Source organism: Candidatus Saganbacteria bacterium (assembly GCA_026387835.1).
Classification (GTDB): Bacteria; Margulisbacteria; WOR-1; order JAKLHX01; family JAKLHX01; genus JAPLKZ01.
In genome coordinates this window covers 62,955-120,625 of sequence record JAPLKZ010000007.1, presented here as the reverse complement: position 1 = coordinate 120,625, position 57,671 = coordinate 62,955, and the positions used below count along the sequence as shown (strand labels likewise).

The window sequence follows — 57,671 nt, the reverse complement described above, 5'->3', positions numbered from 1 at the left end:
CGCCTTTGGCCGCTTTCCCTTTGCCATGCTCTGTCATAAGGCCCGCCGCCCTGTCAAGAGCTTTTGCCACGTTGTCAAAATCGACGCCCCTTTCAAACCTTATGGAAGCCTCAGTCCTCATCTTCTGGTCCTTCGCGGTCCTGTTAACCGATGCCGGCTCAAAATACGCCGACTCAAGAAGGATATTCTTTGTCGAAGAAGAGACCTCGGTACTGCCGCCTCCCATGACGCCCGCTATCGCGACAGGACGGTTTTCATCCGCGATGACGAGGTCATCTTTTGAAAGGGTCCTTTCAACGTCATCCAGCGTTTTTATCTTTTCCTTGTCGGCTGCTTTTCTAACTATGATCTTTTTCCCTTCAAGCCTGTCAAGGTCAAAAGCGTGGAGCGGCTGTCCTGATTCAAGAAGCACGTAATTCGTGATATCGACGATATTATTTATCGGCCTCATCCCGCAATCCAGCAGTCTTTTCTGCATCCAGGACGGGGAATCCCCGATCGTTATATCCGTGATGACGCGCGCCATGTATCTCGGGCACAGCTTCTTATCTTTAACTTCTACGCGGGCAAGTTCGCCGATCTGCCTTCCCTCTTCCTTCACTTCAGCTTTTTGGCTTTTCAAATTTTTTCCCTGTACCGCGCACACTTCCCTTGCCACGCCGAGCACGGACAGGCAGTCGCCCCTGTTAGGAAGGATCTCTATTTCAAGGACATTATTTTCTTTTGACGCGATCTCGGTGCCGGACATGGACAGGCCTTGCGCGACTTTTTCAATGCCGCCGTCGGCATCCACGAATTCTTTTAACCATTCAAACGGTATTTTCATAAAATATTTCTCCAAATCCTCACCCCTGCTCCCCCCGATTTCATCGGGGGTCGCTTTCACCTCTCCACAAAGTGGAGAGGGGTGCCGAGCGTGAGCGAGGCGGGGTGAGGTTTAAAATTGCCTCAATACCCTTAAATCATTCTCAAAAAACACGCGGATATCATCGACTCCGTATTTGAGCATCGCGATGCGCTCTATTCCCATGCCGAACGCGAACCCGCTCACCGGAAAGACGTTCGGATCCACCATTCCCGAGCCGAGGATCTCAAGCCATCCCGTGTTCTTGCAAAGCCGGCAGCCTTTTCCGCCGCAGATGAAACATTCTACATCCACTTCCGCTGAAGGTTCTGTGAACGGGAAAAAACTCGGCCTGAAGCGTACTTTCCTGTCACGCCCGAACATCTTCCTTAAAAATTTTGTGAGCGTGCCTTTCAGGTCGGACATAGTTATATCATCGCCGACCAGCAGCCCTTCCAGTTGATGAAATACCGGAAGATGGGAAGCGTCTGCCGCGTCGCGCCTGTAGACCTTGCCGGGAAATACCGCCGCGAACGGCGGGTCGTTCTTTTCCATGAACCTCACCTGGACGGGAGAGGTGTGGGTCCTGAGCAGTTTTCCTCCGGACACGTAAAAAGTGCTCCACATGTCCCTCGAGGGGTGGTCCGCCGGGATGTTCAGGGCTTCAAAATTATAATAGTCGGTCTCTATCTCGGGCCCCTGGGCAACGATGTATCCCATCGAAGAAAATATTGCAAGCATTTCATCCATCACCTGTGTGATTATATTAATGCTGCCTTTTTTTATCCTTTTTCCGGGAAGCGTGATGTCAAGCCTGTCAGACGCTCTTTTTGAAGACCCGGCATTTAACGCCTCCGCCTTCTCCTTCGCCTTCTCCTCCGCTTTCATCTTCAGGCCGTTCAACAAAGCTCCGGCCTTCTTCTTCTCCTCCGGCGAAAGCACCTTCATCTCGTTGAAAAGCTCCGCTATAAGGCCTTTCCTGCCGAGATATTTGTTTTTCGCCGATTCAAAAGTCCTTAAGTCGGAAGTCGCCCCTATCTCCGCGAGAGCTTCTGTCTCTGTCTTTTGAATTTTTTCTTCAATGTCCATTTTTCACTTACTGCTTACTGCGGACTGCATTCTGCTGTCCCCTCTGCCTCATCGATTCGAACATTATTATTGACGCGCAAACCCCTGCATTGAGCGATTCGACACCGGCCTCCATGGGTATTTTTACCTTTTCATCACAGAGGTCCAGCAGTTCTTTCCTGATGCCGCCTGCTTCATTACCAATTATAACAGTAAAAGGCGTATCCAGTTTCACTTCATATATAGACTTTGAGGCGTTCATTTTTGCTCCAAGGACCCTGCCTTTTGTCTTCTTTAATGCCTCTTTCAGGTCCGCGTCTTCAAAGACGGCTGTTTTGAACAAAGCGCCCTGCGTCGCGCGAACTGTTTTTGGATTATACACATCCGCGCTGTCACCCGAGACAACAACATTAAATCCTGATGCCGCCGCGGAACGTATTATCGTCCCAAGGTTACCTGGGTCCTGTATCGAGTCGCACATAACAATATATTTTCCTGAAATACCGGGACCGGCCTTAGGTTTTTTGACCACGGCCAGTATTCCCTGGGAGGTCACGGTGTCGGAAACGGAAGCTATTATCTTATCAGAGACCATGAACTTTTCGATCTTATCCGCATTCAAAGCTGCGAGCGCCGTCTCCGCTTTGCTGCCGTACAAAATATATTTTATCTCGATACCGCTCTTTACCGCTTCTTCGATCAGGTGCGGCCCTTCTACTGCGAACAGGCCTTCTTTATCCCTCTCCTTTTTATTTGAGAGCAATTTTTTTGCCAGCTTGATCTTGGTATTATCCGCGCTTTCTATCATGTTAATGAAATTATAACTTAGATGGCATAGCAAGGCAATTACTTATTGATATATAATAACCGCGGTGTTAGAATTAACTTAATAAATTTTTATGCGCTTTAATTGCAGGCAATTAATAAACCTCGCGGCAGTATTACTGTGCATAAGCGCTTTGTTTTTTTCTTCCGGCACTTTAGCGGAAACGCTGTACCAGGACCTGTATGACTACGGCATCGCATCAAATACGCTTTACAGGGCCGCTGCAGGCAGGGATATAACGATCTCAAGGTCAGCCGATCTCGGCCGCACTTATACAGAGGCGCAGACCGTCGAAGCGCTCGGAGATAACTGCTCTTTCATCAGGCTTTTCTTTTCCGGCAGTGAGATCAGGCTATTTTGGATAACACAGAACAGGTTGTTCTTTTCAAAGTCAGGCGACGGCGGCAGCAACTGGACCTCGCCTGTCGGGCTGTACAAATTCGATAAAAAGCCCTCCTTCATAGATCTTGCCGCGGAAAACAACTATTTGTGCCTCGCTTTTACCGATAAAGCCGCAAAAAGTATCTCATACAGGGAATCTCCGGACCTGGGCGTTTCCTGGGGGACAGCGTCAGCGCCTTTCAGCTCAGTGTCAGGTGCCGGGTCTTTCAAGGTAAAAATACTTAACGGTTACTGCTATGCGGCATCAGTAATATCAGAAAGCGGAATGAACAAGATCATCCTCGTTTCAAAGCCGGCAGGCGGGACCTCATGGTCAACGCCGCGCGAAATATTTGTAAGCCCTTCAGCCGTAGATTCCTTTGACATCGCGGCCGTCCTGAAAAACGCCATGTTCCTCTGCATTAGAAGCGGCAACAGCCTGATGCTGACCAGGTCTTTCGACAACGGCTACCGGTGGAAAAAGGCTGTTAATCTATTACTGCCCTTCCCTGCCGAAAGCATGAACGGCATGACGCTCCTGCCGGGTAATTCCGGATTTACCGCTGTGCTGGGTAATGACGCCCTGTTTAGTATCGACCTTCCTGCCCCGTCTTCTCCGGTTCTTTTGACACCTGATGATCTTATTTCGGCGACCTCGGAAGTTACCGTAAAGATCATGCCGGTAAAAGATCCCGATGATCTGCAATATACTCTTGCCCTCTCGCAGGACAGCCTGTTTTCTCCGGGATCATATCAGGAAGTGGCTCCCGCCGGCTTTTCTTTCAGGATGCCGGTATCACTGAAAGACGGCAGATATTATTACCGCATCGATCTAAGTGACGCTTTTAGCGCCGTCTCCTCAAAGGTACGGTCGTTTACTCTTGACCGTGTAAAACCGATATTGACCATAATTTCTCCTTCCGATAATTCAACGGCAGAGACCGGCGAGATAGCGGTCTCGGGAACTACAGAGGCTGATGCCGTCCTCATCATCAACGGCTCTAAGATATTTTTGGGGGCCGCGGGATTTTTTAATACCAGGCAAATATTGAAAGCCGGACCAAATATTATGACCTTTGAAGCGGCAGATTTGGCCGGAAACAGGTCGACACTGACAAGGACCGTGTATTACATGCCGGCTTCCGCGGACCTCGCCCTGAATAAACCGTCGGAAAAAGACTGGGTCAGGCCGGGCACTACCATTGCAATGGAAGCGCAGTTTTTGACAGATCATCTGATCGAAGACGAGCAGGAAGCGGCGATAACTTTCAGCGGCTCCACTGCCGAGAGTTCCCTGGCCTATGACCTCATCAGTGACAGGATCAGCGGTTTTGTTAAGCTCCCGCAGTGGCTGCCGCACGGCAAAAATAGTTTTACTCTCAGTATCGCCGATAAGAACGGCAGCGTCAAAAAAAGCACGCTGAACATTAATATTGACTCAAAAAGCCCGACGGTCGTTCTGTCAGCCCCGGGAGATAAAATATTTTCAAACAGAATAGACGCCGTCATAGCCCCTATCGCGGACGAAGGTGCCGGCGCTGATCCTTCCGGTACAAAAGGAAGGCTGTCCTGCGGCGGCGTCACGGTTGAGACAACTGCATCTTTTGATAAAAGTTCTTCTTCCGTAGTCCTTTATCCTGAAAAACCGCTTAAGGACGGACTTTACTGCCTTGAGATAAACACCAGGGACCTGGCGGGGAATTCAGGCACTCCGGCAAAATATAATTATATCGTCGACACGGTGCCGCCCGTGCTCACGCTGTCTAAAGAAATACCCGCGGAGACGGGGACCGGCACTATTGAGATAGCCGGCAAAGCGGACAAGACTTTTATTTCGACCTTCAGTATACTCGTGAATGAAAAACCCGCCAAGGGCATTTCCGTAAAAAATAACGAGTTCAGCGCTTCCGTGAACCTTGAAAACGGGTCTAATAATATCACGGTGTCTGTCTGCGACCTTGCCGGGAACAAAACGTCTATAAGCGGTAAGACACTCTACATCGCCCCTGCCGATGTGGATATGAGCATAAGCAATCTCCTTGCCTGTCCGAACCCGTTCGACCCCGCAAGCGGCAGTGCCGCGATAACTTTTGACTGTTCCAAAGATTCTACTGTCACGCTGTACGTGTTCGACATTAAAGGATCTCTTGTCTGTAAGAAGTCGGGGACCGCGGTCTCGGGCTTTAACAAAGATCTTACCTGGGACGGCAATAATTCTTTTGGAGAGGCACTGTCAAACGGCACTTATATAATCCGTGTCGCGGCAAAGGACGCGTCGGGCGGATCTTCAACATCGAAAAGCAGGATCATCCTTTTAAGATAGCACGCACTTTTTTTCTATTTCTGCCGCAAGATAAAAAGAATTCAGGGAATCCCTCGCACTCACGGCCGGCTTCCTGCGCAGTATCACGCTTTCGATAAAGTCATTCACTTCCGCCTTTATCGGCTCTTCCCCTCTTGCTTGTGTCGTTTCGACGATAGAACCGTTCCTGCTTACGGTCACATTCCTTTTTATCAGATCGGCATTGATCTCGCAGTCCTCGCATTTGATCTCTATCGTTCTCGATTTTTCGGGCGCTATTTTGCTGGCCGAAAGTTCAGCTGTTACAGCGTTCTCAAAGATGATGTCCGCATCTACGGAACTCAGGACCTCGCCTCCTGCTTTTCCGCCTCTTGACGCAACGCCAACCGGCCTTGACCCTGCAATATTCAGGACGATGTCAAGGTCATGGAGCATCAGGTCTATCACGACGCTCACGTCGTTCGCCCTCCCGGCAGGCGGCGCGTGCCTTGATGCTTTTATGGACAATACTTTCTTTCCTTTCAGCGCTTTAAAAAGTTCTGTCACGGCCGGGTTGAACCTCTCGATGTAGCCTACCGCGGATATTGTGTTCGAGGCGTCGATCAATCTCATAAGCTCCCCGGCTTCCTGCGTCGTGGCGGTTATCGGTTTTTCTATGAGAGTATGGACTTTTTTTTCGGCGCACATCTTTGCGTATCTGAAGTGAAGCACTGTCGGGACGGCTATGCTTGCGATATCCACCGCTTCCAGGAACTTTTCCGGATCGCTGAAAGGGACCGTTTTATATTTCTCCGCGATCTCCGCAGCCCTTTTATTATCCGTATCAAAAATTCCAGCGAGGTCCGCCTCACTGGCCGCGCTGTAGGCCTTGCAGTGAAGTTCCCCCATAAAACCCGTCCCTATGACGCCCGCTTTTATCATGCCCCTCAAATCTCCTATGCTTTTGGGAATATTACGTGAGAGAACACAACGCCCGCGGTCTTTGCCCCGGCTGTCGAAACTATTTCGAACGCCTCCCTGACCTGCTCTCTCAGGGCATGCCCGTGGGATACCACAAATACGTTGGCCTCCGCGAACCGGAACAGGTTCATCAGCGCCATTTTTTCTTTAAGGCACGGGCCGATGATGATCACCTCGTCAAAGTCCTCTTTAAGTCTCATGAGTATGTTCCTGACTTTTTCCTGGTCGAACAGGCCCGGCTCCTCTTTTGCCGGAGCCCCTGAGGTCATTACGGAAAGGTTTTTTTCAATGCTTCTTATGACTTCGGGCCCGATCTCTTTTTCGCCTGACATGACTTCCCCCAGGCCGGGCAGCGATTTGACGGCAAATACCGTATCGGCGCAGGGATAAGAACTGTCGGCATCGATGACAAGGACGTTCCTGCCGCTTTGCGAGACGGACACAGCAAGGTTCAATGCGGCAAAAGCCTTGCCTTTATCGGCAGGCACCCCCGAAAAGATGACCGTCTTTTTCAGGACATCGAACTTCCTGTCAAGATAGTCGGCGAGGCGGGATATTTCCTGCTTCAGCGCAGCGTCTTTTTTTGCGGCGCTCATAGCGGACCGCATCCCGTCCGGTTTTTTAAAAGGTATCTCGCATATCAACGGGACCTTGAGGATGTTGCGGACTTCTTCGCCCGTCTTGACGCAGTGGTCAAGATACTCCGCCATAAATACGGTCCCCGCTGATACAATAAAAGCAAGCATCAATCCCGCGAAAAACACGAATATTTTTCTCGGCCTTTGCTGCGAAGAAGCCGCCCCCGCATAAGAGATTATCCGCGCCCCTCCCTGCTTCAGCGCCTGCGATACTTTCAGCTCGCTGCCTTTCTGGAAGAACATGGCATAAAGGCTGTTCAGCACTTTTTCTTCTTTTTCGGTCGTCACGCCGGCCGCCTCGCCTGTGGGCAGCCGCGAGATCTTTGACGCAAAGCCGCTTATGCCGCGGTCAAGGAACTGTATCCTGTTCTTGAGGGTGTTCACGATATCATTGTTTTCCGTGATGAACAGCCTTAACTGTTCCTCTTTCAATATCATGTTTATTTTTGCTTTTTCGACCTCAAGCTCGATCTGCTTGAGTATTTCTTCATGCAGGTCTTCCGGCACGGGGTACATAAGTTTTTTATTCTTCAGATCAGTGATCTTCCTGCTCAGAAGGAACTGCCTGTATTTTATCTGCTTCAGGCTTTCTTCGATGTACCTGCCGGTATATTCGTCCTGTATCCTGTCTATTTTCTGCGTCCACTTGACGAACTGCCTTGCGGCCGAATTCGCAATATTTGCCGCCTCGACAGGGTCCTGCGACCGTACTTTTATCTGTATTATATCGGTGTCTTCCAGCTGCTGAACGCTCAGACGCGACAGAAGATCGGCCGATCTGACGAGGTCTCCCGTAACGTTCCTGATATCCAGTTCCTTTATCACCTCGTTTATCACCGCGTTGTCCTTTATCATCTCTATCTGCGAGTCGATCAGGCTGCTCCTGGGAATGTTCAGTTTTACCGTAGTATCCGACAGTACCGGCAGGTCCCCGCTCATCGCTATCAGTTTTGAGGTCGCCAGGTACGAGGGCCGCGCGACAAAAGAGACAATGATCCCAAGCGCCAGGACGGATACGAACACCGCGAGGAATAAAACATATCTTTTCTGCAGCATCGAGATCAGGTGCCTTATATCCATGTTCAGTACGCCCCCTTTGAGGTCATGACAACGGCTACCGTCTTAAATATTATCTTTACGTCAAGCCAGAGGGACCAGTTCTCGATATAGAATATGTCGAGCTTTACCATGTCCTCAAATGACAGGCCGCTCCTTCCGCTCACCTGCCACAGTCCGGTGAGGCCTGGGGCTATGCGCAGCCGTTTTTTGTGCCAGGAGCTGTATCTTTGCACCTCATCCGGCAGCGGAGGCCGCGGTCCTACAAAGCTCATCTCCCCCCTGATGACATTTATTATCTGCGGCAGTTCATCAAGGCTTGACCTGCGGAGCGCTTTTCCGATCCTTGTGGTCCTGGGATCGTCCTTTATCTTGAAAATATGGCCGTCCGCCTCGTTCCTGTGCGCGATCTTGTCCAGCTCTTTTTCGGCACCGATAACCATCGACCTGAACTTGAACATCTTGAACTCTTTGCCTTCGCGTCCCACTCTTTTCTGCATGTAAAAGACGGGACCTTTTGAGCCGAGTTTTATCAGGACCGCTATGATGAACATCGCGGGGAAAAATACCGCGCCTAATACTATTGAAAGGATGATGTCCGAACACCTTTTGATGAAAGCATTGGCGCCGTACAGCTTTATCTCCCTGACGGATATCAGGGGGATCCCTATTATCTCATCCGAGCTGATCCTTGATTCGATTATGTCCAGCACTCTGGGAACGAACTGGAACTCCACTTTCTCAAGCTCGCATTTTTCTATCAGGGCCAGTATCTGCCCGTTGGAAGCGTCCGGCACGGAAAAGATCACCTTATTTATCCTGTTCTGCCGGAATATTTTTCTCAGGTCAATGGCGTTTGACAGGGCTTCTACAGGGCCCATGGAATGCGCTGCGCGCAGCCCCATCTCCGGATGATCCTTTATCTTCTGCGATATCAGCTTCCGTTCCTCCTCGTGCCCGATGATCATGATCCTGAGGATGCCTATGCCTCTGCTGAAGACCTTTTTCTGGATGATTATTATACCGACATGGACCGCTCCGATAAGGACCATCGAGATCAGCCAGGCGTAGAAGATGATCAGTCTTTTGAAGATAAGGTCCCTGTAAAAGATGGTCATGAATTCAAAGAAGACCATGCTGAGCGTAAGGCCGGCAGCCACCGCGCTAGCCTCGTCAAACTCGGACCTCTTGACCGATGTGGAATAGACGGAGAGCAGGTTAAAAAAAACAAGCACCGTAAATACCGCGAATATCAGAAGCCTTGAGTTCTGGATCACCAGCATCTCGAAAGGGATATGAAAACCCTGTTTCAGATAATGGCCCGCGCTGAAAGAAAAGATTATTATCAGGACATCGCAGGATATTACGAACAGGTTGAATAAAAAGCCTCTTCTGTTCATGAAATTTACCTTTCTTGACCCTCACCCCAACCCTCTCCCGTAGGGAGAGGGGGAGTTAACAATTGCTTATTGAATAATTCCATTTGCATATTCTAATACGCCCTCTCCCTCTGGGAGAGGGAAGGGTGAGGGCTACCTACACCCCATCTTCTCCTCAACAAATTCTATTATTTTCCTCTTAAATATCTCTTTATCATAATCTTCCGCATGTTTTCTTATCGCTGCACTGTCAAACGACATCTTTTCAAATTTCTTCACGGCATCGATTATCGATCCTGGAGTCTGCTCTTCAAATATTATACCTGTTTTACCGGGAATGATGGTCTCGCCTGCGCCGCCTTTACCGTAAACTATCGCCGGCCTGCCCGAAGCCTGGGCCTCCAGAGGAACGATGCCAAAATCTTCATGGCTGGCAAATACCAGGGCTTTGCACCCCGACAGATATTCTGCCAGCTCGGGGTCACTTACAAAACCAAGCATTTCCACGCTCGGACCCGCGATAGCTTTCAGGTCCGCCATATCCCGCCCCGTTCCGATGACTTTAAGCGGATACCCGAGTTTGTTGAAAGCTTCGATGACGATATCTGTCCTTTTTTGCGGTACAAGGCGCGAGACCGCGAGATAGTAACCGCCTGTCCCCGCGGCCGGTTTGAACTTTGACGCGTCGATCGGAGGATATATCACCGTACTTTCCCTTCCGTAATATTTTTTTATCCGCCCGGCGACAAAATCGGAGATCGCTATGAAATGGTCCGCTCTTTTAGAGCTTATCCTGTCCCATGTCCTTAAGTACAGCATCGCCAGGGGGGCAAGCAGCCTCTTTAAACCCCTGACTTTTTCGAACCTCAGGTATTCATGGTACATGTCCCACGCGTATCTCATGGGCGTATAGCAGTAGCAGATATGGCAGGTGTTCGGCCCGGTCATCACACCCTTGGCGCAGGCATGCGAGGAAGATATGACCAGATCATATCCTTTCAGATCAAAACTTTCAAAAGCAAAAGGCATCAGGGGCAGATAATCCCTGTATCTTTGCTTTGCGAAAGGGAGTTTTTGGATGAACGATGTCCTTATATCTTTTTTTCTCAGAGTATCGGAAAGTCTGTCTTTATCGCAGACGGAAGTATATACCGGAGCTTCCGGAAAGATCCCGCACAGGTCCTCCAGGACCCTTTCCGCGCCGCCCATACCCGTCAGCCAGTCATGGACCAACGCGACTTTCATCGTCATCTTAAAACCTTTTCATAAGTTGCTATTGTCCGTCTTGCCGCGGCTTCCCATGTGAACAGCTTTGCCCTCTCGAGCCCTTTTTCCGACAGGCTCTTTTTGATCCGAGGGTCCGATAGCACCTGGACTATCGCGTCTGAAATATTGCCCGTATTGCACGGGTTCACCTTGATCGCGGCGTCGCCTACGACCTCCGGCAAAGAGGAAGTGTTTGATGTTACTGTCGGCACGCCACACGCCATCGCCTCAAGCGGAGGCAGCCCGAATCCTTCGTAAAGCGACGGATAGATGAAAAGTTCGGCGCAGTTATAGACCAGAGGAAGGTCTTCCTGCCGCATAGAATCAATGATCTTCACCCTTCCCATGCCCTGTTCTTTTATGAAACTGAGGATATCTTTAAACAGCCAGCCATTATTGCCGACTATGACAAGGTCTTCGCTTATCTTTTTGTCTTTCACGGCTGAAATAAAAGCTTCCACCAGCCTTTTGATGTTCTTTCTGGGCTCGATCGTGCCGACGAACATGATGAACGGTCTGTTCAGTCCGTATTTTTCGCGCGCGCGCCCCAGCGCCGCCTCATCACTGATGACCTTGAACTCTTCCCCGACCCCGAGATGGATCACGTCGATCTTTTCCGGGTCCGTCCCGAAATATTCGATGATATCCTTCTTAGTGTTATCCGAATCCGCGATGATCCTGTCGGCCCGCCTGACCGTTACCGGCGTTATCAGATGCTTGAAGGCCCTTTTTCTTAACGAATAAGCGCCCGGCAGCCTGAAAAAAGCCAGGTCGTGGACGGTTATGACCTTTCTTCCTTTTGCCGGCATCAGCGGCAGTATATGGTCGGGACTGTGGAATATATCGGGTGAGATCCTGTCAAGCAGGAGCGGCAGCGCTGTCTGCTCCCACAGGTTGCGCAAAAAATAATTGTTTAATGCCCAGGCGGGCTTTACCACGCTTGCATTGCCGGCCGGACGCGCGATATCATCACCGCCTGCCAGCAGGAAATACCGGTTCTTGCCGTCGATTACAAGAAGCGCCCTGACAAGGTTCTCCAGATATGTCCTGATGCCGAAGGCCCGCTCCGACAAGAGACCCGCATTAATGGCTATGCGCATAACATATGGTCCTAATGCAGCTTTGAAGAAAATATGTGGATGACGAAAGAAGTCGCCGTCAAAAGAACGGCCGATATTATTGAGCCGAGCAGTATGACAGACAGCGAAAAGATCGCTTCTTTATAAAAAAACCAGACCACGAGATAATTAAGCGCTGTGGATATTATTCCGGCGATCACTATGATCTTAAGTTTATTCAGCCAGGATGTTTGCTGGCCGTAGGGCTTGAACAATCCGAGAAGATTAAGGATGACCAGCCACATAATTATCAAAAAAAACAGGTATTTCAGGTATGTTGATATGAATTTGTCCGGATTAGACGAGAAACCGAATTTTATATAATATGACAGGACATATGCCGCCGCGATCGAGACCGCGTCCATTATCAATTTCAGCGCCAGTAATAAATGGGCTTTTATGTTTTCCATATATTTATTTAGCGGTTACCTTTAATAAGGCTTTTATTTCTTCGCAATGCCCTTCTTCCGCCGCTTTCTCAAGTTTATCAATAATATCATCCAGTCTGCCCCTGTCGATCATGGCTGCCGGAGCAACAAATATTTTTTCGTGTTTTGTGGCTTTAGTGCCTTCTTCAGTGGTCAGCAATTCTTCATACAGCTTTTCGCCGGGTTTTAAACCTACGAATTTTATATCAATATCGATGCCCATTTCAAGCCCCGACAGCCTTATAAGGTCTTTTGCCAGGTCCAGGATCTTCACGGGCTCTCCCATATCAAGGATGAATGTTTCTCCGCCGCTGCCCATTGCGCCTGCCTGGATGACCAGCTGCGCCGCCTCCTGTATGGTCATAAAATATCTTGTTGCTTCGGGATGGGTGACAGTAACTGGACCTCCCTCGGCTATCTGTTTCTTGAATATCTGGACGACGCTTCCTCTGCTTCCCAGAACGTTGCCGAACCTGACGGAAACGAATTTAGTATCGCTTTGGCTGTCCGCCAGAGATTTTATTGTCATTTCCGCTATTCTTTTTGTCGCGCCCATGACACTGGACGGATTGACCGCTTTATCCGTGGATATCAGCACAAATTCCTTTGCTTTATATTTTTTTGCCAGTTCTGCCATATTTTTTGTTCCCATTATATTGTTCAGCACCGCTTCATCGGCGTCTCTCTCCATCAGATACACGTGTTTGTGCGCCGCGGCATGGAAAATGACATCCGGTTTTGTCCGTTTGAATATATTTTCCATCCTCGCCTTGTCGCGTATATCTGCGATAAAAGGCCGTATCTCCAGGAACGGATATTTATCCGTGAGTTCCGCTTCGATATCAAAAATACTGTTCTCCCCTTTTCCGATACAGACCAATTCTTTGGGATTGAACATCGCGATCTTTCTGCAAAGCTCAGACCCGATAGAGCCTCCCGCTCCCGTGACCATGATCACCGAATCGGATATGTACGAAGAAATGCTCTTATTGTCGAGCGTGATCGTCTCTCTCCCCAAAAGATCTTCGATCTCGACATTTCTTATCTGCGCCACATGGACCGTACCGTCGATCAATTCGTATATTCCCGGAACGATCTTGAATTTAGCTTTGGTTTCCTCGCAATAACCGACGATCTTCCTGATCTGCTTTCTGCTGGCGGTAGGTATCGCGATTATTATTTCATCAATTTCATTGTTTTCCACGATTTCCGGGATCTCCTGGGAAGAGCCTAAAACGGGAAGATGATGTATGAACACGCCCCGTTTTGATAAATTGTCGTCAACAAAACCTACGGGGACATATTTCAACTGCGGATTTTTCTGCATCTCCCTGAGTATGGTCTCTCCCGCGTCTCCCGCGCCTACTATCAGGGCTCTCCGCTCTTCTCCTTCATAATGCAGCCTTGATTGCGATTCCTTCCACAATCTTATGATAAGTCTCGTGGAGCCGATAGCCGCAAAGCACAGGAACGCTTCTATCACGAGAAGAGAAAAAGGGAAATCCCTCTGGCTTAAGATTATCAGGCTCATCAAAACGAGCATCGAACTTAACACGATCGCCTTTATCAGTGACAGGACCTCTTTTACGCTCATATATTGCCAGGCCCAGTGGTACAGGCCGTAATTCCTGAAGACACCTATCCTGAACGCGATGATGAACGGGAATATCCACCAGTAATGAAAGATAAAAGCGGCGATATCCGCCCAGTTGTTCTGTTCAAGCAGGACGACCGACAATAATATTGACGCGGTCATCGAGATAACATCGACAGAAAGCAATATTGCCAGCTTGTTCTCCCGGAGGAACGGCTCAAGTCTTTTAATTATGCTTTTTAGCATGTTTTTTTCCCAGCCTTTCGGCGATGACCGAACCCGCGGCCAAAAAGAACAACAGACAGATCATTGCCGGTATCTTTGTTGATAATAGCATTGATCTTGACATTATTGAAATATAGCCCAGAAATATCGTAAGCACGTAATATATTATGCTGATACTTCTGTGCGAATAACCGTGGATTATCAATTTCTGATACAGATGGTCCCTATGGGCCTCGATCAGATTTTTGCCTTCCCAGGCTCTTCTTATAACGGTACTTAGCGAATCATAAATTACGGGAGCAAAAAGTATGACAAAAGGGTATATTTGGACTTTGCAGGCACCGGAGTTTGCCAAAAATATTGACAGCACCGCAAAATTGTATCCTAAAAATAAACTTCCGGTATCGCCGAGAAATATCGATGCGGGGCTGTAATTAAACAACAGAAAGCCCAGACAGCCGGCAATTATTACGGTTGACACCATCGCGACCGTAATATTTCCGGAGATAAGCGAGAACGCCAGCAAGACAAAAGAGGAGATCAGTGATATCCCTCCTATCAGGCCGTCGATGCCGTCCATAAAATTGAACGCGTTTATCAGCCCGAAGATCCAGAGGAAAGTAAGCATATAGCTGAAAATACCCGCATCAAAACCCAGCCCGAAACCGTCGAGCCTGACCCCGAATATGATCGGGATAAATGCGGCCGCAAAAGTCGCGGCGATCTTATGGCTGCCTTTCATTATTGAAAGGTCGTCTGACAGGCCGACGACAAGGAATGCCGCCGCCCCGGCCAGATAGGCGATATTCAGACTGTTTTTCAGATCAAATAAAGGAAATATGAATACGGCAAATAAGATCAAAAATGTTACGCCTCCGCATCTGGGAATGATATTTGAGTGGGAGCTCCTGCGGTTCGGCTTGTCGGAAAACAGCCCGAATTTATATGACAGCCATTGCAGTATAAAGGTCGTTAGTATTGAGATCACCAGTACTAACGGGAGAATTATAAAAAAGTTGTCGGTCATAGGTCTTACCTTTCGGTCTGCTCCTTGTGAAGGCTGTTGTTATACCACTCTATTGTTTTTTTGAGACCTGATTCAAAATCCGTCTTTGCGCAAAACCCAAACTCTTTTTGCGCGCGGGAGACATCGAGCATCCTGCGGGGCTGGCCGTCCGGTTTTGTCGGGTCCCAAACGACTTTCCCTTTAAATCCCGTCAGTTTTGCGATCAAGTCGACCAGGTCTCTGATCTTTATCTCAAAACCCGCGCCCAGGTTCACAGGGTCCGGCTTGTCGTACTTTTCAGCCGCGAGAAGTATGCCCTCCGCGGCATCCTCAACATAAAGGAACTCACGGCTCGCGTTTCCCGTGCCCCATGCCTCAATTTGAGCATCGCCCCGTTTTTTTGCTTCAACAAATTTCCTGATGAGAGCAGGGATAACATGGGAGGTTTTAAGGTCAAAGTTGTCACCCGGTCCGTAAAGGTTCACGGGAAGAAGAAAAATACTGTTAAAACCGTACTGCTGCCTGTATGCCTGCGACTGCACGAGCATCATTTTTTTTGCCAGCCCGTATGGCGCGTTGGTCTCTTCGGGATAGCCGTTCCATAAGTCTTCTTCCTTAAAAGGAATAGGAGCGAACTTAGGGTAAGCGCAAATAGTACCTATCGCAACGAATTTTTCTATCCCAAAAAGACGCCCCTGCTCAATAAGCTGAACACCCATCATAAGATTTTCATAAAAATAACGGCCTGGATTTGCCATGTTCGCGCCGATCCCGCCCACTATTGCCGCAAGATGTATAACAATGTCAGGTTTTAAGTCTTTGTACATCTTGATTATAGGATCTTTTTCCACCAGGTTATAATCCTCTACGAGAGGCACGAATATATTTTTGCAGTCTTTTTGTTCCAATTTCCCGGTCAAATGAGAACCTAAAAAACCCGCGCCCCCTGTAACGGCGACCCTTTTATTTTTCCAAAAATCATCGGGCATGAGAATTGTTATCCTTTTAACTGCTTCAGATCTTCCCTTACCATTATTTTTACAAGCTCATCAAAAGTCACTTCAGGGCTCCATCCCAGTTTCGACTTCGCTTTTGAAGGGTCCCCCTGCAAGTATTCGACTTCCGCCGGCCTGAAATAGCGCGGATCTATCTCGATCAAGATTTTACCTGTTTTCTTGTCAAGCCCCTTTTCGTCGGTCCCCTTGCCCTTCCACTCAAGTTCAACGCCTGTCTCAAGAAATGCTTTTTCGCAAAACTCCCTCACACTGTGCGACTGCCCCGTTGCGACAACATAATCATCCGGCACTTTTGCCTGAAGCATCAAGTGCATGGCCTTAACATAATCAGGCGCGTATCCCCAGTCTCTTTTCGCGTCAAGATTGCCGAGCTTTATCTTGTCCGAGAGGCCCAGCTTTATCTTTGCCGCCCCGATGGAGATCTTTCTCGTGATAAAAGTTTTGCCTCTTCTCGGGGACTCATGGTTGAACGATATTCCGCTGCATGAAAAAAGACCGTACGCCTCCCTGTAATTGACCGTTATCCAGTGAGCGTAAAGCTTGGCCACGCCGTAAGGGCTTCTCGGGTGAAAAGGTGTTTTTTCGTTCTGAGGAACAGTTTCAGGCAGGCCGCCGAACATCTCGCTGGTGGAAGCCTGATAAAACCTTGTTTTTATCTTTGTTTCTCTGATCGCGTCCAAAAGGCGCAAAGTGCCGATAGCATCTGTCTCTGCAGTATATTCCGGCACTTCAAAAGACACTTTAACATGCGACTGCGCGCCCAAATTGTAAATTTCATCCGGCTGGGTATTTTCTATAAGGCGGTTCAGGCTTGAAGAATCCGTCAGATCGCTGTGGTAGGTCTTTATCTTGTCGAATATATGATCTATTCTTTCGGTATTAAAACTCGAGGACCTTCTTAGCGTTCCGTGGACTTCATACCCTTTTTCCAAAAGAAGTTCCGCGAGATACGACCCGTCCTGCCCTGTTATTCCCGTTATCAGCGCTTTTTTCATATATGTTGCCTTTCTATCTCACCGATCCAATAATCAAATGTGTCTTTTAACGTTTTTTCAAGAGGGATCGAAGGCAACCAGCCGGTTTTTGAGACGAATTTTGCGCAGTCCCCCTGCATGACGGGAATATCCGATGGCCTCAGCCTTGAAGGGTCCGTTTCAACGGTGATCTTTTTCGTGCTGAAAGACAGAAGAATATCAAGCATTTTCCTGATGCTGACGGCCTTTCCCGAACATATATTATATACTTCCCCCATGTCCCCCTTTTGCAGGGCGAGCCGGTACGCTTTTGCAATATCTCTTACATCAGTATAATCTCTTCGCGCCTCAAGGTTGCCTGCTTTTACTACCGGCTCTTGTCTGCCTTTTTCTATCAGGGCGATCTGCCTGGCAAAATTAGAGGTCACAAAAATATCCGAATGCCTGGGCCCCGTATGGTTAAACGCCCTGGTCCGGATGATCTTCATGCCATAACTCTTAAAATACTGGTAGCCCAAAAGGTCCTGGGCGACTTTACTGACCGAATACGGCGAAAGAGGCCTGAGCTGAACGTCTTCATTTATGGGGATATCTTTTTCCGTTACAAGGCCGTATTCCTCACTGCTTCCGGCAATATGGAGCTGCGTGTCCGGCTTTAACATGCGGACCGCTTCCAGAATATTTATCTGACCTATTACATTAGTATTTATTGTTTCTGCCGGGCTGTTCCAAGAAGCCGCTACCGAGCTCTGCCCCGCCAGATGATAAACCTGGTCTGGCTTAATATCTATTAGCATCTGCTTTACGGAAAACGCATCGTTTATGTCGCATTCAAGGAGTTTGATCTTATCCTTTATATTCTCGATATTGTCTTTGCTGCTCCGCCACCTTGCCGCCCCAAAAACCTCCATTCCTTCAGCCAGGAGATGTTCGGCCAGATGACTGCCGACAAAACCCGTGATTCCTGTGATAAGTACTTTCATAAGGTTTATATTATTATAACATTCCGAAAGAAGCTTGGATCAAAAGGTTAATCTGACCGAAGATCGTTTGGAATGATCATGGGTTGCGGAACCATTCAACAGTATTTCTTATCGACTCATCAAAGGTGAATTTTGGCCGCCAGCCGTATGTTTCTATGAATTTGCTGTCATCAAAGACGAACTCATCGAAAAGCCTTTTTTTGAATTTCTTTACCGCAGGAAATATGGCGGATGCTGCATTAAATACGCCTTCCGGAACGTACAATAATCTTTCACCATAACCCATCGCCCTGGTTATCGCGCAGTAAAGCTCGCCGGACGAAACGTCCGCATCTTTTATATTGTATACACTGACCTTCTCCGCAACGTCATGCTCCAGGGCCCGCAACAGGGCCAAGACAAGATTGCCTACATAAAGAACGCTCCTTTTTCCCACTGACGCTCCCAGAGGAAGGAATAATTTTTTTGAAGCGGCCCGAAGAAGCGGGAGCATATTCCCCTTGTTCCCCGGCCCGAATACCATGGGAAATCGCATTATGACCAGGCGGGCATTTTCAGAGCTGTTCACGAGCTCGGTCAGTTTTGACTCGGCGATCGATTTCGACGCCCCGTAAGGTTCTTCCGGAACGGACGGATCCTTCTCTGTATAATGTCCCGGCCTTTCACCATATACCTTAACGGTACTTGCAAAGATGATCTTTTTTGCGCCTTTAAGTATGGACTTTTGCGCCACGTCGACGGCAAGGCCGATATTATCCTTTTCATATTCCCGCTCCGGATATTGCGACCTTTCCTTCATTTGGTGAACCCTGCCGGCAAGGTGGATCACGGCATCCAAATATCCCAGGTCCTGAATATTCCGGCAGAAGTTCTTAACGCCGATATCCGCAAGTCTCTGCCTTGCCCCGTCGTCCTTTTCCGAACATATCGGGTCTATTCCCTGCCGTATCATCTCCATTACCAGCTGGGTTCCGATAAATCCTCCCGCTCCTGTTACCAGAACTTGTTTCATTTCAATATCTTCTGCCTTATCTTCAAGGCCTTATGAAAAAGATAGCTCAAAAGATTAAATCTTCTGCCGTTCTCCATGAAAACCTGACGCATTTCTTTGGTTATCGTAATTGCACTCGACAGGCCTGTGTTACTTACGCCGCAATCCCTCATCTTCACCATCATGCGCGGGATATAACGCGAGCTGATCCCCGCGATCTCCAGGAACCTGAACATCAGATCAACATCGGCTGCTATCTTAAAATCAAGCCTGTAATACCCCAGCCTTTCAAAGAGTTCTCTTTTACAATAGAACGTAGGATGGGCCGGCGTCCAGCTTTTTTCAAACAATCCGCTCTTGAAGGCGCACGAATCCCATCTGCGCGTCACCTTATTGACGTCATTCCTGTCGACATACACAAGGTCTCCGTACACGCAATCCGCATCGTTTTCCACAAACGTCTTGGCGATATCTTCCACAACGAACTTATCATAGAACATGTCATCCGAATTCAGAACGCCGACAATATCACCTGTGGCAAGTTTAATGCCTTTATTCATGGCATCATAGATCCCTTTGTCGGGCTCGGAAATATATTTTCCTATTTTTTTTCCGTAACTTTTTATTATCCCGGCAGTTCCGTCAGTTGAGCCGCCGTCAACAATAATGTATTCGATGTTTCTATATGTTTGTGACAGCACCGAATCGACAGCCGAAGCGATCATTTCTTTGTTGTTGAATACTACGGTCACTATTGAGATTTTAGGATTTTTCATAATTTAACTTCCTTTCTAAAGCAGTGAAAGGTAAACCTGTTTTGTTTCCCTGTATGCATTGCCCCAGGAAAACGATTTTGCTCTTTCAATCCCGGCTTTTCGGAATTTGTCCGCTAGGACGTTATTACATATACTTTCGATCTGCCTGGCAAGGCTGTCGGGATCCCCGGCATCAAAGAACAGTGCCGCGTCCCCTGCTACTTCCCCGAGAGAAGAATTGTTTGCCGTTATAACAGGACATCCCGCCTTAAATGCTTCCAGGACAGGCAGCCCAAACCCTTCATACAAAGATGTGCAAATATATGCCTTTGCGCAGTTATAATACAAATTTAATTCCGCCGCATCACAAGTGGAGGTCCTGATAACTTTATCTCCGACACCATGCTCTTTTATCAATGATGTGTGTTTCGAAAGCAATTGCCGTTCACCGCCGACAACAAAGACGCATGGCAAAGACAAATCCTTTTTCTTTAATATCCCCATTGCCTTGATAAGCACGGAAAAGTTTTTATAGCCGTCTCGTTTTCCGACATACAAAAGATATGAATTCTTAATGATACTTTGCCCGTTAATAATAATTTTATCCGGAATTGCTTTCATCTTATAAAACTCATCGCCTGCCGCCAAACTGATGACTCTGATCTTATCTTTGCTGACATACGGATAATATTTCATCACGTCATTCGCCGTGCTTTTTGAAATGCAGATCACAATGTCAGCATGCCTCAGGGCTCTCGTTCTTATCTTGTGGAGAAAAGCTGCCATAGAGCTCCCTCTAAACCGCTCATAGATGCAATCGTATACTGTTACTATATTATTGACCTCTCTGCCAATAGCATACCTGAAGTAACTGGAATGAAAAACAGCCGGGGCATCCAATCTCACGGGCAAGAATTGCATGGCTATTGAAGGTATGGGCAATTGATGCCGTTTTTTTTCTTCCGGGATAACTGTCTTCCGCCTGAATATGTTGCCCCCTGCATGCGCCGGTTCCAGGAAGGAAAGATCAGCAAACTCATCGTCCGCAATAAGACGATCTAAGATCTCTTGCCAATATCTGCTTATGCCTCCCGATCTCTGCAGGCCGAATATTATATTATCCAGGACCAGCTGTTTCATTTTTCACCGTATCAAACGACTCGCTCTTAAAACACAGGCCGGCCGCCACAAATGACCAGACGAACAAATTGAGAAAATTCCCGCTCGAGAACATCCCCGAGTCGAATACACAGCTGATCAAGAACGGTATGTACACCGCGTTAACATACACCCCCCTGATCTTTGTGCTGCGCAGTTTTAATATTATCAGAAAAAGCACGGTGATCAGAAAAACAAAAGGGATTACTCCGTTCTCTATAAGGTAGTCAAGGTAAAAATTATCTATGCGGAATTTGGAAAACACACCGTACTCCGCTATGGATGCCATTGCCATCCCTGATCCAAAAAAAGATATATTCCCTGTCATCCAAATACTCAGGCGTTTGCTTAGCCACAGATTTATCTCTTCATAATATTGGGCCAGGAAAAGCAGAGGTATTCCGATATATGTAAGGCCGTATAAGATAATGGTCGGAACAAACTTTATCCGTTTTAGCAGAAAAGAAAGCAGCAGGAAATTAGCATAAAAGAACAAAGTATTCCTTGAAGAAACAAAATAGAGCAGGACCAATACCGGCAGATCGAAAAAAATGACGAACTGATATTTGATCTTTTTATCTGTTATGAAGAACCGCGCCAGAAGTATCGGGATCAAAAGTGCGATACTTGCTTCTTTGGGGTGAAAATACCCGAGCAATAGTCTCGGTCTGCCGTACCAAGTGTTATATATGAACCCCGCGGCGTTAAATAACAGATCTATGAATACAGGGATCATCGAGACAGCAAGAAAGAGGATTATTATGGAGAATGTATCCCTTTTTGTCCAGTATTTACTTATTATCACAGCCGCGGCAAAAAAGATAATATTCTGAAAAGCCATAACCCATCCGGTCCAGTTAAAGAACAAGAATGGAATAAACACGGGAAGAAACACCATAAAGAGAAGCAAGTGCCTTTTATTGATGACTTTGCTGAAGGTGAACATCCCGACAACACATATCATTGCGATCATAATGTGTTTCGCTAAATAAAGCCACTGAAAATGCGCTTTTAAATAGAATGCGCTTGAAAGAACATAAAAAAGGTAAGAAAGAAAGAACAGTACTATGAATATTTTTTTTATTGATACCTTCATTTAAACCACTTGATGGTTTTTATAAGGCCTTCCTCAAAATCGACTGCCGGCTGCCAGCCCAGTTCTTTCACCGCTCTGCTGATATCCGGACGCCTGACTTTGGGGTCATCGACCGGCATCGGACAATAAACTATCTTGCTTTTACTTCCTGTCAGTTTAATGATCTTTTTCGCCGCATCGATCACTGTGGTTTCATTGGGATTTCCCATGTTCACGGGCTCATGCACGGCCGAATTTACCAGTTTATATATCCCGGCGACAAGATCGGAAACATAGCAAAAGCTTCTCGTCTGTTTTCCTTCACCGTAGACGGTCAGCGGCTCATCACTTAATGCCTGATTAATAAAATTGGGGATGACCCTCCCGTCCGCTTTCCGCATACGCGGCCCGTAAGTGTTAAAGATACGGATGATCCGGGTGTCCACATTATGGGCGCGGTGATAAGCCATCGTCAGCGCTTCGGAAAATCTTTTCGCCTCATCGTAAACTGCCCGGGGACCGACCGAATTGACATTCCCAAAGTAACTCTCGGTTTGCGGATGTTCCAACGGGTCCCCGTATATCTCAGAAGTTGACGCAAAAAGATATTTCGCGTTCTTTTGTTGCGCGAGATCCAAAGTATTAAATGTGCCGATCGAGCCTGCCCGCATTGTCTCAAGAGGGATCTTTAAATAATCTATGGGGCTTGCCGGCGAGGCAAAATGAAGTACGCAGTCTATACAACCGTCTATCTTGATCTGCCGGCAGATATCCTGCCGGATGAAACTAAAACGCTCATTTTTAATGTTGTGCTCTATATTCGCCGGGTCGCCGGTAATAAGATTGTCAATGCAAATAACATGATGGCCTTGCTGCAGGAGAAAATCGGACAGATGCGACCCGATAAATCCGGCCCCGCCGGTCAGCAAAAATCTTGTCATCTTCCTGTGCCTGTATATTGAAAGCCCATCTCCCTCATGCGCCGGGGGTCATAAATATTTCTTCCGTCGATAAGGACCGGCATTTTCATCGAAGTTTTTATCCTGCTAAGGTCCAGTTCCTTGAACTCGTCCCATTCGGTTATAATAAGCAGGGCGTGGCTTCCCTCGGCAGCCTGATAGGCATTTTTGCAGAATGTTACCTCGCGCAGAATATTTTTTGCCGCGTTCATGGCTATCGGATCATAAACTTTGACCTTGGCCCCCTTTCCCCGCAGTCCGGCAATAATATCAAGGGAGGGGGCATCCCTCAGATCGTCTGTCTGCGGTTTAAACGATAAGCCCAAAACACCAATTGTTTTATTTTTCAGGCCCTTCAATTTTTTTTCAACCTTACTGACAAAGGCTTCTCTCTGGCTGCGGTTAAATTCGTTAGTGGACTTCAGTATAACCGGCTCATAACCATGGCTCTTGGCAAGATGTATCAATGCGGAAATATCTTTAGGAAAGCATGAGCCTCCGAACCCGACGCCGGCGTTCAAAAAACCTCTTCCGATCCGTTTGTCCAGCCCCATGCCAAATGCGACCTCGATAATATCGGCTCCCAGCCTTTCACAGATATTCGCCATTTCATTGATAAAAGATATCTTTGTTGCAAGGAACGCGTTCGAAGCATATTTTATAAGCTCCGCGTTCTTAATACTGGTAAAAATGATATGCGCGTTCAAAGGGCGGTAAAGATCGGTGATCAAATTGAAAGCTTTATTATTGGAGGCTCCGATCACTAAACGGTCGGGCGACCGGAAATCTGAAAGCGCTGAGCCTTCGCGCAGGAATTCCGGGTTTGAGACGACTGCGAAACTTTTTTTCGGAATACCGTATTTTAAGAGCGTCTCTGTGACCAGGTCCCCCATCCCGACAGGGACAGTGCTTTTATTCACAATAAGTTTATAGCCCAGGCTGCTTTTGCGGACTTTTATGCCTTTGCTTTTTATGGCCCGCGCAATACCTTTTGTCACCTGGATAACGGCCGTCACATCCGCTTCACCCGTGGCTTTTGGCGGTGTACCGACCGCGATAAATATTATCTCCGCTTTATTCACCGTGAGCGTCAGATCGCCCGTAAATGCGAGTCTTTTATTTTTTAAATTATGAACGACCAATTCTTTCAGCCCCGGCTCATAAAACGGGACTCTGCCTTTTTTTAAAGCGCTTATCTTCTTTTTGTTGCTGTCGACACATACTACTTCATTGCCCAGGTCCGCCAGACATGCGGCGGTCACCAATCCCACATAACCGACTCCGATCACACATATTCTCACTTTGATAAGCTCCTTATGTCTTTTTACCCGCTTTAGGGCCGTTCTTGCTGCTGTCATTCACAAAACTGTATTTAAGCAGTGTTCTCAGCGCCATAAGACCGTCTTTCCAGCCGATCTTTTTACCCTCCGCGCTTGTCCGTCCGCTGTAACTTATGGGCACCTCGAATATATGTGCGCCTCTTTTGGCAAGCTTGATCGATATTTCCGGTTCGAGATCGAAACAATTTGCTCTGATCGGTATGGATTTTAGAAGTTCGGTGCGTACAGCTTTATAGCATGTTTCCATATCCGTAAAATTGATATTTGTCACGACATTGGTCAGAAAAGTTAAAAAACGGTTTATGACCGCGTGCCTGTAATTCAGAAGGCGTTTATAATCCCCGGTTAAGAACCTGGAGCCAAAAACCGCATCGGCATTTTCTTTGACAAAAGGGGCCATTATCTTGTGATAATCATTAGGGTCATATTCCAGGTCCGCATCCTGAATAATGCAGATATCATTCCCTGCCCTGTCAATGGCAGTCCGGATCGCCGCGCCTTTTCCTTGATTTCTTTCATGCTCAATATAGATCAATTGCCCGGGGTGCTTTTTTTGAAGTTCGCGCAAAATATCTCTCGTACCATCGGTAGATCCGTCGTCAACCGTAATGACCTCGATCCTGGAGATATAAGGGCTCTTGACCGCAAATACTCTTGCGATACATTCTGATATCGTGGATTTTTCATTGTATACCGGCATCAACACTGAAAGCGAAAGACCGGTTTCTCTGTTATGTTCCGGCAAATCAGTTTGTTCCTTTCTTTCATCGGTCATGGAATATATTTTATCATATCCGGACAGAGTTAACTATTGACCGTACAGCATAACCAGCGAACCAAAGCTGTCATAGCCGATTACTTCTCTATATTTAAACTTTTTTGCATATTTTTGAGAGATTTTCGGGTCTGATCCGATACATATAATTACAGAAGGCGTAAAATCAGCGGGGATAGATCTTGAAATATTCGTGACCCCCACATGTTCCATGCGGAATTTTCTGCCGTTGCCCTCAAGAACGATCCACAACGGATATTCATATTCCTTGCTAAACTCTTCCATTCCGATCTGCGAATAGTTGCGCCTTTTAATTGTCTCAGCGATCTTCTTATAGCATTGATATGTTTCCGGCTTGGCGGCAAAATAAAAATATTGCCTTGACCGGGTAAAAAGCGAATATTTATATCTGTCAGGCACGAACGGAGGGATTGCCAAAGGTTTTTTAATATTGAACACTAACGGCGGGACTGCCACAAAAAATAAAATCAGTAGAAATAATATCAGGGCCGCTCTGGAAAATATCCTTTTCATTGCTATTCCCGTAATCGGGGAGAACAATAGAAAAACAGGCAGCATCAAACGGTTAAGCCACGGCTGGTATTTGATGAACACAAAAAACAGCAAAAAACCCGCGGCTACCGAAGAAAAATAATACAGCAATTCTTTATTTCCCCTGCTGATATTTTTACTGAAAAGAGCCAACCCGCAAATAATGATCAATAATAAATGCATGGGATTACCCACAAGATCCTCATGGGGAATGTAGGTTTCAACTGAATAGTTTGCAAATGCTGAAGTCCTCCGGTCATTGATATCAACTTTAGATAAGTGATGAAGATCAGCGATGGCCGTATAGATCAGCCTGTTTACCGCACTGGAAGGGGTGTTCAAATTCAAAGAAAAATACTTCACAATATTTGACGCTATATTGCGAGGCGAGTGTATCTCGCTCTGAGTATAGTCATCATGAGGCCCGAAAGGAGCGTGAAAAAGCGCCACATTCCTCAAAAAGAAACCTGAGTTTAATAATACCGCGGTCAAAAATACAAGTAAAAATGTCTTCCAGGAATTCTTCATGTCCCTCCTGAACCAAATGACAAACAACCATAGAACAAAAGGCGCGGCAAAAAAGCAGGCCGTTGGCTTAGTAAGCACCGCCAGGCCTAAAGCAACTCCCGCGCCGATAACATTCAGAGGACCGTTTTCATGGTTCGATCTGACAACAAATAATGCCAGGCATAAAAGCCAGAAAGCGGTCAGATAATCGGTTTGGGTGCTGGTGGACTGCATAATACCCATTGGTATCGTGGACACGACAAAACCGGAAATTATCTGAGCTTTTATGCCGCCCTTCATTAATTTAACAAGCAGAGTAACTGCGATAATGCTTCCTATCATTGCAAACCACTGGACAAAATTGGCCAAATAATCATTCCTCAATAAAACCTGAAAATTCAAGATAATAAATTCTGCGCCCGGGGACATGTATAACTGACGCAATGTATGAGTAGGATAGTTAAGCACGCTATGGTTCTGCGCCCAATGAGCTACCCGGGCCATATGATAGGTCATGGCATCAGAATTATTCGGCGGGGCTAGCAAAGCGATGACAAACGTCAAGGCAATAACGAAAACAATCGTGCCTATCAATGACTTATCAAAGGGATCTAAAGACGGCCTTGAACAAGCCCCGGGGGATCTCCGATGACGCATCGAAAAAAGCGCTATTCCTGCGGCTATTGATGCGCCCAACCATGATATTGAGACGTAAATCGGAACAATAGCTTTAAAGATGCTCAGGATCTCAATGATCAAAGTCGCCGTTAGCCCCGCCATGAGAGCAGTCCAAATAAAAGCCTCCCGCAAGACGGTATAAAAACCTTTACTATTATCCGATAAGAGCTTGATAAAGCCGAGAAACGCCAAAATACAGAATATAAACGGGAAGACCATTAACATATGGAGCTGCCTTTTTCTGTCCGTTTCATATCATTCATATGGGATCCCCTGTCATTTTTCCAGCTGATCCAAAAGACTTAAATATTTTTCTTTCGCTATCTCAAAAGAAAATTTGTTCCTCATTGTGTCTATTGCGTTGTGCCGCAGCTTATATCTTAAGTCGCCGTCGCTTATTAATCTTTTTACTGCTTCACAATACGCGTTAACATCACTTTGTCCGCACAGAATTCCATTATAACCATTTATGACTATTTCCGGAATACCCCCTACATTTGCCGCTATAATTAAGGCGCCATTCTGCATCGCTTCTAACAACACGATCGGAAAGCCTTCGCTGCGGGAAGGCATTATCAAAATATCCATGTCTTTATCGTCAAAAGGATCCCTGACAAATCCGCGATACCGGAAATACTCGGGGTGTAAGCCTGAATAGCTGGCAACCTGATCCTGCATCGCTCCGTCTCCTAATATTTTAAATGCCACTTTTTCCTTTAAGGGCAAAAGGCCGTCTGCGATTTTCAGCAAAATATCTACGCCCTTTTCTTTTGAAAGCCGGCCGATGTACGCGATATTAACCCTTGAATTGCAAGTTTGCTCTTTGTCAATGCGTATATTCTCCTGCGATTTTATGCAGTTATAGATCACTTCGATTTTATCCTGTTCAACCCCGTAATCACTTATCGTCTGCGCGACAAATTTTGATACGCAAACAAATTTGTCGGTATTCTTTATCAATACTTTTTTGAATGCCTGGATGACGGATCTCCACGCGAAGCCGATGGGGATATCTTTGTAGTTACAATGAACGACGCATACGTGCCTTATATTTTTACGGAAGACCTTAATGATACAACAAAATACGGCTGTTGTTAGTTCGTTTGAAACAATAATGTCATATTCCTGACTTCGAATATTCAAAAATAGTCTTGAAAATGCATTAAACATCGATACAACCCTGCTTTTCAAAAGAGGATTGTTCTTTCGGGGCCCTTCTCCCTGCAACGACCTCAAAGATATCGTTTTATACGAATACTTCTCGCTTATCATGGAAGTGAAAGCATCAATGAACGCATTAACGCCTCCATAAACCCCCCCATAATAGAAAACCAGCACTTTTTTCTTATTCATTTATATATTCTGCACTTGACGCCATGTCCTGAACAGATATCTTTCTGGACACCTCCAGCGCGTTTTTGCCTATATCTCGGGCTTTCTCTTTGTCAAACAGCAGATCCAGCACGGCGTTTTCAATCGCTTTAGGATCATTTGGGGGTATAAGCAATCCTGAAAAACCATTTTCAATAATCTCCGGAATACCCCCGACATTAGTTGATATCACGGGTTTTTTCATTGTGTGGAAAATGAGGAACTTTCTTCTTTTCATATGAGCATTTTTATGGCAACATTAAGCATTTTCGCAGCAATATACTTAAAATAGCTATATACCGCAAATAAGAATGGGTTAGCCCTAATTTGCAGTTTTAATGCCTGTGATAATAACCGTATTAATGGTTTATGCCCTTTATAAACATTGTAATTGAACCAAATGTAATTATGTTCCACTTCCTTTTTACTAAAGTATGGAAGATTTAATATTGCTCGCCCCCTTTCCATTCTCGTATCAATTGAATCGCCCAAATAACCTTTAGCTTTACAAAAAGTATATAAATCTGTCCCGGGATATGGGTAAAATATTGAAAAATTAATCCAATCTGGCAAGCATATTTTGTTCATTTCGATTGTTTCATGAAAATCATCAACCGTTTCCCCGGGGAGCCCGACCATGTTAAAAAAAGAGACCTGTAGTCCATATTCGCGTGCTAATTTTACCGCATTTATTATGTCTGCATTTGAATAATTGCGTCTCAATATCTCTCGGCGTATTTTTTCACTTCCTGATTCAAGCCCAATATTAATAAACCTAAAATTTGCATTTTTTAAAGCATGGAATATATCCCGATAATTAACATTGGGTACAATCCTTAAATTAGCCCCAAAATGTATTTGGTTTTTATGTGCCTGGTTAAAACTCCTGAGCTTTGAACATAATTCTAATGTCCAGCTTTTATTGACTCCGATTGTTTCCACTTCCAGATAGATCTCGGTTTTTTGTGGATATTTATCAACCAGTTCATTTATTTCGCTAATGATATTGTCCGGAGACCTATATCTGACATAAGTTCCTGATGCTATTTTTCTTAAAGCATGATTACTGCAATAACTGCAATTAAACGGGCAACCGCGTCCCAATAAAACGGTGTGTCTTGCAGAGGCATCTTCCTTTATCCACTCCTGCCACATATCTCTATCGGGAAAAGGCAAAACATCAAGATCTGATATGAATGGCCTGGATGGATTTTTTTCTATTTTATCATCATGTTTGATCCATAAATTTGGTATTGACTGTGGGGGTTTGTTTTCTTCGATGCTTGAAACCAACTCTAAGACAGGATATTCCCCTTCTCCAATACATAAAGCATCAAAATCATTTAACGCTCCTTCCGGGTTCAGTGAAACATGCGCCCCCCCGATTAATAAAAATAAATCCGGATAGTTTGATCTTATATATCTTGCTATTTCAACAACAAATGAATATTCGCTGCTTACAGAAGTAAAGCACACCAATTCAGGCTTAAACTCATTAATATATTTGTCTATGATATTTTTGTTTTTTTCACCGGAAATTCTGCTTAATATGATCAGTTTTGTAGAATGCCCGTTTTGTTTTAAAATTGCGGATATATACGAGATCCCGAATTGGATCCATTCTGGTGATCTTAGGGGCTTGCTCGCTGAGGCTATACTGCACAAGGAATAAATAAACAGCACTTTCATTTGCTTACACCTCAATGATTTTATTTACAAGATTACTAATATTATTTTCACTTTCAATGACGAACCTTGCAATATTTATGTTTAATAATGTCGGAGCAAAAAGAAGATATGCAAATATAACGTGTTTTCGTTTTTTATAATTTTTAACGGGCATTTCTTTATTCTTCATTAATACTCTCCTTTATTATTATGGGGCTTTCTATAGATTCATAAACATTGATAGTCCTTTCGATCATTTTTTCGATGGTATATTCATCGGATTTTATTTTAGCATTCCGCGATATTTCAAGCGCTTTTTCCTTATTATCGAGCAGTTCAACGGCTTTCTGAGCTAATTTATCAATGTCTTTCGGCTCAAACAAAATTCCATTTACCCCATCATCCAAAACTTCAGGAATTCCGCCCACTTTTGAGGCAATGGCCGGCTTCCCCATCGCTATATATTCAAGAATAACATATGGCATGGATTCGTGACGGGATGGCATAACACAAATATCCATAATGTTGATATGGCTGAAGACATCCTTGACTTCACCTGCAAAAACGACTTTTTTGCTGATACCAAGAGAAACCGACAGGTCCTTCATCTTATCCCCAAGATATCCGTCCCCCGCGATCAGGAAAGTTGTATCAGGACATGAAGCGAGGACCTTTTTTGACGCCCGGAGAAAATCATCAACACCTTTATCTTTGACAATTCTTGATACAACACCGACGATCCTGTCGCGCCCGTTTATCCCAAGTTGTTTTTTTAGCCCTGCTGCATCAGACCCTTCCGCATCACTCATGTCTATGCCATTATAGACAACAGATATTTTGTCATTATCGATTTTGTAATTTTCGGCAAACATTTCTTTGCTGTTCCTTGAAACGCAGATAAACGCATCTATTTTAGTAAGCAATAAATTTGAAAGCCGATGCTTAATAAACTTCAACAATAAAGATCTCGATGCAGGCGGCACTACTGAATGAACAGTAGCCAGCAATCCATGTACTTTGGTCAATTTCGAAGCGAGAATAGCAAAAAAGCATGAGAAAGGAACATGCATATTGAGGTGGACAATATCAGGTTTTTCCTTCATTAATATACCTGTCAGGCCAAGCCATATTCGCGGTCTTGAAAGCTCATATATTTTTGTATTATTGATTTTGCCCCTGAATTTGAAGCTGTTTTTGTTTTTTGGAAGAACGCATATTGATCGATACTTGGCCCTGTCGAGCTTATTGATCAAATCGACCAGATATTTTTCGGCTCCGCCGAATTCAGCGGAATCGCTGTAAAATACGATCTTCTTCATTTTTTTATTAAAAACCTGATTTTTGCTTTAATGCTCTTAAGCTTTTGCCCGGCAACAGTTCTCAAAAACATGTCTTTTATCCCTTTTGAGAAAAGATATTTAATTACGGATGGCAGGCGCCTGTTCACAAAAACAGTCCCAAATAGCAGCTCCCGTTTCCGGGTCCAGAAATATTTATACTGCTCATTTCCTCTCAAAAGATCGAATATTTTAATGCCTCTTTTTATCGCGTTTTCTATAAGGCTCGCGAGCAAAAGCTTTCCGGGGGAATATTGCCGGTACTGGGGGTTATAAGTCGGCGTATACCAATAATATCTATCAGCGTAAACGAACCCGTAATGCATGGCAACGATATTACCGGCGCAGTAAAGGCATGACATTTCCAGCATTCCGCTGCCGTCCAGATCTCTTGAAAGCAAGCGGTACCTGTTCATAAGCGATTCATCATGGAACTGGCTTACGTGCTTTTCTTTTTTCCATTTTTTCTTGTGCAGATCAAAAAAAACGTTAAGCAAACCGTCTATTTTACCGCGTTCATTGCACACTTCCAACTTAAGCTCCCCAAGTTTTTTAATATTGTTAAACTGCCGCACAACATCGGACCTTACCTTTTTATGCAGGCTTTTAAGATATCCCGCAAAATTTTCGAACTGCCCGATATCCGCTAATATGGAGACATCTTTTTCCTCAAAGCTGCTGCTGAAGAATTCTGACGTTATATTGCTCCAGCATTCAAAATACGCGGATGTTTGGGGTATATAAAGAAATTCGGCCCAGTCCCATAATGATGAGAGCGATTCAATCTGTTTTATCAACAGGGCAAAATTATCCGCATGATCTTTTACAATAATAAAATCCAGATAATCGGAGACCTCATGGGCTATGAATTGAAGCTTTCTGACCTCCAGTACGCCGAAGTATTTTTTTCTGAGTATCATCATCGGCGCGGCCGCGACAATATTATCGCCTTCTATTATCAATACGACAAACAATCCGTTGCCTGCGCCAAAGCACTTCCACCAGTTTAAAAGCCATTCGTGCCTCAGGAAAAAGATGTTTGACGGGCTCTTCTGAGCCGCGTTCCACTTGTCTTTTATCGCTTCGAATTCATTAAGATCACGGATGATCTTAGTTTCCATATTCCCTCCAAACCGGGACGAGGACTACCTGCCTATAAAACCCGGGGCATTCTTTTAAGCTTGAAGGAAGCGTAGGCCAGGGAGAACAGTAAATACCCTTTTGACACATATCTCTGATAAAGCCCTTGACATCCTTGACATAAACCGGAAAGGCGTACGGAACAACTCCGTCAGGCAGTTCCTTAAATACCGGCTCGGCATCTTTAACAGTTCTTAGCAAATATGAAAAAGCATTTCTGCGGACCTTCTTTATGTTTTCATAATCGCTTCTTTTGGCGATGAACTCTGCGAGTTTTGATCGCCTCACAAGATATTTTTCCAGATTAGTTTCTTCCTCTATACTTTCGTCCTTTGGGTCATAGATATCATTTTTGCCCGGCGGATTTTTCAGCGCCTTGACCAAATTGACCCCGAAAACATCTTCTATATTCAGATTCAGCTGCCTTAATAAGAACGCCGCGTCGCCTCGGCCTGCTTTAAGCAAAGGATCTATATTCGCAAATATCCGGGAATTATTGATCTTTAGGGCCGCGCCATTAGGTACCGGAAGCGTTTTTCTTATGCTGAATATCGAAATATCGCCAAAGCTACCCAAAGGATGCCCCTGATATCCGCTCAAAAAACCATGGGCATTATCCTCAATATATAAAAGCCTATTTTCAGCACAGACCCGCTTTATCTCATCAATTTTTGACGGAAAACCAAAATAATTTACCGCAAGAATAGCTTTTGCGTTTTTTGTGATCTTGCTTTTGATATCATCAATATCCGGCGAAAGATCGCGCTTAACATCAAAATATTCAACATTGATCCCCGTATAATTAAAAGGGGCCAGTACAACATTGCATATATACGAGGGGATTAATACCGTGCCGCCTTTTTGTATGCCAAGCGCCTTCAGGCCGTACATAAGCGCCGTTCTGGCAAAACCGAAGAAAAACACATCACTGCCGTCCAACGGCTCGGGATAGCCGTATCTTTTCCCAAAAAACGATCTAAAGTCCAACACCGGAGCAATAGTTATTTTTTGCACTTATTATATATCTTCCTTATGGCCCTTTTTAACAAAACCGGGAGCCACGACAGTTTTATTCTAAACAAAAAAAGATTATCTGAGGAGTTAACGGCTACTCTTGGCAAAGCAAAAACTCTGCTTCTTTTATTTATATGCCATTCGGAGGTTGAAAATGACAGCTTAAAACCATTATTCGTAAGAATAAGTTCATGAGTTTCGTTATAATCTGATATTCCGCCATAGGGATAAGCAAATACATCAGCAACAATTCCAAGATTTTCTTCGATCGCTTGCTTTGATCCTAATATTTCATTTCTCGCTTCCTCTTGCAAAACATTTGAAAGTCGTACGTGGTTTTTTGTGTGCGGTTGAAATGATATAAGATCGGTCATCTCCTTTATTTCTTGCCACGTCAATGCAGATCTATTTAATATTAAATCGCCTGTTTTATACTGCAGTTTTATTTTATCTAGCCATTTCCTTCTTTCCTCTTCTTGCATTTTAGCCATTTGAAGCGCTATTTCATTACCGGAAATGGAAGAACCCATTAAATATGACTCTAATTCATCCCACCAAATCACCTTGTTTGTGCCTATAAAATCTGTCGGGAGAAATACTATTGCAGGAACATTGTGTTTCTTCAAGATCGGATATGCAAACTCATAAATATCCGTCTGCCCGTCATCGAATGTAATTAATACTGATTTTTTTGGAAAAATGAGGCCTTTCTCAACACATTCCACAAATTCATTTTTTGATAATACACTAAAATTCTTTTTGAGGAATGCTACCTGCTTATCAAACTCATCTACATAAACTGTTATAACGTCATTAGGATATATCCTGCCTCCAGGAAGTCGGGGCCTGATCCTGTGATACATTAATGCAACACAATTATTTGGCATAAAAGCTTTGTTCATGCCTCCATTCATTCAAATATTTTTCAAGTGATATTTTCCATCCAGGCATTATATCAAGCCCCAGTTGCTCAAGCTTAAAGTTCCGCAGAGCGGTGGATTGCGCCCTTTTTGCGGGTGCTTTAAAAACGCTTGACGGTACGGGAATTACTTTATTTTTTGTTCCCAATTGTCTTGCAATTTCCACGGCCATCTCATACCGGCTGCAGATGCCCTTATTCGCAAGATGATAAAGACCGCAAGGTTGTGTTTTTGTCACAAGCTTTATTCCGGCTAAAAAATCCCCGGCAAATGTTGGGGTGCTATATTGATCCTCAATCGCTTCTATGTCCGAATTTTGCTCACACTTTCTTATGATCTGACCCACATATTTCTTATCCCGCTGCGGACCTCCGCCTATCATCCAATCAGCTCTGAAAATATAATATTTTTCGAGAATTTCCCGTACGATCTTTTCCCCCTCAAGCTTTGTCCTGCCATAGACATTTTGAGGGTCGGCCCTGTCATTTTCGCTATGGAGCTGCCTGCCTTTTCCGTTAAACACGTATCCGGTGCTTATGTAGATAAGCGTCGAACCAAGCCGTTTGCAAGCTTCGGCCACATTCTTTGTGCCTTCAACATTGATCTTATAAGCGTGCTCAATCTCTGTCTCACATTTGTCAACATTGGTCTCTGCCGCAAGATGAAGCACATATTCCGGCCTATATTTATTCAGTTTTCCCTCAAGAGACGCCCTTTTGCTGATATCCAGCTCCGGAAGATCTGTTAAAATGAGCTCTTCATCACAAAAGACTTCTTTTACGTAAGAACCGACCATTCCGTTCGCGCCCGTGACAAGGATCATTGGATCCTCCTGTTATTCAAATAATTGGAACCTTTTGCCTAATAGCTTGCTTATCAAATCGGAAAAAGCCGTATAAGTCATAAATCTGCTAAAAATCAGCAACAAAAGAACTTTAATATTTGCCGTATCTTTAAATATTTCCGTAAAGATCCGGCCTGCCCTGTTTTTTTCTCCCCTCTTCCACTCAAGAAGCCCCTCCCTCTTTTTAAAGTTCATCTTCACGCCTGTCAGTTCAATTGAGTAATCACTTTTGAAGTTTGGAATAAATTCGTTCAGTTTTTCAAGGACCTTTTTTTCTTCTCTTATGGCATCGCTCTCTCTGCCCCAGCTGTAGTTCCTGTCATGGATCCTGTATTTAGCCAAAGGTTCGTCCACATAATCTGCCGGATATTTGCTGGCAATCCTCAGAAAAAGATCATATTCCTCCACCATCATCATTTCCGGATCAAACAAGCCTGTTTCTTTTAGGACTTTCCTGTCTATCACTACCGTCTCGAGCGAGAGATTATATTTTCGCAAAAGATCTCTGAATATCATCCCTCTGCTAGGTTTGCTTTTGGAGTAGAAGGAATAAAGGTCTCCTTTTTCATTAAAGAAGGTCGTATCGCAATAAACAAGCCCTGGTTTTGGGGTTTTTTGAAATAGCCGCATTTGTTTTTCTAGTTTTTCCGGCAGCCACAGATCGTCGTGATCAAGAAAGGCTATGTATTTTCCGCTTGAACGCTCTATCGCCGAATTTCTTGCGGCGCCTATCCCCTGATTTTCCTGATAAAAATATTTAATCCTTGGATCTGTCATGGTTTTTATTATTTCAGAAGTCCGGTCCTTTGACCCGTCATCTATCAGGATAATCTCATAGTCCTGAAAAGTTTGAGAAAGAACACTTTCCACTGTTTCTTTAATATATCTCTCGCAGTTAAAGACCGGTATATTTACGCTTACCAGGGGCATGAACAGTTCTCCTTCAAAAAAAAGATCTTACCGAGCTGATCACTTCTGAGACATCCTCGTCTTTCATGTCGTAATAAAGAGGCAAGGTCAAGATCTGTTTATATACTTCATCAGTGGCCGGAAGGTCCGATCGGTATTTTTTGTAGTAAGTAAAATGATGACTCGGAATATAGTGTATCCCGGAACCGATGCCGTCTTTTTTTAAATGGTCCATAAGTTCGTCGCGGTTCTTCTTTACCTTTATGATATATGTAAACAACGCCGTTTCTTTGTAATTGGTCTTGATTATTTCGAGCCCTTTAACGCCCGACAATTCCTTGTCATACCGCGAGGCAATTTCTTTCTTTCTTTTAATAAACTTGTCTATTTTTTTTAGCTGTTCCATTCCTATGGCCGCGTTTATATTGCTCATGTGGTACCTATAACCTTGGGTCACCACGTCGTAGAACCAGTTTCTTTCGTTGCGGTATCTGCTCCAGGTATCTTTGTCAATTCCCAATATCCTTTTTTGCTGCATAAGCTCGATCAGTTTCGCATCAGAGGCCAATACTGCCCCGCCTTCCCCGCAGGTAATGTTTTTAATAGGATCAAAACTAAAACAGGTGATGTCTCCTATAGAACCTATCTTTTTCCCTTTGTAAGACGAACCAAACGCGTGCGCCGCGTCTTCGATCAGGGACAAGCCGTTCTTTTTGGTTATCTCCAATAGCCTGTCCATATCAAAAGCTTCCCCCCTGTAATGGACAGCCATTACCGCCTTTGTATTTTTGGTGATCTTTGAGGCGGCATCGTCAATATTGATGTTCAGAGTACCGGCTTCAATATCACAAAATACGGGAACAGCTCCTGTCGCCGATATTGCCTGCAGTGAGGCTACAAACGTCAGAGAAGGCACTATCACTTCATCGCCTTTGGTTATCCCGAGCGAGTCAACCGCAAGATGAAGAGCGGATGTCCCTGTATTCACCGCCACAATGCCTCTGCCCTTTGCACCTAAATACTCCAGGACCTTATCCTCAAATTCTTTTACTTTTGAACCCATTCCAAGCCAGCCGCTGTCAAAGATCTCCTTAACAGCCCTTAGTTCTTCTTCGCCTATCGACGGCCTTGATACAGGTATCATGGTTTCCCTCCTAGATCTTTTTGTAAACTTCCATCGTCTTTTTGACAGCCGTTTCCCATCTGAAAGTGTTCGCGTAAGCGTGTGCATTCTTTATCCTGGAAGGCTCGGCAAATGCCGCCAGGCGGTTTTCCATTTTCCTGAACAGTTCGTCCGGACTTTTCGGATCAAAATATTCAACATTATCTTTCCCAATTTCCCTAAAAACAGGGATATCAGAAGCAATGACCGGACAACCACAGGACATAGCTTCCAGCAGAGGAAAGCCAAAGCCTTCGTACAGGCTCGGAAAAACAAGGGCGGTAGCACCCTTGTAAAGACGTATCAGCTCTTCATCCGAAAGATATCCTTTGTCAACAACAGCATCTTCAAGCTTGTTTTCTCTTATTATTCCTTCTTCAAGCTGCTTGTCTTTATTTCCGGTATCAGGACCGACAGTAATAAGTTTAATGCCGTTATATTTTTTATAGAGCTTCCCAAATGTTCTAAGCAGCAAAGGATAATTTTTGTACAGGTTCCTGCCGCCGACAAAAAGAAAATATTTTATATCGGTTTTATTGCCGATGATCTCCTGATCGAGATATTTGCTGTTTAAACCGTGGTATATCACATCGATCTTATCCGGATCAACGCCTTTAAACAGTTTTAAAATATCGCTCTTTGTGGTTTGCGACACTGCAATAAGCTTTTTTGACCTTTCTATTGTCAATTTATCCGAAAGGACAAAGTTCTTATGCCCTGCAGAGCCTCCCAACAACTCCGGGAAAAGCTGAAAATTGAGATCATGCACAGTAGTAACTATCCTGTTCTTAAAAGTGAACATCGGCAGAGTGTTAAGCGTTGAATGGAAAATATAGTCGCGGAAGATGCCGTTTCTTAACGCAGCCAGATCAAGTATGAGGCCGCGCAACCGGATATTATCAAATATTCTGCGGGGTCTTAAGACCGGCTGAAAGATGTGCCTCAGATTATTTTTTCCTTTGCCTTTTGCGGATATTTTTTTAAACGCTTCATTACACGGGTTGTCAGAGAGAATAACACATTCAAAAGAATCTTCCGAGAGAAGACCTGAAAGTATATTCTCCCACATTCTTGATATGCCGCCGTACGTTTCCCTGGAAAAATAATAGCCGTCATAGAATACTTTTATAGGCACTACTTCTTCCCTTTCGCTACCCAAAAGTCATAATATGGGTCTTTTGAGAACACTCTCTTAGCACTCAGATCGCGACAGACAGAGCCGTCATATCGGATTTGTTTGAAATCATTGAAAGGCAAATATCGTTCCATTTCCCGGCGATCCCTCTTCCAACCGGTCTGTTTCCACCCGTCGGGTTTTCGAGAAGAAGCTTTTTTCCCGAATAGTTTTTTCGCCAATATTTTTATCTTTTCTCTAAATCCAATTGTTGCTGACGAGCTAAGAATAAACCCCCCGCCTTTCTTTATGATCATATTAATATTAGAAAATAATCCGGGCAAATCCTCATTTGGGATGGCATAAATCATATTCAGCACTAAGACCAGATCAAAGCTCTCCGGGACAAATGGCATGTTTCTGGCATCAAGAGAAGTGGTAAAATCCACCTCACCGGAATATCTTTCACGCAAAAAGTCCATGACCGGCGAAACGTCGAAGGCAGTAACTGCATAGCCCTTCCTTGCCAGATACAGCTCTTTATCACCATAACCGCATCCGATAGACAGTACTTTTATGTTTTTATTTGGAAAGTTTTTGGTAATGATTTCGGCTATGGCTTGTTGTCGCATGGATGGAGGATCTATCCCCATATACTGTTCATATTCATTCATATTCATTGCATAAATAGTTTTGTGCAAGGAGAGTTCTTTGCACATATTTATTTCCTCTGTCGTCCACTGCGAATTAAGCCAGTTGGGATCACCGACCTTATCAGGGAACAGCTCCTTTGCCTCCTTGAGATGTGCATCTGAATATAAGGATGTGATCATTATTGTTCCCCTTGTAAGCTTCTAAAAAATCGTGCGATCCTGGCGCATGCATTTTGATCAAGATAGTCATACACATATTGTTTCATTATTTCACGCTCCTTAATAAATTGATCTTGGCCGGAAATCAAAATTAATTCCAGGCTTTTAACTAAATCCGGCCAATTTTCTGCTTTTACTCCGGGTGTGATTTTCGCATAGTCGCAATATAACGGCCGCTCTTTTAGATAATCGGCATAATCGAAATTTGCAAAGACTATGGGTTTATCCATAAGCAGGTAATCAAAGCAAATGCTGGAATAGTCTGTGATCAGTATATCCGCTTTTTTGAGAAGGGGATACAGGTCATCGGTATTATCAAAGAATATTCTTTCTTTATTTTGCGCTATATCCTTGTACTTGTCAGAATCAAAAGGATGGAAACGTATCAGAAGAACGCTGTCTGTTTTTTCCAGAAGATCATTTATTTGGGCCTCACTAAAGCCGTAATGAAATAAATCGAACTCCTTTCGGCTCCTAAAAGTCGGAATGTAATAGATCATATTCTTAAACTTTCTGCCTTTAAATATTTTGTAATAGTCTTTATTTGATTCCTGATCATTGACTTGCAGCATATAATCGCTTCTCGGCAATCCCGTTACTTTGATATTAGCCGTTTTCACCCGCAATGCGGTGCTCAGGATTGGAGATATGTTCTTAGACGGGCTGAATGCGTAATCGGCTTTTATATATTCAAAAGGCGTTGACAAGAAATTAATTGCTCTTTTTAACAGGGGACATTCCTGTGTCACATCGTAGCCCATTTTTTTAATGGGCAATGTAGCATGAAAAAGGTCTAATATCACAGCTCCCCGTGTCACCACAGGATTTACATCATACGTCAGGCTGTGTGTAATAAATATGAACTTCGCACGCCAGCAGAACCAGGATCCTTTCAGGCTTCTTGCATGGAACGCCTCAAAACCCTGCGCCCTCAGGTCTGAGATGATCTTATTATTGCGGCTAATCCATACAGGTCTATATTCCTTACAGTTCTTTGCTATGTATAAGAAAAGATATTTCGCGTTGTCACAAAACTTTTTGCCTTCCCAGCTCCCGAACACCACTATATCTTTTCTGCGTGGGACCAATCCTAACAGAAAATAGGCTAAAAACATGACCATGCAGACCATGGTATAAAAAATGAGACTTAATATTGTTTTTATTTTGCTCATGAAGCAAGCTCCCATCCTTTTGAAAGAACATACTTGAACCATACTCCTGCAAGCAGCGCGGTCAAAACGGAAAGCGTCACTATCGAAGTGAAGAAGGAACCGTTTATGATGCCCAGTTCATACGCGACGGAAGCCAGGACTATCCCGGGACCTCCCCTGGTGTTCATCGCAACAGCATAATTGAATCCCGTGAAGATATCTTTTCTCATCACTGCCGTAGCCAGCAAGGTACCGACTGCCTGCGCTGCCAGCGCCACCAGCATGAACAAGATAAAGAACTTGGGATCGAACTGGCTGATGAAATTAAGCCTGATGCCGACTATGGCAAAATACACGGGCACAAAGAACGAAAGAGCGTTCTCCTTTATGCTTTTCCTCGCATTTTCAAACTCGTCTCCCGGAACTGTCCCAATTATGATGCCTGCCAGGAACGCACCAAAGACTATATTGACGTTGAGAAGGCTTGCTATCGCTGAAAAAAGGAAGCAGATGAACAGCGTATAACCGAACACCGATGATTTTATCAGCAGGTTAGCCCTCATCTTGTTGCCCGCGGCTACGATCCTCGGGACAAAGGCGGCTCCGAGGACAAAGAACACCAGCGTAACGGCTACTGTCATGGCTATTCCTGATACCGATAGATCTTTTGAACTCACAAGTCCGGTTGCCACGGCAAGGGCTATCCACAATATCAGATCATGCGCGGTAGAAGCGGTCAGCACTATCTTTGCAAATCCGGTCTTTATTATGTCAAGGTCCAGAAAGATCTTCGATATGACCGGGATGGACGTCACGGCTACCGCTATCCCCATCACTATCCTGAAAGCCAAAGCGTTCTGAGCGTAACCCATGAGTGATGGCATATCAGCAGCATATGTGAACAGCCACCCTGCGGTGAACGGGATGACAGTGGAACCGATAAGTATGGCGGATATCAGGTTCCTGTCCTTTTTCTCAAATACCCTGGGTATCTCATAACCGGAGACGAACATCAACAGCACAAGACCGAACCAGTACATGACCGATAGAAGCTTCCCTTCCGAAGGAAAAGCATCAAATATTACTGTAAAGAAACCCGGAAAAACAGCACCCATAATAGACGGTCCGAGGACTATTCCCCCGAAGATTTCACCGATCACCCTGGGCATTTTGAACTTATGGAAAATATAACCGAAAATATTTGCGAAGCTCAACAAAAGCACGATGGCGAAAAAGAACCTCGTCAGCTCATGGTTTGTAAGCGTTGATATTACTGGAATAGGCATGAGATCAATTGCCCCACTTGAACAGCGCGATCAGATCGCTCATCTTATGTATCTGGAGATAGTTCATCTTTGCATTCCTATAAGGTAGTATGACCGCGGTAAACACTACCAGGTCATCTTTTTTCAGGAAACCCTCTTTCCAAAGCTGTTTTGCGCTCTCGATGATATGCGAATAATCCTTGCTGACAAAATTAATGCCGAGGCAAATGCCCGTTACTCCCCACAAAAGATTGAATTTTCTTGCCTTTTCGATCTTGTCCGTTACCGCCAGTATCATCTGGTCAAGCTTGTACCTGCTTATCATCCTTGCGGCATAACCCGACAAGGTTATACAGACAACCTTGTCTATCGGCATCTCTTTTGATATCTCATATATACTTTTACCTATTGCGCTGGGTATTGTCTTTTGGGTCATCGATGAATCTATGACTGCGGATCTTGAAAAGTATTTTTCTGCTTCGTCCGCCACGGAGCGCATGACCTTTACCGTATTGACCGGGTCTATCCCCACGGCTGTCTCCCCGGACAACATTATTGCCGAGGCGCCGTCCATTATAGAATTCGTTATGTCCGTAACCTCTGCTTTTGTGGGCTGTCGTTTTTCTATCATGGAATGGAGCATCTCCGTCGCTACTATGACCGGCCTGCCGCTGCTGTTCGCCGCTATGATCGCTTTCTTCTGGATCACCCCTATATTGGCAATAGAAGTCTCGGCACCCAGGTCTCCTCGGTCTATTAGGATCCCGTCCGATTCTTTCAGGATACTTTCTATATTGTCTATGCCGAACTTGTTCTCTGTCTTTGCTATCACCCCTATTCCGCTGTTTCCCAGAAGTTTTTTCACTTTTCTTACATGTTCGCCGTTTTCGACAAACGACAGCCCCACCCAATCAACTTTGTTCTTTATCGCGAACTTAATGAGTCTTTTATCATCTTCAGTTATAAGAGGCGTATTGACCTTGACGTACGGGACATTCAACCCCTTGCCGCCTTTGAGTTCCCCGTCGGTGAGTATCCTGCAGAACACGTTCGTGCCTTTTACCTCGACAACCCTGAATTTCAACGTCCCGTCATCGGCTAGGATAATATTCCCTCTCTTAAGGTCCCTGTGCAGACCGCTGTAATTTACAGCCACTTTATCGGAACTTTTATACCCTTTTACCGAAGTAAATATTATTGTCTTTCCATTTTTAAGCTTGTAGGTATGCTTAAATTTAGCAGTCCTGATTTTTCTTCCCGGCAAATCCAGAAGGATCGGGATGTTCTTGTCGACCGATCTTATAAGTTTAATTGATTTTTCATGCCAATCAAGAGTGTTATGAGAGCCGTTCAGTCTGGCAACATTCATCCCGGCTTTCGCAAGTTTTTCCAGTGTTTTCCTGTCACACGAAGCCGGGCCAATAGTGCAGACTATCTTTGTCTTATCCATTATTTGCTCCTATTCATAAAAAAGGTGATGCGCCTTAAATTCTCTTACCAGGACGTCGTAAACCTCAGGCCTGAAGATCTTGTGCTTCGGCTGATCCCCCTTCTTGATGATGCTTCTTACGAGAGTCCCGCTTATTTCCTGGTGATATTTTTTATTATGGCCGCAGGTCTTTTCTGTGACTATAAGGTCACATTTACTGCAGTAAAGAGGCTCTTTGAACCTCAAGATTGTGATCCCAAGATCCCTTATCCTGTCGAATATATCGTGCGCCTCGTATTTGCCGTAGTACCCTCCAACACCCGCGTGATCCCGGCCGACGATAAAATGGGTACAGCCGAAGTTTTTTCTTATGATCGCGTGAAACACAGCTTCTTTAGGTCCGGCATAGCGCATTGCTGTCTTTAAAGTGCCAAGAACGATGCGCTTTCTCGGATAATAATCTTTTATGAATTCTCTGTAGGCTTTTATTACGGCTTCCGCGGTAAAATCGCCCGGTTTTTTCCACCCTACTATCGGCTGAAGAAAAAGGCCGTCCACCAGCTCCAGAGCGCATCTCTGGAGATATTCGTGGGCTCTGTGAAGTACATTTCTTGTCTGAAAACCCGCAATGGTTTTAAGATCGAGTTTTTCGAACATCGTTCTCGTCTGTCTCGGAGACATATAACTGCCAAAATGTCGGGCCCTCTTGTGGACAAGTATCTTTCCGCCGATCAGGTACTCTTTCATGTTATGGACAAAGTTTACCCCGGGGTGTTTTTTGTCATTTGTTCCGAAGACTTTTTCTGCATGAAGTTCTTTATTGTGCGCATAGACATCCTCGACCTCAACTGACGCAAATAGTTTGCCTTCTTTATTTCGAATTCCTACCAGTTTTGATCTTCCTGCCGCAATGGCTTCCGCCTTGTCAACATCAATAAGTATTGGTATCGTCCATGGAAGATCGCGAAAAACACCCTTCATTACTACACTGTTAAATTCTTTAGCCGTCATAAACCCTTCAAGCGGGCTGAAAACACCGTCCGCGATATTATACAGGTCAGACACCACAACATCAGACACAGTGACCTCATGATCATATGCCGGGGTTTTCACCGGGAGGTCGTATCTGTCGATCAGTTTTCCTCCGTAAGGTTTGTTCATTATTTTCTGATTTCAAAAACTCCTTTCTTGATAATACCTTGTCTCATCAGTAAAGCAGTGCTAATTACCTTCTTTCTGATTGCCGTAATCAAAATTCCCCTATGACCGTGCACGGCATGCTGTCAACACCTTCAAAATAAAGTGGTACCGTGAATACCTTTTTAAGGCCGGCAAGATCGCCGCTCAAATCCATATCTTCTATCAGGAGCACAGGTTTGCCGGTTTTTGCATCAGGATCAAGGAAAGTATGGTGCGCTCGCTTTCCTTCCGGCCTTTTTTGAAAAGCAGTTATCGATATCGTATCGATACCGACGGCGCGGATACCGGGACATTTTTCCCTGATCCACAGGGCTGCATCTGCTGAAATTCCCGGATTGTTCAACCGATATTTTTCGCTTCCCCTGAATTTAAAAAATCCGGTCCTTATCAGCAGCAGGTCACAGCCGGCCGAGTCCTTTATGTCATCCGGCATGACCAGTTTGTCTTCATTTTTCGGACAATCCATCATGCGCGGTCTTTCAAAAATAAATTCCTCTGCACCAAACTGGCTTAAAGACCTGCCCTTGGCATGGAAATGCTTTGGGGCATCGATGTGTGTTCCGCTGTGGTTTGAAAAAGTAACGTAAGCCGTATCACAATCATCACCCCTGCTGATCTGCTTGCATGGCTCGATCATTACAGGCCTTGTATCGCCATACATGGGGGTCTTTTCATTTAAAGGATACGACAGCAATCTATACATTTTTACCCACCATGCTTTCAAGTTCAGAAAGATCTTTTATCCTGCTTTCGATCTCAAGACCCTTGAACGGATCTTCTTTGTCGATCCTACCTATAAACCTTATCCCCAGGTCTTTTACCCCGATATAATCGTCGATCGAATCCCCGATAAAAACAGTTTCCTCAGGCTTTAGATCATATTTTTTAAGAATATACCCGTTAAGCTCGGTCTTTTTCTTGGGTGATCCCAGCACTTCCTTGAAATATCCGGAAAGTTTCCTTTTTCCTGCAATTTTCTTAATCTCACTATCGGGTGTTCCGGACACGACAAACATGAGAAAGTCATCTTTGTGTTTTTCAAGAAATTCCTTCGCCCCTGCGACAAACGGACATTTCACGACTTTTTCATATGCGAATTCTGTGAGTTTTTTGCTTAAGATCACCTTTTCTGTTTCTGTAATATTTTGACCCAGGAAATCTCTATATATCCGTTCGAACTTTTCCATCCTCCCCATCCCCCCATGGTCAAGGTGAAATCTAACGATCTTATCTGTCTTATCAGGATAATCCTTAAATAGAAAAGCGAATCCATCGGCTTTTATATCCATTGATTCAACGATCACCCCGTCAAAATCAAATATTATGGCCTTGGTTCTTGTCATTTTGCGGCATATATCCTTGTGATGAGATCAAGTATCCCCTGACCCAGATCAATATAATTATTGCTCTGTATACGTTTTGCTATCTTCGGGCTGAAGACATACGGAGTGATTTCGTAGTGCTCGGTTGAATCGACGGGTAGGTATTCGAGCTTTATCTTGTTATTCAGTATTTCCCTTATCATCACCATAAGGTCTTTTATCTTCATCTGCTGGTGGCCGGCTATTATCACGTACTGGTTATTGTAATCATCTGACAGTATGTCCGCGCTCAGCCTGGCAGCATCCAGCACGTGGATGTACTCGCGCAGTTCCTCACCGTCGCCGTGCCTGGTGATCTTATTTTCTTTCAGCGCCTGATTTACCACCCTGTGTATCCAGTTGTTTTCATCCGCTCTTGGCCCGTATAGCGATCCGTATCTCAGTATCGTAAAATCGAGGCCATAGATATCGTGGTAGTTCTCTATCAAAAGCTCGTTCGCCTGCTTGCTGCTCCTGTAAAAAGAACCCGCCTTGCTGTAAACATAAAGAGTACTGGCAAAGACAAACCTCTTGACCTTTGATTTCCTGCAGGCCTCGAGAAGCACGGTGTTTCCGTATATGTTATTCTTTACTGTTTCAAGCGGTTTTATTTTTGCCGCGTCCATGTCCGCTATTCCCGCGAAGTTATATACGATCTCCTGTCCCGCCACCGCCTTGCTGACGCATTCAGGATCAGTGACATCACCTATGATGCTGTTTTGGCCTTCTTTTAGATAAGGCGACTTTATCAGGTCAAATACCGTGACTTTGTGCCCTTTTTCTGTCAGCGCGTCCGCCACGTGGCTGCCCAAAAAACCCGCGCCCCCGAATACTATGATTTTCATATTATTTCCTCCAGTTCTATATAATTTTCTTGGTTAATAACCCAAATATTTTTGCCTGACAGCATTCCATCCCTCGGTCGAAGTTTGCATTTCCGGCCTTTTCTTTTTCATTTCCCCTGTTTCAAATACCTTTCTGGCCACAATAATTTGATGAGAGCGGAAATGAGGGGAGAAAGAAAATGCAATTTTCAACAAAGCCATTACTGCTTTTTTAATGTTCCTTATGATTTTAATTTTTAGCCTTCTGTCTATTTTGCTGTTATCAACAGATTGGCGTTGTCTTTCTATCCTTCCATTGTTTAAATAATATTCGCCTTGTTTTCTGTCAAAATACTCGTGTTTTTCAATTTCAAAACCGCTGTTCCGTAACAGCCACATCAAATCTTCTTTAGAATATTCTCTGAAATGGGGGCGCCAATCTCCGATGAAATACATGTTTGTTAACAACGGATGCGGCAATGGCGTTTTCCCGAGCAACATTAGGATCGCATTATTCGCATTAGTTATATTGTCAGTCGTCAGAATAAGCCATCCGCCTTTTTTTAGGGAGTGATTGGCAACGTCAAGCGCATTGGTGGGATTAGCCAGATGTTCTATAACATCCAAAAAAAGAACTATATCTGCGTCAGAACAATCCAGTTGATTGACTTTTTTAGGCATAAAATAAGATGGGTCCAACTCAGTTTCATGTAACTTTATTTTTAATTTCTCCATCTCCTTAATAAAATCATCGGTAAAACCCAATCCAACTCCGATATAGTCAAAATTATCATTCAAAAAGAGATCTCGGAATATTTTCGGAACAACTCCGGGGAAAACCCCAAAATCAACGACTTTTGATTTGTTTTTCCCCCATATTTTAGAGACCTCATAAAATACTTTGAAATATCTATAGAACGAAATGATTAGATTATTTTTACCTTTGTATTCAGCACGAAAATCATTTCTAGCAGTATCAAACTGAAAAGGCTTATAATTTTCTGCATATTTCTTGAACAATTGATAACATTCTTTTTCAGTCATCATTTATTGCTCCTCCCGTTAGCAGTAGCTTCCTCAAGTCCACGAATAAGATTTTCGACCGCTTGTTGTTCCATATTTATCCTGGACTCCTTCGCGTAAGATCCTATGTGAGAAGTCAATACCGCATTATCCAATTCAATGAGTTTTCCTTGATACGGTTCCTTTTCAAAAGTGTCTATGCCTGCTCCCGCCAGTTTTCCCGACTTTAAAGCCTCATAAAGAGCCTCCTCGTCCACAAGACCGCCCCTTGAAGCATTGATCAAAAACGCGCCGTTTTTCATATTTGAAACAGCTTTTGCATGTATCAAATGGCCTGTTTTACTGCCGGGGACATGCAGACTTATAATGTCTGAACCGGCGATCAACTGATCAAAAGAAAGATATTTTTTGCCGTCAGGATCTTTTGCAACATCATATGCCGAAACATTCGCGCCAAAGGCCTCTGCCAGGCGTCCAACCGCTTTTCCTATCCTTCCATATCCGATGATCCCGACATTTTTGCCTTTTAAAAGATTTCCCATCGGTTTATTCCATTTGCCATGCCTGATCTGCCTGTCAGCTCCTGATATCTTGCGCAGGCAATCGAGCATGAGACCCAGCGTCAATTCAGCAACTGCATCTGTCGGCGCGTCAGGCGTATTAAAGACCATGATATTGAGGCCTTTGGCGGCTTTTAGATCCACATTATCAAGTCCCGCACCGCAGCGGGAGATCACTTTTAAGCTTTTTAATTCCTTCAGCACTTCCGCTGTCAGGACTTCAGTACCCGCTATAAGACCCTGCGCGTCCTTAGCAAGAGATATCAGCTCTTCACCAGAGAGCTTCTTGCGCAGCGGATTCACCTGGAATTCCATACCGTGGTCCTTTAACATTTTAAGCGGCTGATCTTCATACTCCGCGAAAGTTGTTGTTGATATAAATACTTTCATTTTCTGCTCTTTATCGTTTTTGCCGGCACACCTGCAACGATACTATACGGGGGTACATCCTTCGTCACTACGGCGCCGGCCGCGATGATAGCACCTTTACCAATCGTCACATTCGGCAAAATGACCGCGTTGGCTCCTATCCAAACATCGTCCTCGATAATTATTTTGCCGAACGAATGCCCCTGATCTCTCATGGGAATATCTGTCCTGTTAAAAACATGATTTGATGCCCGCAGAACCACATTTGGGCCGATCATTACATCATTTCCTATGATCATCTCTCCTCCAGTAGCACCCATAAACACATTATTGCTGCAACTAAATCTGTTTCCGATTGTTAGTTTCGCTTGATTTGCATCTATAGTGACTCTTGTGCTAAATGTCACGTGATCCTTCAAAATAATATTTTTTGATCCGGAAATAATGCCTTCAATATCAATATTGAATTTTGATCCGCAATGCAGAAAGGCTCTTTTCCAGTATTCCCGCCTTAACTTATACCCGATCCTGCCGGGATAATTGCGCAGCAACAAACGCACAACATCAAGGATCTCTTCAATAAACATTTGAAAAATAATCTTCATTGATTTCCTTTGCGAGCGATCGCCATCATGTGGGAGCTAAAATTATTTTTTGTTATCCATTCCTGGAGTTTTTCTTTTGCCTGCTCATTGCCTTTTTGAGATAAAAGCTTCCACAATCTTCCGGGATCCTGCCCTTCTTTCCGGTAAGCTCCCTCAACAATATCCCAGTCCAGTTTTCCTGGAGTGGTTATAGATTCAACGGCAAACCCTTTTTTTTCAAGTAATATTCGCATTGAATCGGGGTTGAAAAAGTTGAGATGGTGCGGGGGAGAGACGCTCTTTGAGCGCTCCCACAGTATCTGAATGTCAAAACCCTCCCCATTCAGCGTCGAAAGAAGCAGGTGCCCGCCTTTGGACAGAAGAGAGTGTATCTTTTCAAGAAAAGAACCCGGGTCCTGCAGGTGCTCAAACAGCTCAAATGCAGTTAAGACCGAGAATTTGCCGTCCCATCCCGTGACATCCTCTACCGCATTGCGTATCACGGTAAAGCCTTTTTTAGTGCATATGTCCGACATTTCTATAGAAGGCTCGATAGCCGCCATTTTTGCTTTCTTCCAGACCTTGCCAAGTTCCTCAAGAAAGATACCGAAACCCGCCCCGACATCCCCGACAAAACCTTCCGGCTCTTGTAACCTGCCGCTGACAAGTTCTGCCCTGGGTTTGAATAATTTTTCCCTGCGCACTTCCGCCACTGGAAGAAAGAACTCTTTTACCCAGAAATCCCCGGACTTTGAAGACGAGTAGAAATCCGTGAGCGCCTTCAGCGTAGGCCTCGGGTTGGCGAACAAAGTGCCGCATTTATTGCAAAGCACGTATTTAAACCCGGATTTTTCAAATTGAAAGGTGTTCTCGTCCGAGCCGCAGGCCGGACAAGCCGCGTCTATGAACGCGCCCTTGTCTTTGAAGATCGTATCGATATCTTCCTTTACCAGCTCAAGATACTTGTTAAATACGTCGCGCTTTCTGATCTCTTCTTCTTTCATTTGCCCTGCCCTTTGTATTTTTTTATCAGGCTGTCAGGGCGCATCGCTTCCTCGACATCTTTTAAGTCCTGTTGCGTGTCAACGCTGTATGTCTGCCTGTCATTCCTGATCATTTTTACCTTATAACCATGCTCCAGCACCCTAAGCATATCCACCGATTCCACTATCTCAAGAGGAGTTGGCACAAGCTCGTTGAATTTCAGAAGAAAATCCCTCCTGAAAGGGATTATGCAGACCTGTTTGAACATCGGAACTTCTTTTGCCCCTTTTTTCCAGGAAGGGATCGGCTCCCTCGAAAAATATAGTGCAAAATTATCGTTATCGCATACCACCTTGACCTCATTGGGATCTTCCTGCTCTTCTTTTGTCATTGGCGCCATGAGGTTGGAGACAAAGATATTCTTGTCGTCTATGAGCGGCTTCACAGCATCGTCGATCATGTCAGGATACAGCATCGGCTCGTCGCCCTGTATCATCACCACGATATCGATCTTCTCCCCTGTTTCCTTTTCTATCTTCAGCATCGCCTCGGCCGCGCGGTCAGAGGCTCTCTCATGCGTATCTTTGGTCATCACAGCCTTTGCACCAATGGAATTGCAATATTCAAACACTTCCTTATCGCACGTCGCCACATACACTTCATTGAGCGTCTTACACATCCTGCTCCTGAAGTACACGTGCCCGATCATCGGGATGCCAAGTATCTTTGCCAGTGGTTTCCCGGGAAATCTGCTGGACGCCATGCGCGCGGGAATTATTCCTATAATATTCATTTACATCTCAGTTTCATTTTTTCTTTGCCATTACCAGCATATGGCTGGACAAGCCGTTCTCCGATAAAAACTTCTGGAATTTTTTTCGTATACTCTCGTCCTGTACCATAAGGCTGTCAAGATATTCATTTTTTTGCTTGAGGGGAAAGCCGACCTTTTTTCCGTTCAAAATAATGTCCACATCAAGTATCCCCGGCGTTTCGGCAGATATCGTTTCAAACCCGGCCCTGTTAAGCAGCATAGACAGCGAGGCCGGATTGAAATAATTGAGGTGTTCCGGCGGTGTAATATTCCCGGTCTTTTCCTTAAGTATCTGAAAATCAAAACCCTGCCCGTTGGGCGTGGCGATCGAGACAACACCCTTCGGGCGAAGCGCATTCGCGCATTTTTTCAGAAAAGTGAGCGGATCAAACAGATGTTCCAAAAGATCGTTCATACAGATGAGGTTGGCAGATGAATCAGAAAGATCGGTTACTGTGCCAAGGCGTGCATTCAACCCTGATCTTTTGCATTCAGCCACACAGTCCTTTGAGAAATCAAGCGTTATCACATCTGAAAAGAAACCGGTATTTTTGAGTGCTATAGAAAAGGCTCCCGATCCGGCACCTATGTCAACAGCGAGGCCGCCGTTTTTTCCGCGCTTTTTCATAAGATCAACAATTTTTTCCGCGCGCGGAGCATACTGGAGAGCCTTTCTGCTTGCATCCGCTTTTACAAGCAGTTTGGTCCACATTTTAGGCGCTTCATATTCATTATAATAAACACCTAACAGCTCGTCATTCGGCCTCGGAGAACAGAACAGGGTCTTGCATTTATCGCAGATCTTATGTGTAAAACCGTATTTCTCAAAAGCTTTTTCACCCCTTTCACCGCAGGCAGGGCAATCTATATCGATAAAACTGTCTTTATACTTTGAGAAAAAAGCAAAGCCGTCTTTCTCTCTTTGGAGAAGCACCTCCTCGTAGGCGCCCTTCGGCCGCATCAGATCAAATTCCTTCACGCTATTATCCTTTTCTTATATCATTAACCGCGTTTGACAGGGCGTTTGACAGATATATAGTATCCATTCCATAAGCGATAAAAGTGAAGCCCTCTTTTATCTTTTTATTGAGCTCTCCTGCGCCTGGTTGAACAAGATGGAATCCCAGCGCGATCTTTTTGCTCTTTACCTTTTTGCTGATCTCTCCGATTACTTTTATAAACTTTGTGTCATTAAATTTCCCCGGGATACCCATGGAGCCGGAAAGATCATACGGACCGATTATCACCGCATCAATCCCCTTTATTTCTAAAATTTCATCCAGATTCCTTACTGCATCTATATGCTCTATCTGGACCACTAGAATGCTACGTGAGTTTGACGCCGAGATATATTCCTTAAATTTCCTGCCATAACCATGCGCCCTGCCCAAACCGAAGCTCCTCTTGCCTTGGGGGGGATATTTTACGGCCTCAACCGCTTTTTGGGCATCATCAGCAGAGTTGACCATAGGAACGATCACTCCGGCCGCTCCCGCGTCCATCACACGCCTAATGGTGCTGGCATCATTTACATTGAGCCGCACAAGGGGAACCGACCCTGCAAGATCAATCACCTGTATCAGCCTGAAAACGTCCTTCATATCTATCAAGCCATGTTCCATGTCGATCGCCAGCCAATCAAATCCTGACTTTGCCATTATTTCCGCGGTAAATGTATCCGGGATTTGGATCCAGCTTCCAACCGTCAGTTTTTTTTCGCCAAGCCTCTTCTTCAGATTTTCCATGTTCTTCTCCTTATGCTTTTTCAAGTATCACAGACAGATCTATGATGATATTATTCAAATAGTTGCCCAGAAAAAACACCGCCTTTTTCAATAATTTATTCTTTATTTCTCTTTTTTTGGATCTGAAGGATGGTGAAAACGGGTACAAAACCGGATTTAAAGAAATAATCCTGAACCTGGCTTTTGTGTAATAGTGCCTTTCCCTGCATTCTTCCCTGTCCGGATCAAAAAAATTGAATACTTTTTCATGAAAACCACGCCTGTGCGTCGGATCGGCCACGGCGCACCAGCTATTCCAATAAGGTACCTGTATAATAAGCCGCCCATTTTTTTCCAAGATCCTGCAAAGCTCTTCCATAGATCCTATAAAATCCTGAACATGCTCAAGCACATCGATGAGGACTATTTCATTAACACTATTATCCTCAAAGGGCAGCCTAGCATCAAGATCAACTGCTTTATCCACCCCTTCTATTGCTACTTTGTCGCAATTGATATAACCTGGCCTGATATCATTGCCGCAACCTATATTTAGTCTTATTTTTTCTTGTTGCATGTTAATATATTAGTATTGTCTTACCTCTTCCCAAAACTTTTCTTTCACCAACGGACCGCGATATTCAAGAATATCGTCAACAAGTTTTCTTCTTTTATTAATAAGCTCATCAACTCCGCTGCTGCTAAAATCCTGCAGGCTTTTTCGCAGTTCCTGATGATTGCAGACAAAAGCTATTCCCACCTCCTGCGAATTCTCCGGAAAATCATCCTTGTCTATACCATAGTATATATCATTAGGACTCTTACATATAATAGCAAATTTCCCGGCCAGTATTGCGTCGAGAATGACCGTAGTGACCCCTCCTATCACTATATCCGCTTCTGTAAGAGCATCTGACGTGCTGTCCCTGTAGACAACATCCACCCCGCCTTTAAATCTCTTAAGATCGTTAATGAACATCTCTTTTTGGACAGCCGGATGTTTTGTCACCTTCACATCATATTGATTTCCCGCATCTTTTAATGCGTTAAAAATGATATTAAACAGGAAAAGCCAGTCCCTGCGGTAATTTGAGGGCACTATCAATATCTTTTTTTTACCGCCTTTTGATTCCTCCTTATGGCTTGCAATTGCATAGAAATTATCAACATACTTATAGGACCCTATAAGTTTTATCCTGCTCTCCGGAAAACCCGGAGCGACTACCGACCTTGCCTGCTTTCCCCACATCAGATATTTATCCGCTATCGGAAAAGACTGCACATAATTTTTACTTCCGGACTTATTTGTTTCACCGATCCTGTTGATAAACATTGTCTTTCCTTTGGTTTGCATAGAATGCTGATGCCAGACTATCCTGGATTTTGTATCAGCCCTCTTTACCCCGTGTATCACCGCCCTGCCGGTCGGGAAGAATTCCGCATAAGTTACATATGTCTCGTGTTTTACGTCCCTATTCAGGCGATAAAAACATTCCGACAACATCTGGGACTCAAATGTATTCACAACAAATGATTTGACAAAGGCATTATGAAAAATATCAAATATGTTGACCCCTTCGATTGTCAGGCTGTCCCTAAACTCTTTCTTTCTTGCCAGCAACAAATATCTGATTATTGCGGAACAATCGACAAACCGTAATACAATTTGGCTGAAACCGATCTTGTTTTCCACGAATGTTAATGATGATCTTCCATAATGGTCCCTGATCCTTCTGAAAAGCCCCAAAGTATCCTTCAGTTTTTTTTTGCGGATCAGATCGACCATATTAGCGGATGTGACAAATATCCAGTCAAACACATTCCCGAGGCTTTTGTCTTCAACAAGTCCCTGGTACAGGCGGTCTACCGGCACCTTATTGCTCTCTATCCAATTATAAAGATTGAATGAGATAATACCGATCCTATCTTTTCCGTATCTATTGCTTTTGTCATTAAAAATGAACTTTATGAGGATTGCATTAAACATTACTATTATTCTTCTGAGCAGATGTTTTAATAGTCCGCATTCCTTAGCGGGACCAATATGTGAGATCCTTATTTTCGGAAAGATCTTCTTTAGCGTGGGGCGAAAGGCTTTTGGGCACGAAATTAATTGAACGCTATCAATACCGCACGAACTAATAATATCTCTTATTGTGAATATCTCGCAGATCTTTGAATATTCTCCGTATTCCCCGATAACCTTCCTCGCCGGCTCGCTGAACCACCAAAGGCTTATTCCCTTCCAGGCAAAAAGCTCTTTAAAATCCTTCCCGCGCCATAATACTTTATTGGGCCAATCAGCAATAAAGTCAAGATATTTATCTCTCATATCCTCCTGCACTTTGTGAAATATTGCCGAAAGTTCGATATGCAGGCCCTCTTTGGCGCGCTTTAAAAGTTCGTCACGGTTTATCTGATAATATTCCGAAAAGTCGCAAATAAGCGCATCATCGCAACCGGCAACTATACGCCTGCAGTCGCCTTCGCTTGCAGTTCTGCCAAGAACGATCAGTTTTTTGTTGCTAATATTCTTATTGCTCATTTCCACCGGTCCACCTTGCAAAAGCAGACTTGACTTTCTCTTCATATTCCTGCTTGTTGTTTGTCTTCAACCCGAAGAAGTATTCTCCCTCTGCGGCCAGCGCCTGCCTGCCGGAGGTAAGATTATCGCTTAATTCATCGATTGTTCTTGCGATGTTAAGTTTTTGGAACATGTTTGGCGCACTTTCAATTGAGAAATCATTGCCATTTTCCTCCGGCTCATAGATATAATATTTCTTTTTAAGAAAACCGATCTCCGTGATTGCCGAGGATACTCCGCCAATAAAAGTATCTGACAGGCCTGCCACATCCTTGAATAAGCCGCAGATGATCCCGATCTTTATAGAAGCCCCAAATAAAGCTGCTATCCTTTCGACATACTGTCGTTCCCTGCCGGACTTCATTTTCACAGCGATATTCTTGTATCCCATAGAGATTAGCAGCTCTATTGTCTCTATAAGATATTTCGCAGGATAATTGAGATTTACATTTGGGTTTTCATGATTTGGTATCCATGTCATAACTATAACCTGGTATCTTTCTTCATCGGGCATCGGATCAAAGTAATTGCCCAATAATATGGCCGGCATATTGATTATTTCACTGTTATTGATTCCGAATAATTTAAAATCTGCGCGAGCCGCCTCTCCGAAAGCCGCATAATAATCGAATAAGTATTTTCCGTATTCATCCGTGTTTTCTGGTTTTGAAGCATAATATCCATCTACGAGCAGCATTGTTTTAATTCCGTGCTTTTTTGCTACTTGCAAGCCAATAGCATACGGATCGTATTTGTCTGACGGAACAACAAATAATTGCGGTTTTAGATCGCTAAATACCTGCTCAAACATATTTAACGTGTATTCATACTTTTTTCTATTGACCTTGAATATATGTTTAATATAATTTATTACTAACTTTCGACAACCCTTTTCGATGAAGTCACATCTTCTCCATTTCTCCTCATCGTTGACGCTAATCTCGACGAGTTCCTGCAGCTTATCAAAAAGCTTTTTGACCCTTGCCTTGCGAAAAACATTCAAGTAAGCGATTAGATAATCAAAGCCGATGTAGGATGATTGAGGCAATATGTTTAGAATTGGCCTGTAAGTCCAATCAAGGATAAATAGTATCCTATTGTTTTTAATCCGGCTCGTGAGATTTCTTAATTGATTACTTAATATCGTTCTAAAACTGCTTTGGGGGTACCACCCAATTATTCGCTCATCACAAGTATTAAGTGATTGTATCTCGGATTTGCAGTTGTACTTTGAAAACACAATGCTTTTATTATTGCAATAGCATTCAATAACAGAAGATGTTAACGGGGGCATGTCTTCCGGAATATAAAGGTGTTCGTAATTACCGCATTTTTCTTTTATATTGTTCCATTCTCTTATGATCGTTGCTAGTGACATGGTAATTAAATTATTCATGATATGACCCGCGGAGATGCCTTCATAACAGGTAACATCACGACCTTGCTTGTCTTTATGCCAGCTGTTGACAAGGAGTTCAAAGTCTTTCCTAGGGCAATAGCTGGTATTTTGATAGTAATATTTAAGCTGCCGCCCTTCCGAAGATGTCTTATATGTCAGATAATCCAGGCAAAAGATATCACACTCACCTTTTGGATCAATGATACTTATCGCATACTTTGCTTGTTCCAGCGAATTGACCAGCATTGCTTTTTTCATCATTCGGCCTCTGTGTTTGAATCGACAGCAGTAAATCCGAACCTTGTCCTGAAATTAATTAGCGTCGAATATATTTCGTCCTTTACCTTGTCCCATGTTCCTGTAAAGGCAAGTGCCCAGACGGCTATAGGCACGCAAATAATGAAAGAGAGCGTTGTTTTTATCAACATATTGATCGTGTCTGCGCCCCTGGACATGGATGACGGAAATATCCTTTCAAGGACCAGCATGATGATCAGGCATGACCAAAATGCCGCCTGTAGGAAGAGCAATACTATTATTTTTTCTTTTAATGTCAACACATCTGTCATGGAATCCCAAAATACAACAATAAAACATATAAACTGACCGATCAAGACAGATACAGCTATCATCATTAGGCTTGGTGATTGGAAGTTAATGAGAAAAATCGACGTAAGAAGTATTATGAAGTTCAGCGCAGTATACCCGACCACTTTTATCATTTGCTTTTTTAACAGGAATATATTAAACGGCAAGTGTATCTGTGGGATAAAGAACATTGAAAATGCCAGGATGACAAGAGAAGGAATGCTTTCTATGTAATTTCTGATAAAAAGCCTGACGAGCCACGGGCCCACGAATACGACAAACAGAACAAGAAAAGGGATTATGATAAGCAGATTACCGATAAAAAACACATAAACGTCCTTTGATATCTCCCGAAGATTGTGGTTTTGTCCAAACTTTTTCATGATCCTTGGAAAGATAATAGTATTTACTTGCGTGGGAAAATCTCCCATCTGTCTTGAAATTGCTAATCCCATGGAATAAAAGGCAAGCGAAGTGACCCCAAGCCATTTGGCAACAAGCAGGCTGTCAATAGTAATAAAGAGCCCATAAAAATAAGAGCCGGTTTCAAGTGGAAATCCTATCTTTATTAGATTCACAAAAGTATCCCAGTGAAATTTAATGCTTA

At 44.4% G+C, this 57,671-nt stretch carries 53 protein-coding genes and 1 pseudogene (2 of these 54 cut by a window edge); 1 reads left to right on the top strand and 53 read right to left on the bottom strand.

The window, feature by feature from the left end:
* The 3 genes from pheT to NTZ10_03170 form a co-directional block, all read right to left on the bottom strand.
* Positions 1-826, bottom strand: the 5' portion of a protein-coding gene (gene pheT / locus NTZ10_03180) for a phenylalanine--tRNA ligase subunit beta (protein ID MCX5749231.1). 1,226 nt of this gene lie to the left of the window's left edge; 826 of the gene's 2,052 nt are visible here — the first part of the coding sequence; it begins with the start codon at positions 824-826; its stop codon lies beyond the left edge, outside the window.
* A 111-nt stretch (positions 827-937) separates the two neighbouring features.
* Complete coding sequence (gene pheS / locus NTZ10_03175) at positions 938-1,927, bottom strand: phenylalanine--tRNA ligase subunit alpha (GenBank protein ID MCX5749230.1); 990 nt, start codon at positions 1,925-1,927, stop codon at positions 938-940.
* Positions 1,928-1,940: 13 nt separating this feature from the next.
* Positions 1,941-2,720 carry an RNA methyltransferase gene (locus tag NTZ10_03170; protein ID MCX5749229.1) on the bottom strand — a complete coding sequence of 260 codons (780 nt, stop codon included), beginning with the start codon at positions 2,718-2,720 and terminating at the stop codon, positions 1,941-1,943.
* Between the two features lie 91 nt (positions 2,721-2,811).
* Between NTZ10_03170 and NTZ10_03165 the strand changes: the two genes are divergently transcribed.
* The gene (locus NTZ10_03165; GenBank protein ID MCX5749228.1) at positions 2,812-5,442 is read left to right on the top strand and encodes a hypothetical protein; all 2,631 of its coding nucleotides are present in this window, start codon (positions 2,812-2,814) and stop codon (positions 5,440-5,442) included.
* Here NTZ10_03165 and NTZ10_03160 read toward each other — a convergent pair.
* The 50 genes and pseudogenes from NTZ10_03160 to NTZ10_02915 form a co-directional block, all read right to left on the bottom strand.
* Positions 5,434-6,342 (bottom strand): Gfo/Idh/MocA family oxidoreductase, encoded by a 909-nt coding sequence (locus NTZ10_03160; GenBank protein ID MCX5749227.1) that lies wholly within the window; start codon positions 6,340-6,342, stop codon positions 5,434-5,436. The two genes, NTZ10_03165 and NTZ10_03160, sit on opposite strands and share 9 nt — an antisense overlap.
* A gap of 14 nt (positions 6,343-6,356) precedes the next feature.
* Positions 6,357-8,099, bottom strand: a complete 1,743-nt coding sequence (locus NTZ10_03155; GenBank protein MCX5749226.1) for a Wzz/FepE/Etk N-terminal domain-containing protein — start codon at positions 8,097-8,099, stop codon at positions 6,357-6,359.
* Positions 8,100-8,101: 2 nt separating this feature from the next.
* Positions 8,102-9,475 (bottom strand): sugar transferase, encoded by a 1,374-nt coding sequence (locus NTZ10_03150; GenBank protein ID MCX5749225.1) that lies wholly within the window; start codon positions 9,473-9,475, stop codon positions 8,102-8,104.
* Between the two features lie 132 nt (positions 9,476-9,607).
* Complete coding sequence (locus NTZ10_03145) at positions 9,608-10,699, bottom strand: glycosyltransferase (protein ID MCX5749224.1); 1,092 nt, start codon at positions 10,697-10,699, stop codon at positions 9,608-9,610.
* A gap of 2 nt (positions 10,700-10,701) precedes the next feature.
* Complete coding sequence (locus NTZ10_03140; GenBank protein ID MCX5749223.1) at positions 10,702-11,820, bottom strand: glycosyltransferase family 1 protein; 1,119 nt, start codon at positions 11,818-11,820, stop codon at positions 10,702-10,704.
* 11 nt (positions 11,821-11,831) lie between these two features.
* Complete coding sequence (locus NTZ10_03135; GenBank protein ID MCX5749222.1) at positions 11,832-12,248, bottom strand: hypothetical protein; 417 nt, start codon at positions 12,246-12,248, stop codon at positions 11,832-11,834.
* 4 nt (positions 12,249-12,252) lie between these two features.
* Positions 12,253-14,106, bottom strand: coding sequence for a nucleoside-diphosphate sugar epimerase/dehydratase (locus NTZ10_03130; protein ID MCX5749221.1), 1,854 nt, complete (start codon positions 14,104-14,106; stop codon positions 12,253-12,255).
* The gene (locus NTZ10_03125) at positions 14,087-15,112 is read right to left on the bottom strand and encodes an MraY family glycosyltransferase (GenBank protein MCX5749220.1); all 1,026 of its coding nucleotides are present in this window, start codon (positions 15,110-15,112) and stop codon (positions 14,087-14,089) included. The genes NTZ10_03130 and NTZ10_03125 overlap by 20 nt, the downstream gene beginning before the upstream one ends.
* A gap of 5 nt (positions 15,113-15,117) precedes the next feature.
* Positions 15,118-16,080, bottom strand: coding sequence for a GDP-L-fucose synthase (locus NTZ10_03120; GenBank protein ID MCX5749219.1), 963 nt, complete (start codon positions 16,078-16,080; stop codon positions 15,118-15,120).
* 8 nt (positions 16,081-16,088) lie between these two features.
* Positions 16,089-17,102, bottom strand: coding sequence for a GDP-mannose 4,6-dehydratase (gene gmd, locus NTZ10_03115; GenBank protein MCX5749218.1), 1,014 nt, complete (start codon positions 17,100-17,102; stop codon positions 16,089-16,091).
* Entirely contained in the window at positions 17,099-18,064 is a 966-nt protein-coding gene (locus NTZ10_03110; protein MCX5749217.1) for a GDP-mannose 4,6-dehydratase, read from the bottom strand. Before NTZ10_03110 ends, gmd begins: the two co-directional genes overlap by 4 nt.
* Before the next feature lie 76 nt (positions 18,065-18,140).
* Positions 18,141-19,076 (bottom strand): NAD-dependent epimerase/dehydratase family protein, encoded by a 936-nt coding sequence (locus NTZ10_03105; protein ID MCX5749216.1) that lies wholly within the window; start codon positions 19,074-19,076, stop codon positions 18,141-18,143.
* Entirely contained in the window at positions 19,073-19,831 is a 759-nt protein-coding gene (locus tag NTZ10_03100; protein MCX5749215.1) for a glycosyltransferase family 2 protein, read from the bottom strand. The genes NTZ10_03105 and NTZ10_03100 overlap by 4 nt, the downstream gene beginning before the upstream one ends.
* Positions 19,832-19,846: 15 nt before the next feature.
* Complete coding sequence (locus NTZ10_03095) at positions 19,847-20,950, bottom strand: glycosyltransferase family 1 protein (GenBank protein ID MCX5749214.1); 1,104 nt, start codon at positions 20,948-20,950, stop codon at positions 19,847-19,849.
* Positions 20,928-22,064, bottom strand: a complete 1,137-nt coding sequence (locus NTZ10_03090; GenBank protein ID MCX5749213.1) for a hypothetical protein — start codon at positions 22,062-22,064, stop codon at positions 20,928-20,930. The genes NTZ10_03095 and NTZ10_03090 overlap by 23 nt, the downstream gene beginning before the upstream one ends.
* Complete coding sequence (locus NTZ10_03085; protein ID MCX5749212.1) at positions 22,061-22,984, bottom strand: SDR family oxidoreductase; 924 nt, start codon at positions 22,982-22,984, stop codon at positions 22,061-22,063. The genes NTZ10_03090 and NTZ10_03085 overlap by 4 nt, the downstream gene beginning before the upstream one ends.
* Positions 22,981-24,303 (bottom strand): UDP-glucose/GDP-mannose dehydrogenase family protein, encoded by a 1,323-nt coding sequence (locus tag NTZ10_03080; protein MCX5749211.1) that lies wholly within the window; start codon positions 24,301-24,303, stop codon positions 22,981-22,983. Before NTZ10_03080 ends, NTZ10_03085 begins: the two co-directional genes overlap by 4 nt.
* A 13-nt stretch (positions 24,304-24,316) precedes the next feature.
* A complete protein-coding gene (locus NTZ10_03075) occupies positions 24,317-25,117 on the bottom strand; it encodes a glycosyltransferase family 2 protein (GenBank protein MCX5749210.1) in 801 nt (266 codons plus the stop codon).
* A gap of 33 nt (positions 25,118-25,150) precedes the next feature.
* The gene (locus NTZ10_03070; GenBank protein MCX5749209.1) at positions 25,151-26,545 is read right to left on the bottom strand and encodes a glycosyltransferase family 39 protein; all 1,395 of its coding nucleotides are present in this window, start codon (positions 26,543-26,545) and stop codon (positions 25,151-25,153) included.
* 585 nt (positions 26,546-27,130) lie between these two features.
* Positions 27,131-28,207 carry a glycosyltransferase family 4 protein gene (locus NTZ10_03065; GenBank protein ID MCX5749208.1) on the bottom strand — a complete coding sequence of 359 codons (1,077 nt, stop codon included), beginning with the start codon at positions 28,205-28,207 and terminating at the stop codon, positions 27,131-27,133.
* Positions 28,200-28,463 (bottom strand): glycosyltransferase, encoded by a 264-nt coding sequence (locus tag NTZ10_03060; protein MCX5749207.1) that lies wholly within the window; start codon positions 28,461-28,463, stop codon positions 28,200-28,202. Before NTZ10_03060 ends, NTZ10_03065 begins: the two co-directional genes overlap by 8 nt.
* Complete coding sequence (locus NTZ10_03055; protein MCX5749206.1) at positions 28,460-29,914, bottom strand: radical SAM protein; 1,455 nt, start codon at positions 29,912-29,914, stop codon at positions 28,460-28,462. Before NTZ10_03055 ends, NTZ10_03060 begins: the two co-directional genes overlap by 4 nt.
* A 4-nt stretch (positions 29,915-29,918) precedes the next feature.
* Positions 29,919-30,083, bottom strand: a complete 165-nt coding sequence (locus tag NTZ10_03050) for a hypothetical protein (protein ID MCX5749205.1) — start codon at positions 30,081-30,083, stop codon at positions 29,919-29,921.
* Positions 30,073-31,212, bottom strand: a complete 1,140-nt coding sequence (locus NTZ10_03045; protein ID MCX5749204.1) for a glycosyltransferase family 4 protein — start codon at positions 31,210-31,212, stop codon at positions 30,073-30,075. The genes NTZ10_03050 and NTZ10_03045 overlap by 11 nt, the downstream gene beginning before the upstream one ends.
* The gene (locus tag NTZ10_03040; GenBank protein ID MCX5749203.1) at positions 31,209-32,351 is read right to left on the bottom strand and encodes a GNAT family N-acetyltransferase; all 1,143 of its coding nucleotides are present in this window, start codon (positions 32,349-32,351) and stop codon (positions 31,209-31,211) included. Before NTZ10_03040 ends, NTZ10_03045 begins: the two co-directional genes overlap by 4 nt.
* Positions 32,341-33,384: a DegT/DnrJ/EryC1/StrS family aminotransferase gene (locus NTZ10_03035; GenBank protein ID MCX5749202.1), complete on the bottom strand. Its 1,044-nt coding sequence runs from the start codon at positions 33,382-33,384 to the stop codon at positions 32,341-32,343. The genes NTZ10_03040 and NTZ10_03035 overlap by 11 nt, the downstream gene beginning before the upstream one ends.
* On the bottom strand, positions 33,372-34,286 hold the full coding sequence (locus NTZ10_03030) for a polysaccharide deacetylase family protein (protein ID MCX5749201.1): 915 nt from the start codon (positions 34,284-34,286) through the stop codon (positions 33,372-33,374). The genes NTZ10_03035 and NTZ10_03030 overlap by 13 nt, the downstream gene beginning before the upstream one ends.
* On the bottom strand, positions 34,261-35,127 hold the full coding sequence (rfbD, locus tag NTZ10_03025; GenBank protein ID MCX5749200.1) for a dTDP-4-dehydrorhamnose reductase: 867 nt from the start codon (positions 35,125-35,127) through the stop codon (positions 34,261-34,263). Before rfbD ends, NTZ10_03030 begins: the two co-directional genes overlap by 26 nt.
* 12 nt (positions 35,128-35,139) lie before the next feature.
* Complete coding sequence (locus NTZ10_03020) at positions 35,140-36,078, bottom strand: glycosyltransferase (protein ID MCX5749199.1); 939 nt, start codon at positions 36,076-36,078, stop codon at positions 35,140-35,142.
* Between the two features lie 13 nt (positions 36,079-36,091).
* Positions 36,092-37,201, bottom strand: coding sequence for a DegT/DnrJ/EryC1/StrS family aminotransferase (locus NTZ10_03015; protein MCX5749198.1), 1,110 nt, complete (start codon positions 37,199-37,201; stop codon positions 36,092-36,094).
* A 10-nt stretch (positions 37,202-37,211) separates the two neighbouring features.
* A complete protein-coding gene (locus tag NTZ10_03010; protein MCX5749197.1) occupies positions 37,212-38,354 on the bottom strand; it encodes a glycosyltransferase family 1 protein in 1,143 nt (380 codons plus the stop codon).
* A complete protein-coding gene (locus tag NTZ10_03005; protein ID MCX5749196.1) occupies positions 38,354-39,166 on the bottom strand; it encodes a class I SAM-dependent methyltransferase in 813 nt (270 codons plus the stop codon). Before NTZ10_03005 ends, NTZ10_03010 begins: the two co-directional genes overlap by 1 nt.
* A complete protein-coding gene (locus NTZ10_03000; GenBank protein ID MCX5749195.1) occupies positions 39,166-40,377 on the bottom strand; it encodes a CDP-glycerol glycerophosphotransferase family protein in 1,212 nt (403 codons plus the stop codon). The genes NTZ10_03005 and NTZ10_03000 overlap by 1 nt, the downstream gene beginning before the upstream one ends.
* Positions 40,374-41,642, bottom strand: a complete 1,269-nt coding sequence (locus tag NTZ10_02995) for a cation:proton antiporter (GenBank protein ID MCX5749194.1) — start codon at positions 41,640-41,642, stop codon at positions 40,374-40,376. Before NTZ10_02995 ends, NTZ10_03000 begins: the two co-directional genes overlap by 4 nt.
* A gap of 4 nt (positions 41,643-41,646) precedes the next feature.
* Positions 41,647-43,071, bottom strand: a complete 1,425-nt coding sequence (gene pyk / locus NTZ10_02990) for a pyruvate kinase (GenBank protein ID MCX5749193.1) — start codon at positions 43,069-43,071, stop codon at positions 41,647-41,649.
* Positions 43,072-43,080: 9 nt separating this feature from the next.
* On the bottom strand, positions 43,081-44,211 hold the full coding sequence (gene sat, locus NTZ10_02985) for a sulfate adenylyltransferase (protein ID MCX5749192.1): 1,131 nt from the start codon (positions 44,209-44,211) through the stop codon (positions 43,081-43,083).
* Between the two features lie 88 nt (positions 44,212-44,299).
* Complete coding sequence (locus tag NTZ10_02980; GenBank protein ID MCX5749191.1) at positions 44,300-44,953, bottom strand: cyclase family protein; 654 nt, start codon at positions 44,951-44,953, stop codon at positions 44,300-44,302.
* Positions 44,946-45,593 carry an HAD-IA family hydrolase gene (locus NTZ10_02975; protein MCX5749190.1) on the bottom strand — a complete coding sequence of 216 codons (648 nt, stop codon included), beginning with the start codon at positions 45,591-45,593 and terminating at the stop codon, positions 44,946-44,948. The genes NTZ10_02980 and NTZ10_02975 overlap by 8 nt, the downstream gene beginning before the upstream one ends.
* Positions 45,590-46,456 (bottom strand): NAD(P)-dependent oxidoreductase, encoded by an 867-nt coding sequence (locus NTZ10_02970; protein MCX5749189.1) that lies wholly within the window; start codon positions 46,454-46,456, stop codon positions 45,590-45,592. Before NTZ10_02970 ends, NTZ10_02975 begins: the two co-directional genes overlap by 4 nt.
* A gap of 33 nt (positions 46,457-46,489) precedes the next feature.
* Positions 46,490-47,482: a methyltransferase domain-containing protein gene (locus tag NTZ10_02965; protein MCX5749188.1), complete on the bottom strand. Its 993-nt coding sequence runs from the start codon at positions 47,480-47,482 to the stop codon at positions 46,490-46,492.
* Entirely contained in the window at positions 47,479-48,408 is a 930-nt protein-coding gene (locus NTZ10_02960) for a phosphoglycerate dehydrogenase (protein ID MCX5749187.1), read from the bottom strand. Before NTZ10_02960 ends, NTZ10_02965 begins: the two co-directional genes overlap by 4 nt.
* A 29-nt stretch (positions 48,409-48,437) precedes the next feature.
* Positions 48,438-48,569: pseudogene (locus NTZ10_02955) on the bottom strand (DapH/DapD/GlmU-related protein).
* 419 nt (positions 48,570-48,988) lie between these two features.
* Positions 48,989-49,975, bottom strand: a complete 987-nt coding sequence (locus tag NTZ10_02950) for a methyltransferase domain-containing protein (protein MCX5749186.1) — start codon at positions 49,973-49,975, stop codon at positions 48,989-48,991.
* Positions 49,972-50,748 carry a 3-deoxy-manno-octulosonate cytidylyltransferase gene (gene kdsB, locus NTZ10_02945; GenBank protein MCX5749185.1) on the bottom strand — a complete coding sequence of 259 codons (777 nt, stop codon included), beginning with the start codon at positions 50,746-50,748 and terminating at the stop codon, positions 49,972-49,974. Before kdsB ends, NTZ10_02950 begins: the two co-directional genes overlap by 4 nt.
* Positions 50,749-50,761: 13 nt before the next feature.
* Positions 50,762-51,748 carry a class I SAM-dependent methyltransferase gene (locus tag NTZ10_02940; GenBank protein MCX5749184.1) on the bottom strand — a complete coding sequence of 329 codons (987 nt, stop codon included), beginning with the start codon at positions 51,746-51,748 and terminating at the stop codon, positions 50,762-50,764.
* 4 nt (positions 51,749-51,752) lie between these two features.
* Positions 51,753-52,514, bottom strand: coding sequence for an aldolase/citrate lyase family protein (locus NTZ10_02935; GenBank protein ID MCX5749183.1), 762 nt, complete (start codon positions 52,512-52,514; stop codon positions 51,753-51,755).
* Between the two features lie 10 nt (positions 52,515-52,524).
* Entirely contained in the window at positions 52,525-53,070 is a 546-nt protein-coding gene (locus NTZ10_02930; GenBank protein ID MCX5749182.1) for a methyltransferase domain-containing protein, read from the bottom strand.
* Positions 53,071-53,079: 9 nt separating this feature from the next.
* Positions 53,080-55,038, bottom strand: a complete 1,959-nt coding sequence (locus tag NTZ10_02925) for a hypothetical protein (GenBank protein ID MCX5749181.1) — start codon at positions 55,036-55,038, stop codon at positions 53,080-53,082.
* On the bottom strand, positions 55,028-56,734 hold the full coding sequence (locus NTZ10_02920; protein ID MCX5749180.1) for a hypothetical protein: 1,707 nt from the start codon (positions 56,732-56,734) through the stop codon (positions 55,028-55,030). The genes NTZ10_02925 and NTZ10_02920 overlap by 11 nt, the downstream gene beginning before the upstream one ends.
* A protein-coding gene (locus NTZ10_02915; GenBank protein MCX5749179.1) for an oligosaccharide flippase family protein crosses the window boundary here: on the bottom strand, positions 56,734-57,671 show its 3' portion. The gene runs 595 nt beyond the window's last position; 938 of the gene's 1,533 nt are visible here — the last part of the coding sequence; its start codon lies beyond the right edge, outside the window — the gene reads right to left on this strand; its stop codon occupies positions 56,734-56,736. The genes NTZ10_02920 and NTZ10_02915 overlap by 1 nt, the downstream gene beginning before the upstream one ends.

Excerpts from the sequence above, each read along its gene's own strand:
- NTZ10_03020 (MCX5749199.1), bottom strand. The coding sequence starts at position 36,078 with ATGCCCCTGGTAAGCGTAAATATACCGGTCTTTAACTGCGAGAGATAT.
- NTZ10_03160 (MCX5749227.1), bottom strand. The coding sequence starts at position 6,342 with ATGATAAAAGCGGGCGTCATAGGGACGGGTTTTATGGGGGAACTTCAC.
- NTZ10_03120 (MCX5749219.1), bottom strand. The coding sequence starts at position 16,080 with ATGCCCGATGATTTTTGGAAAAATAAAAGGGTCGCCGTTACAGGGGGC.
- NTZ10_03105 (MCX5749216.1), bottom strand. The coding sequence starts at position 19,076 with ATGAAACAAGTTCTGGTAACAGGAGCGGGAGGATTTATCGGAACCCAG.
- NTZ10_03005 (MCX5749196.1), bottom strand. The coding sequence starts at position 39,166 with ATGATCACATCCTTATATTCAGATGCACATCTCAAGGAGGCAAAGGAG.
- kdsB (MCX5749185.1), bottom strand. The coding sequence starts at position 50,748 with ATGAATATTATAGGAATAATTCCCGCGCGCATGGCGTCCAGCAGATTT.
- NTZ10_03140 (MCX5749223.1), bottom strand. The coding sequence starts at position 11,820 with ATGCGCATAGCCATTAATGCGGGTCTCTTGTCGGAGCGGGCCTTCGGC.
- NTZ10_03170 (MCX5749229.1), bottom strand. The coding sequence starts at position 2,720 with ATGATAGAAAGCGCGGATAATACCAAGATCAAGCTGGCAAAAAAATTG.
- NTZ10_02970 (MCX5749189.1), bottom strand. The coding sequence starts at position 46,456 with ATGAAAATCATAGTATTCGGGGGCGCGGGTTTTTTGGGCAGCCACGTG.
- NTZ10_03040 (MCX5749203.1), bottom strand. The coding sequence starts at position 32,351 with ATGGAAACTAAGATCATCCGTGATCTTAATGAATTCGAAGCGATAAAA.
- NTZ10_03150 (MCX5749225.1), bottom strand. The coding sequence starts at position 9,475 with ATGAACAGAAGAGGCTTTTTATTCAACCTGTTCGTAATATCCTGCGAT.
- NTZ10_02950 (MCX5749186.1), bottom strand. The coding sequence starts at position 49,975 with ATGAAAGAAGAAGAGATCAGAAAGCGCGACGTATTTAACAAGTATCTT.
- NTZ10_03015 (MCX5749198.1), bottom strand. The coding sequence starts at position 37,201 with ATGATACCTGTATCAAGGCCGTCGATAGGCGAAGAAGAACTAAGGGCT.
- NTZ10_03055 (MCX5749206.1), bottom strand. The coding sequence starts at position 29,914 with ATGAAAGTGCTGTTTATTTATTCCTTGTGCAGTATAGCCTCAGCGAGC.
- NTZ10_03090 (MCX5749213.1), bottom strand. The coding sequence starts at position 22,064 with ATGAAGGTATCAATAAAAAAAATATTCATAGTACTGTTCTTTCTTTCT.
- NTZ10_02930 (MCX5749182.1), bottom strand. The coding sequence starts at position 53,070 with ATGCAACAAGAAAAAATAAGACTAAATATAGGTTGCGGCAATGATATC.
- NTZ10_03065 (MCX5749208.1), bottom strand. The coding sequence starts at position 28,207 with ATGAATAAGAAAAAAGTGCTGGTTTTCTATTATGGGGGGGTTTATGGA.
- NTZ10_03045 (MCX5749204.1), bottom strand. The coding sequence starts at position 31,212 with ATGAAGAAGATCGTATTTTACAGCGATTCCGCTGAATTCGGCGGAGCC.
- NTZ10_02935 (MCX5749183.1), bottom strand. The coding sequence starts at position 52,514 with ATGGAAAATCTGAAGAAGAGGCTTGGCGAAAAAAAACTGACGGTTGGA.
- NTZ10_03030 (MCX5749201.1), bottom strand. The coding sequence starts at position 34,286 with ATGAACAAAGCTTTTATGCCAAATAATTGTGTTGCATTAATGTATCAC.
- NTZ10_03155 (MCX5749226.1), bottom strand. The coding sequence starts at position 8,099 with ATGGATATAAGGCACCTGATCTCGATGCTGCAGAAAAGATATGTTTTA.
- NTZ10_02995 (MCX5749194.1), bottom strand. The coding sequence starts at position 41,642 with ATGCCTATTCCAGTAATATCAACGCTTACAAACCATGAGCTGACGAGG.
- NTZ10_03050 (MCX5749205.1), bottom strand. The coding sequence starts at position 30,083 with ATGAAGAATAAAGAAATGCCCGTTAAAAATTATAAAAAACGAAAACAC.
- NTZ10_03165 (MCX5749228.1), top strand. The coding sequence starts at position 2,812 with ATGCGCTTTAATTGCAGGCAATTAATAAACCTCGCGGCAGTATTACTG.
- NTZ10_03145 (MCX5749224.1), bottom strand. The coding sequence starts at position 10,699 with ATGAAAGTCGCGTTGGTCCATGACTGGCTGACGGGTATGGGCGGCGCG.
- NTZ10_02975 (MCX5749190.1), bottom strand. The coding sequence starts at position 45,593 with ATGACAAGAACCAAGGCCATAATATTTGATTTTGACGGGGTGATCGTT.
- pyk (MCX5749193.1), bottom strand. The coding sequence starts at position 43,071 with ATGGATAAGACAAAGATAGTCTGCACTATTGGCCCGGCTTCGTGTGAC.
- NTZ10_03110 (MCX5749217.1), bottom strand. The coding sequence starts at position 18,064 with ATGAAAGTACTTATCACAGGAATCACGGGTTTTGTCGGCAGTCATCTG.
- NTZ10_03130 (MCX5749221.1), bottom strand. The coding sequence starts at position 14,106 with ATGCTAAAAAGCATAATTAAAAGACTTGAGCCGTTCCTCCGGGAGAAC.
- NTZ10_03135 (MCX5749222.1), bottom strand. The coding sequence starts at position 12,248 with ATGGAAAACATAAAAGCCCATTTATTACTGGCGCTGAAATTGATAATG.
- NTZ10_02965 (MCX5749188.1), bottom strand. The coding sequence starts at position 47,482 with ATGATGACTGAAAAAGAATGTTATCAATTGTTCAAGAAATATGCAGAA.
- sat (MCX5749192.1), bottom strand. The coding sequence starts at position 44,211 with ATGAACAAACCTTACGGAGGAAAACTGATCGACAGATACGACCTCCCG.
- NTZ10_02925 (MCX5749181.1), bottom strand. The coding sequence starts at position 55,038 with ATGAGCAATAAGAATATTAGCAACAAAAAACTGATCGTTCTTGGCAGA.
- NTZ10_03125 (MCX5749220.1), bottom strand. The coding sequence starts at position 15,112 with ATGACCGACAACTTTTTTATAATTCTCCCGTTAGTACTGGTGATCTCA.
- NTZ10_02920 (MCX5749180.1), bottom strand. The coding sequence starts at position 56,734 with ATGAAAAAAGCAATGCTGGTCAATTCGCTGGAACAAGCAAAGTATGCG.
- NTZ10_03095 (MCX5749214.1), bottom strand. The coding sequence starts at position 20,950 with ATGAAACAGCTGGTCCTGGATAATATAATATTCGGCCTGCAGAGATCG.
- NTZ10_03075 (MCX5749210.1), bottom strand. The coding sequence starts at position 25,117 with ATGACCGATGAAAGAAAGGAACAAACTGATTTGCCGGAACATAACAGA.
- gmd (MCX5749218.1), bottom strand. The coding sequence starts at position 17,102 with ATGAAAAAAGCGCTGATAACGGGAATAACAGGGCAGGACGGGTCGTAT.
- NTZ10_03060 (MCX5749207.1), bottom strand. The coding sequence starts at position 28,463 with ATGAAAAGAAGAAAGTTCCTCATTTTCCACACAATGAAAAAACCCGTG.
- NTZ10_02960 (MCX5749187.1), bottom strand. The coding sequence starts at position 48,408 with ATGAAAGTATTTATATCAACAACAACTTTCGCGGAGTATGAAGATCAG.
- NTZ10_03000 (MCX5749195.1), bottom strand. The coding sequence starts at position 40,377 with ATGAGCAAAATAAAAACAATATTAAGTCTCATTTTTTATACCATGGTC.
- NTZ10_03085 (MCX5749212.1), bottom strand. The coding sequence starts at position 22,984 with ATGACAAGATTTTTGCTGACCGGCGGGGCCGGATTTATCGGGTCGCAT.
- NTZ10_03100 (MCX5749215.1), bottom strand. The coding sequence starts at position 19,831 with ATGAAAAATCCTAAAATCTCAATAGTGACCGTAGTATTCAACAACAAA.
- NTZ10_02980 (MCX5749191.1), bottom strand. The coding sequence starts at position 44,953 with ATGTATAGATTGCTGTCGTATCCTTTAAATGAAAAGACCCCCATGTAT.
- rfbD (MCX5749200.1), bottom strand. The coding sequence starts at position 35,127 with ATGATCCTTGTCACGGGCGCGAACGGAATGGTCGGTTCTTACGTAAAA.